This window comes from Streptomyces katrae, from assembly GCF_000717655.1.
Lineage (GTDB): Bacteria > Actinomycetota > Actinomycetes > Streptomycetales > Streptomycetaceae > Streptomyces > Streptomyces katrae_B.
Genome location: NZ_JNZY01000025.1, coordinates 1 through 56,315, shown reverse-complemented (window position 1 = coordinate 56,315; position 56,315 = coordinate 1). Strand labels below are relative to the sequence as shown.

Annotated in this window: 47 protein-coding genes, 1 tRNA gene, 6 pseudogenes and 1 riboswitch (1 of these 55 running past the window's edge); of the genes and pseudogenes, 28 read left to right on the top strand and 26 right to left on the bottom strand. The window is 70.8% G+C overall.

Going from position 1 to position 56,315, the window contains the following annotated elements; all coding sequences use genetic code 11:
- Positions 1-824, top strand: the 3' portion of a protein-coding gene (locus tag IF09_RS0126925) for an AraC family transcriptional regulator (RefSeq protein ID WP_267882181.1). It extends 85 nt beyond the left edge of the window; 824 of the gene's 909 nt are visible here — the last part of the coding sequence; its start codon lies off the left edge, out of view; the stop codon is at positions 822-824.
- A gap of 54 nt (positions 825-878) precedes the next feature.
- Positions 879-939: riboswitch (guanidine-III (ykkC-III) riboswitch) on the top strand.
- A gap of 150 nt (positions 940-1,089) precedes the next feature.
- Here IF09_RS0126925 and IF09_RS0126920 read toward each other — a convergent pair.
- Positions 1,090-2,037, bottom strand: a complete 948-nt coding sequence (locus IF09_RS0126920; protein WP_030299834.1) for an NmrA/HSCARG family protein — start codon at positions 2,035-2,037, stop codon at positions 1,090-1,092.
- Positions 2,038-2,673: 636 nt separating this feature from the next.
- Between IF09_RS0126920 and IF09_RS0126915 the strand changes: the two genes are divergently transcribed.
- The gene (locus IF09_RS0126915; protein ID WP_030299833.1) at positions 2,674-2,904 is read left to right on the top strand and encodes a hypothetical protein; all 231 of its coding nucleotides are present in this window, start codon (positions 2,674-2,676) and stop codon (positions 2,902-2,904) included.
- A gap of 28 nt (positions 2,905-2,932) precedes the next feature.
- The gene (locus IF09_RS0126910) at positions 2,933-3,145 is read left to right on the top strand and encodes a hypothetical protein (RefSeq protein ID WP_051832949.1); all 213 of its coding nucleotides are present in this window, start codon (positions 2,933-2,935) and stop codon (positions 3,143-3,145) included.
- A 123-nt stretch (positions 3,146-3,268) separates the two neighbouring features.
- Here the strand turns inward: IF09_RS0126910 and IF09_RS47340 are convergent, their stop codons facing one another.
- From IF09_RS47340 to IF09_RS0126900, 3 genes and pseudogenes are all read right to left on the bottom strand, one after another.
- A complete protein-coding gene (locus IF09_RS47340) occupies positions 3,269-3,442 on the bottom strand; it encodes a hypothetical protein (RefSeq protein ID WP_234321167.1) in 174 nt (57 codons plus the stop codon).
- A 90-nt stretch (positions 3,443-3,532) separates the two neighbouring features.
- A pseudogene (locus IF09_RS47335) lies at positions 3,533-3,677 on the bottom strand (Na+/H+ antiporter NhaA); the annotation flags it as partial.
- A gap of 204 nt (positions 3,678-3,881) precedes the next feature.
- Positions 3,882-4,172 (bottom strand): chaplin, encoded by a 291-nt coding sequence (locus IF09_RS0126900; RefSeq protein WP_030299831.1) that lies wholly within the window; start codon positions 4,170-4,172, stop codon positions 3,882-3,884.
- Positions 4,173-4,800: 628 nt separating this feature from the next.
- On the opposite strand from IF09_RS0126900, the gene IF09_RS0126895 reads away from it, so the two are divergent.
- On the top strand, positions 4,801-6,135 hold the full coding sequence (locus tag IF09_RS0126895; protein WP_030299830.1) for a hypothetical protein: 1,335 nt from the start codon (positions 4,801-4,803) through the stop codon (positions 6,133-6,135).
- Positions 6,136-6,375: 240 nt separating this feature from the next.
- Here IF09_RS0126895 and dhaK read toward each other — a convergent pair whose 3' ends face one another.
- Positions 6,376-7,380 (bottom strand): dihydroxyacetone kinase subunit DhaK, encoded by a 1,005-nt coding sequence (gene dhaK / locus IF09_RS0126890; protein WP_030299829.1) that lies wholly within the window; start codon positions 7,378-7,380, stop codon positions 6,376-6,378.
- A 321-nt stretch (positions 7,381-7,701) separates the two neighbouring features.
- Between dhaK and IF09_RS0126885 the strand changes: the two genes are divergently transcribed.
- The 3 genes from IF09_RS0126885 (at position 7,702) to IF09_RS0126875 (ending at position 11,901) form a co-directional block, all read left to right on the top strand.
- Positions 7,702-8,550 carry an MIP/aquaporin family protein gene (locus IF09_RS0126885; RefSeq protein WP_030299828.1) on the top strand — a complete coding sequence of 283 codons (849 nt, stop codon included), beginning with the start codon at positions 7,702-7,704 and terminating at the stop codon, positions 8,548-8,550.
- 83 nt (positions 8,551-8,633) lie between these two features.
- A complete protein-coding gene (gene glpK, locus IF09_RS0126880; protein WP_030299827.1) occupies positions 8,634-10,151 on the top strand; it encodes a glycerol kinase GlpK in 1,518 nt (505 codons plus the stop codon).
- Between the two features lie 37 nt (positions 10,152-10,188).
- Positions 10,189-11,901 (top strand): glycerol-3-phosphate dehydrogenase/oxidase, encoded by a 1,713-nt coding sequence (locus IF09_RS0126875; RefSeq protein WP_030299826.1) that lies wholly within the window; start codon positions 10,189-10,191, stop codon positions 11,899-11,901.
- A gap of 143 nt (positions 11,902-12,044) precedes the next feature.
- Here the strand turns inward: IF09_RS0126875 and IF09_RS0126870 are convergent, their stop codons facing one another.
- Positions 12,045-12,524 carry a hypothetical protein gene (locus IF09_RS0126870; RefSeq protein WP_030299825.1) on the bottom strand — a complete coding sequence of 160 codons (480 nt, stop codon included), beginning with the start codon at positions 12,522-12,524 and terminating at the stop codon, positions 12,045-12,047.
- A gap of 57 nt (positions 12,525-12,581) precedes the next feature.
- On the opposite strand from IF09_RS0126870, the gene IF09_RS0126865 reads away from it, so the two are divergent.
- Complete coding sequence (locus IF09_RS0126865) at positions 12,582-13,163, top strand: TetR/AcrR family transcriptional regulator (protein WP_030299824.1); 582 nt, start codon at positions 12,582-12,584, stop codon at positions 13,161-13,163.
- Positions 13,164-13,211: 48 nt separating this feature from the next.
- A pseudogene (locus tag IF09_RS48585) lies at positions 13,212-13,360 on the top strand (IS5/IS1182 family transposase); the annotation flags it as partial.
- Positions 13,361-13,441: 81 nt separating this feature from the next.
- On the opposite strand, the gene IF09_RS0126860 reads toward IF09_RS48585, so the two are convergent.
- Positions 13,442-13,515, bottom strand: a tRNA-Met gene (locus IF09_RS0126860).
- 219 nt (positions 13,516-13,734) lie between these two features.
- Between IF09_RS0126860 and IF09_RS47330 the strand changes: the two are divergent.
- A pseudogene (locus IF09_RS47330) lies at positions 13,735-13,952 on the top strand (VOC family protein); the annotation flags it as partial.
- A gap of 809 nt (positions 13,953-14,761) precedes the next feature.
- Here the strand turns inward: IF09_RS47330 and IF09_RS0126855 are convergent.
- Entirely contained in the window at positions 14,762-15,142 is a 381-nt protein-coding gene (locus tag IF09_RS0126855) for a winged helix-turn-helix transcriptional regulator (RefSeq protein WP_030299823.1), read from the bottom strand.
- 143 nt (positions 15,143-15,285) lie between these two features.
- On the opposite strand from IF09_RS0126855, the gene IF09_RS0126850 reads away from it, so the two are divergent.
- Positions 15,286-15,693, top strand: coding sequence for a RidA family protein (locus IF09_RS0126850; protein WP_030299822.1), 408 nt, complete (start codon positions 15,286-15,288; stop codon positions 15,691-15,693).
- Positions 15,694-16,051: 358 nt separating this feature from the next.
- Entirely contained in the window at positions 16,052-17,305 is a 1,254-nt protein-coding gene (locus tag IF09_RS0126845; RefSeq protein WP_078613481.1) for a serine/threonine-protein kinase, read from the top strand.
- 712 nt (positions 17,306-18,017) lie between these two features.
- Here IF09_RS0126845 and IF09_RS0126840 read toward each other — a convergent pair.
- Positions 18,018-18,713 (bottom strand): scabin-related ADP-ribosyltransferase, encoded by a 696-nt coding sequence (locus IF09_RS0126840; protein ID WP_030299820.1) that lies wholly within the window; start codon positions 18,711-18,713, stop codon positions 18,018-18,020.
- 244 nt (positions 18,714-18,957) lie between these two features.
- Here IF09_RS0126840 and IF09_RS48305 point away from each other — a divergent pair, with 244 nt between their 5' ends.
- Entirely contained in the window at positions 18,958-19,311 is a 354-nt protein-coding gene (locus tag IF09_RS48305; protein WP_324606867.1) for an excalibur calcium-binding domain-containing protein, read from the top strand.
- Here IF09_RS48305 and IF09_RS0126835 read toward each other — a convergent pair.
- Positions 19,223-20,200 carry an ArsR/SmtB family transcription factor gene (locus tag IF09_RS0126835; RefSeq protein WP_037636115.1) on the bottom strand — a complete coding sequence of 326 codons (978 nt, stop codon included), beginning with the start codon at positions 20,198-20,200 and terminating at the stop codon, positions 19,223-19,225. The genes IF09_RS48305 and IF09_RS0126835 overlap by 89 nt on opposite strands.
- A 176-nt stretch (positions 20,201-20,376) precedes the next feature.
- Between IF09_RS0126835 and IF09_RS0126830 the strand changes: the two genes are divergently transcribed.
- Positions 20,377-20,838, top strand: a complete 462-nt coding sequence (locus tag IF09_RS0126830) for a hypothetical protein (protein WP_030299818.1) — start codon at positions 20,377-20,379, stop codon at positions 20,836-20,838.
- A 165-nt stretch (positions 20,839-21,003) separates the two neighbouring features.
- Positions 21,004-22,137: an alpha/beta fold hydrolase gene (locus IF09_RS0126825; protein WP_030299817.1), complete on the top strand. Its 1,134-nt coding sequence runs from the start codon at positions 21,004-21,006 to the stop codon at positions 22,135-22,137.
- Positions 22,138-22,145: 8 nt separating this feature from the next.
- Here the strand turns inward: IF09_RS0126825 and IF09_RS48580 are convergent.
- A pseudogene (locus IF09_RS48580) lies at positions 22,146-22,318 on the bottom strand (IS982 family transposase); the annotation flags it as partial.
- A 465-nt stretch (positions 22,319-22,783) separates the two neighbouring features.
- Complete coding sequence (locus IF09_RS0126820) at positions 22,784-23,230, bottom strand: hypothetical protein (protein WP_030299816.1); 447 nt, start codon at positions 23,228-23,230, stop codon at positions 22,784-22,786.
- A 673-nt stretch (positions 23,231-23,903) separates the two neighbouring features.
- On the opposite strand from IF09_RS0126820, the gene IF09_RS0126815 reads away from it, so the two are divergent.
- Positions 23,904-25,685, top strand: coding sequence for an FG-GAP repeat domain-containing protein (locus tag IF09_RS0126815; protein WP_030299815.1), 1,782 nt, complete (start codon positions 23,904-23,906; stop codon positions 25,683-25,685).
- A 495-nt stretch (positions 25,686-26,180) separates the two neighbouring features.
- Here IF09_RS0126815 and IF09_RS0126810 read toward each other — a convergent pair whose 3' ends face one another.
- Both IF09_RS0126810 and IF09_RS0126805 read right to left on the bottom strand, forming a co-directional pair.
- Positions 26,181-26,924 (bottom strand): nucleotidyltransferase domain-containing protein, encoded by a 744-nt coding sequence (locus IF09_RS0126810; RefSeq protein ID WP_051832961.1) that lies wholly within the window; start codon positions 26,922-26,924, stop codon positions 26,181-26,183.
- Positions 26,925-27,170: 246 nt separating this feature from the next.
- Positions 27,171-28,151: an Acg family FMN-binding oxidoreductase gene (locus IF09_RS0126805; protein WP_030299813.1), complete on the bottom strand. Its 981-nt coding sequence runs from the start codon at positions 28,149-28,151 to the stop codon at positions 27,171-27,173.
- Between the two features lie 819 nt (positions 28,152-28,970).
- Between IF09_RS0126805 and IF09_RS0126800 the strand changes: the two genes are divergently transcribed.
- The gene (locus IF09_RS0126800) at positions 28,971-31,355 is read left to right on the top strand and encodes a phosphoketolase (RefSeq protein ID WP_030299812.1); all 2,385 of its coding nucleotides are present in this window, start codon (positions 28,971-28,973) and stop codon (positions 31,353-31,355) included.
- 328 nt (positions 31,356-31,683) lie between these two features.
- Entirely contained in the window at positions 31,684-33,402 is a 1,719-nt protein-coding gene (locus tag IF09_RS0126795; protein ID WP_158710067.1) for a GAF domain-containing protein, read from the top strand.
- A 40-nt stretch (positions 33,403-33,442) separates the two neighbouring features.
- Here the strand turns inward: IF09_RS0126795 and IF09_RS0126790 are convergent, their stop codons facing one another.
- On the bottom strand, positions 33,443-33,904 hold the full coding sequence (locus IF09_RS0126790) for a pyridoxamine 5'-phosphate oxidase family protein (protein WP_030299810.1): 462 nt from the start codon (positions 33,902-33,904) through the stop codon (positions 33,443-33,445).
- Positions 33,905-34,055: 151 nt separating this feature from the next.
- Positions 34,056-34,382, bottom strand: coding sequence for an STAS domain-containing protein (locus IF09_RS45870; protein ID WP_051832943.1), 327 nt, complete (start codon positions 34,380-34,382; stop codon positions 34,056-34,058).
- A 390-nt stretch (positions 34,383-34,772) separates the two neighbouring features.
- Between IF09_RS45870 and IF09_RS0126780 the strand changes: the two genes are divergently transcribed.
- The gene (locus IF09_RS0126780; protein WP_030299808.1) at positions 34,773-35,504 is read left to right on the top strand and encodes a response regulator; all 732 of its coding nucleotides are present in this window, start codon (positions 34,773-34,775) and stop codon (positions 35,502-35,504) included.
- Between the two features lie 66 nt (positions 35,505-35,570).
- On the opposite strand, the gene IF09_RS0126775 is transcribed toward IF09_RS0126780, so the two are convergent.
- A complete protein-coding gene (locus tag IF09_RS0126775) occupies positions 35,571-36,443 on the bottom strand; it encodes a universal stress protein (RefSeq protein WP_030299807.1) in 873 nt (290 codons plus the stop codon).
- A 265-nt stretch (positions 36,444-36,708) separates the two neighbouring features.
- On the opposite strand from IF09_RS0126775, the gene IF09_RS0126770 reads away from it, so the two are divergent.
- The 4 genes from IF09_RS0126770 to IF09_RS0126755 all read left to right on the top strand — a co-directional run bounded on the left by IF09_RS0126770 (position 36,709) and on the right by IF09_RS0126755 (position 40,591).
- Positions 36,709-37,578 (top strand): universal stress protein, encoded by an 870-nt coding sequence (locus IF09_RS0126770; RefSeq protein WP_030299806.1) that lies wholly within the window; start codon positions 36,709-36,711, stop codon positions 37,576-37,578.
- A 255-nt stretch (positions 37,579-37,833) separates the two neighbouring features.
- On the top strand, positions 37,834-38,922 hold the full coding sequence (locus IF09_RS0126765) for an alcohol dehydrogenase catalytic domain-containing protein (RefSeq protein WP_030299805.1): 1,089 nt from the start codon (positions 37,834-37,836) through the stop codon (positions 38,920-38,922).
- A 5-nt stretch (positions 38,923-38,927) separates the two neighbouring features.
- Entirely contained in the window at positions 38,928-39,608 is a 681-nt protein-coding gene (locus IF09_RS0126760; RefSeq protein WP_051832959.1) for a helix-turn-helix domain-containing protein, read from the top strand.
- Positions 39,609-39,691: 83 nt separating this feature from the next.
- The gene (locus IF09_RS0126755) at positions 39,692-40,591 is read left to right on the top strand and encodes a universal stress protein (RefSeq protein WP_030299803.1); all 900 of its coding nucleotides are present in this window, start codon (positions 39,692-39,694) and stop codon (positions 40,589-40,591) included.
- A 26-nt stretch (positions 40,592-40,617) separates the two neighbouring features.
- Here IF09_RS0126755 and IF09_RS47325 read toward each other — a convergent pair.
- The 4 genes and pseudogenes from IF09_RS47325 to IF09_RS0126740 form a co-directional block, all read right to left on the bottom strand.
- Positions 40,618-40,887: pseudogene (locus tag IF09_RS47325) on the bottom strand (transposase); the annotation flags it as partial.
- A gap of 61 nt (positions 40,888-40,948) precedes the next feature.
- Positions 40,949-41,803, bottom strand: coding sequence for an NmrA family NAD(P)-binding protein (locus tag IF09_RS0126750; protein WP_324606866.1), 855 nt, complete (start codon positions 41,801-41,803; stop codon positions 40,949-40,951).
- A 130-nt stretch (positions 41,804-41,933) separates the two neighbouring features.
- Positions 41,934-42,398 carry a hypothetical protein gene (locus IF09_RS0126745; protein ID WP_030299801.1) on the bottom strand — a complete coding sequence of 155 codons (465 nt, stop codon included), beginning with the start codon at positions 42,396-42,398 and terminating at the stop codon, positions 41,934-41,936.
- A 143-nt stretch (positions 42,399-42,541) separates the two neighbouring features.
- Complete coding sequence (locus tag IF09_RS0126740) at positions 42,542-43,060, bottom strand: MarR family winged helix-turn-helix transcriptional regulator (RefSeq protein WP_030299800.1); 519 nt, start codon at positions 43,058-43,060, stop codon at positions 42,542-42,544.
- 433 nt (positions 43,061-43,493) lie between these two features.
- On the opposite strand from IF09_RS0126740, the gene IF09_RS40680 reads away from it, so the two are divergent.
- Both IF09_RS40680 and IF09_RS0126730 read left to right on the top strand, forming a co-directional pair.
- Positions 43,494-47,477 (top strand): helix-turn-helix domain-containing protein, encoded by a 3,984-nt coding sequence (locus IF09_RS40680; protein ID WP_037636102.1) that lies wholly within the window; start codon positions 43,494-43,496, stop codon positions 47,475-47,477.
- A 168-nt stretch (positions 47,478-47,645) separates the two neighbouring features.
- Positions 47,646-47,996: a hypothetical protein gene (locus tag IF09_RS0126730; RefSeq protein WP_158710066.1), complete on the top strand. Its 351-nt coding sequence runs from the start codon at positions 47,646-47,648 to the stop codon at positions 47,994-47,996.
- A gap of 71 nt (positions 47,997-48,067) precedes the next feature.
- Here IF09_RS0126730 and IF09_RS0126725 read toward each other — a convergent pair whose 3' ends face one another.
- Entirely contained in the window at positions 48,068-48,271 is a 204-nt protein-coding gene (locus tag IF09_RS0126725) for a hypothetical protein (protein ID WP_030299797.1), read from the bottom strand.
- A 668-nt stretch (positions 48,272-48,939) separates the two neighbouring features.
- Between IF09_RS0126725 and IF09_RS0126720 the strand changes: the two genes are divergently transcribed.
- Positions 48,940-49,512: a hypothetical protein gene (locus tag IF09_RS0126720; protein WP_030299796.1), complete on the top strand. Its 573-nt coding sequence runs from the start codon at positions 48,940-48,942 to the stop codon at positions 49,510-49,512.
- 246 nt (positions 49,513-49,758) lie between these two features.
- On the opposite strand, the gene IF09_RS48055 is transcribed toward IF09_RS0126720, so the two are convergent.
- Positions 49,759-49,890 (bottom strand): hypothetical protein, encoded by a 132-nt coding sequence (locus IF09_RS48055; protein WP_267882180.1) that lies wholly within the window; start codon positions 49,888-49,890, stop codon positions 49,759-49,761.
- 1,064 nt (positions 49,891-50,954) lie between these two features.
- On the opposite strand from IF09_RS48055, the gene IF09_RS0126710 reads away from it, so the two are divergent.
- On the top strand, positions 50,955-51,434 hold the full coding sequence (locus IF09_RS0126710) for a hypothetical protein (RefSeq protein WP_030299795.1): 480 nt from the start codon (positions 50,955-50,957) through the stop codon (positions 51,432-51,434).
- Between the two features lie 156 nt (positions 51,435-51,590).
- On the opposite strand, the gene IF09_RS0126705 is transcribed toward IF09_RS0126710, so the two are convergent.
- On the bottom strand, positions 51,591-52,112 hold the full coding sequence (locus IF09_RS0126705) for an ATP-binding protein (RefSeq protein WP_030299794.1): 522 nt from the start codon (positions 52,110-52,112) through the stop codon (positions 51,591-51,593).
- A 214-nt stretch (positions 52,113-52,326) separates the two neighbouring features.
- Between IF09_RS0126705 and IF09_RS42005 the strand changes: the two genes are divergently transcribed.
- Positions 52,327-52,992: a hypothetical protein gene (locus IF09_RS42005; protein ID WP_158710065.1), complete on the top strand. Its 666-nt coding sequence runs from the start codon at positions 52,327-52,329 to the stop codon at positions 52,990-52,992.
- A gap of 143 nt (positions 52,993-53,135) precedes the next feature.
- Here the strand turns inward: IF09_RS42005 and IF09_RS0126695 are convergent, their stop codons facing one another.
- Complete coding sequence (locus tag IF09_RS0126695; protein WP_158710064.1) at positions 53,136-55,892, bottom strand: IPT/TIG domain-containing protein; 2,757 nt, start codon at positions 55,890-55,892, stop codon at positions 53,136-53,138.
- Positions 55,893-56,014: 122 nt separating this feature from the next.
- A pseudogene (locus tag IF09_RS43490) lies at positions 56,015-56,315 on the bottom strand (AMP-binding enzyme); the annotation flags it as partial.

Sequence of the window (56,315 nt, the reverse complement as noted above, 5' to 3'; positions counted from 1 at the left end):
ACCGCATCCGGCCGGAGGGCCTGCACATCCTGGGCCACCTCGTCCTCACCTGCGCCAGCCTTGCGGACGCCGCGGAGGCGGCCGAGCGCTACCACCCCCTGGTGAGCCAGGCGGGCACGGTGACCCTGCACCGCCGCAGCGGCGCCAGCCGGATCTGCTACCGGCCGACCGTCGACCCGGCGGACATGCACCCCCAGCAGGTGGAGGCGATCGTCAGCAGCATGGTGCGAGCCGCCCGCTGGATCGCCGGGGACGAGTGGGCGCCCCTGGCCGTGTCGTTCGCCCACCCCCTTGCGGGGTCGCCCGAGTCCTACGTCCGCGTCCTCGGCTGCCACGTCACCTTCGACGCCCCGGAAAACGCGATCACGGTCGCCAACGAGGACCTGGACAGGCGTCGCCCCCTGTACGATCCGGCGCTCAACGCCCTGCACCGGGCCTACGCCGACCGGCTTCTGCACGAGCTGTCCGCGGTCGCCACGGTCGCCGAGCGCGTAGGGCAGTGGCTGGAACACGCCGCACTCGCGGGAGCGGGCCCCGAGGGTCCCGCCAAGGAGCTCAACCTCAGCGTCCGGACCCTGCGCAGGGCCCTGCACACGGAGGGCACGACGTGGCGCGCGCTCCTGGACGCGGCCCGCCACGGCCGGACCCGGCGGCTGCTGGAGACCACAGCCCTGCCGCTGGACCGGATCGCCCCCCTCGTCGGTCTGAGCGGCGCGACGGCCCTGGTCCGTGCCTTCACACGGTGGGAGGGCAAGCCTCCCGGGGCGTACCGCAACCGGCACCGGCCCGCGTCTCCGGATCGCGGCGGGGCCGACGGCGGGTGAGGAAAGGTCATCCCCGTCAGGCGGCGGGCGGCCGCCTCCGTTGCCGGATCTCCCGGCGGCCGGTTCCCAGGCCCCGGACGAGGAGTGCCGTACCCGGTGACGCACGACGACGCGCGAGGTGCTCCCCGAGCAGCGCCGTCCGCTGTCCGCACCGGGACAGCGTCCTCGTCGAGCGAGACGGGCCGAAAGCCATGACCGCGCCACTCACTTGCAGCCTGCATCAGGACCACCGTGCCCGTCTGCACACTGACGGTGCTCGCAGCCCTCAGCTCCAGTGGAACTCGTCCCGGTGTGCCGCCAGCCACGTGGAGAAGTCCTGGAGGGCCGGGTTGAGGGCGCGGACGGCGTCGAGGTCGCGGGCACCGGTGAAGCGGGCCTCGCAGTCGGCGTAGAACTGGAACATGTTGCCGGCCTCGTCGGCGCCCGGGAAGCCCAGCGCGCGGAACGCGTCCGGCGTCAGGGGGCGGTAGCGGACGGGCTCCCCGAGTGACTCCGAGAGGGCCGCGGCCATGTCGGCGACGGTCAGGTGTTCGCCCGCGATGCTGACCGTGGCCGGGATGAAGTCGGTGCCGCGCTTGAGGATGGCGAGCGCCGTCTTGCCGATGTCGTCGACGGCGATGCCGGAGAGTCTGCTGTCGCCCATCGGGAAGTTCAGCTCGAAGGCGCCGTCCTCGCCGCGCGCCGGGGCGAACGCCCCGAACAGATTCTCCCAGTAGAAGGTGGTGCGCAGGAAGGTGGTCGGTACACCGTCGTCGGTGAAATAGTGGTCCGCTTCGGCCTTGCCGTCGAAGTGCGGGACCTTGTACGAGCCCTGGAGCGTGGGCATCCGGCCGTCGTCCAGCGGAATGCACTCGCGCGTGTCCTCCAGGGTGGACCAGATGGCGTGCTGCACACCCGCCTGCGACGCTGCCCGAGACAGGGCCGCAGCCTGCGCCTTCTCGTGCGCCGCGTCCATGTCTTCCCAGAAATTGGTCACCAGGTACGCCCCGTACGCGCCCTCGAGTGCCGCGACCAGGCTCTCCTCGTCATCCAGATCGGCCTGGACCACCTCGGCCCCGAGCCGTTCCAGCTCCTTGCCCCGGTCCGAGTCGGGCCGACGGGTCACCGCGCGGACCACGAATCCGCTGTCCCGGTCCGCGAGGATCGCCCGTACGAGTGAGCCTCCCTGGTGCCCCGTCGCGCCGAAGACGGTGACGGTTCGCTGCTCGGTCATCGCCGGCACTCACTTCCTGTTTCCTTCGGTGCCCGGCCAGGCACATTCCGCTGCGAAACCTATGTCCCCGGGGTTGACCCCGACCGGCGCTACACGCTGACCCCGCCCGGATGGGCGCACCTTTCCCTGGCCGGCCGTGCATGGGGGTGCGGGCGCGGGAAGGCGGGCAACGCAAACCGCCCGCGGTCATGAACTCCCCGTACGACGTGGTTCCGACGACACCACGTGGGCCCGCCCAGCACGGTCTCGGCAATGACGCCCTCGAATCGCGGACCTGCACCACGAACAAGGGCCGCTCGTCCAGGAGGACACGCTGCTTGCCGTCCGGAACGAGACCGTGGCCGTCACCTGTACCGAGATCGCCGCGGGCCGCCAACTCCGATGCCCGGGACCGGGGGCACCGGGTTGCCGCGCTTCCGGCGGACGTACCCTCGCCGCTCTGGGCCGTCCCTTTCGGCTCCTGCCGGGCCCGCGACGCCTCACGCCGTACCTCGCCGGCCGGCCGGGCGGGCGGCGGCTGTCGGGTGAGCGGTCGCGCGGCGGTCGCCGGGCGGCGATTCGTCCCTACCGGGCTCCGGCGGCCTCTCCTGGCGATACCGTGGTGACACACGCCAGATGACAGCCCAGGAGCCCCGGATGAGCCAGCAGCCGGCCCCCGTGCCCGAACGCCAGCCCCTCGACGAGCTCGCCGCCGCGTCCGTCCTCGCGTACGCGGCTGACCAGCGAGCGAAGGTCGACGTCCTCGCCTCGGTGCTCGAGGACATCGCCGCGAACGGCTACCCGTCCCCGGAGAGCGGCGTGCTGTGGGAGACCGCTCGCGACGCCCATCTAGCCCGTCTCGCGGACGAGCAGCCCCGTAGCGCCTGAACACGCCGCGCGTCGCTCGCGCGTCGTCATGGTGGAGCCGGCGCTCACCCAGCTCGCCGAGCTCACCACGAACGAGACGCACCGCTTGGACCGGGCGATCGTCGCCGTCAGCGTCAAGCTCGGCACCGAGGTGCCCGGCACCCTGCTGCGTCGACTACGCGGACGAGACCGACGGGTACGCGTCATCTACCACGTCACTGCCCTGCGGACCATCACGATCGTGGCCTACGTCGAAACCTGAGCTGCACACCGGCTGCACCCTGGATCTGCTTGAGTCAAAGGCCCCCGTTGCGTGGTCTGTTGCACGGCGCAGGAGGGTTGGGACCCTGCGAAGCGCTTGCCGGCCCAGACGGCGGGGGACTCGTCAGGAGCCGATCTTCCCGCGGACGCCACGGAGGGCTTCCTCGAGGGTCTTCGCGCCGTGCTCGCGTCGGGCGAATCCGTCGCCGTCGCCGACACCGCGCTCCACGCTCCAGCCCCAGCCCGTCGCGTCCCTGCCGTCGACCACCGCGAAGCGACTGCCGACCGTGATGCTCATCGATACGTTGCCGCCGGTAACGCCCGTACTTCGGTCCGGGCAGCATTCCCGAGGATGCGACGGGCGGCATCGTGCACGGTGTGGCCAGGCTGCAGCTATGAGCGAACCGAGCAGGAACGCGGCTTTGGTGTGCACGACGTGGGCCGGGCCGGGGAAGGGGAGCTCTCCGATCAGCAGGGCCACGGTGAAGCCGATCCAGGCGAGCACGGGCCAGCTCGGACACGTCCGCCCAGGCGGGCGCCGAGGCTGCGCCGGACAAAGAGCCCCCTCCGTACACGAGACGGGCCGATGTGGAACATCACTGGATCTCGTCATGAGATCGGCCTCCCCCGGAGGACGGGGGAGGCCGATCTGTGCGGGGCTGTGCGCTGCGGCTGCTTTCGACGGCGGCGCTGGCCGTACGGCGCGATGAGCGCGCCGGGTTCAGGCTCTGGTGCTGTCAGTTCTCGCCGTTGTGGTCGGCCTTCTTGTGGCCGTCCTTGAAGTCTCCGCCGTCGTTGATGCACACGTTTCCGAAGGCAGGGTTAAGGATGCCGACGATGTTGACGGAGTTGCCGCAGATGTTGATCGGGATGTGGATGGGCGCCTGGAGGACGTTGCCGGACAGGACACCGGGGGAGCCGATGGCAGCGCCCTCGGCGGTGGCGTCGGCGGCGGCCATGCCGGCCCCGCCTGCCAGGACAGCGCCAGCGGCGGCGGTAACGGCTACGGCCTTGGCGATACGAAACATGGAGATCTCCTTGAACTCATACCTGCCGCAGGGAGTACGGCACGGACGTCCCCCACAACCGTCCGAGCCGCCTGCCCGTCACGATCGATGGGCCGAACCAGTGACCGGGGCATCGGTGCGGCAGTCGAAACGCCCGCTCGAGGGTGCCCGTCGACCGGGCTGAACCAAGGAGGCCCCGGCCGTCGCCGAGCAGATGATCCGGCTGTCAATCAGGGCATGGCTGGTGACTGTGACCGGGACCATCGAGAGCGGGGCCGTCACACGGGTTCCGGCCCGTGGGGTGGTGGGCGGAAGTCGCCGTAGACAGCGGCTGACGCAGAGGGCGGCCAGAGCCTCGCCGGCGACTCGCGGTCGGTGTCGCGGCCACCGCCCGTGTGAAGTCCACCAGCGTCCCCATCGACGTGGCGGCGGACCCCTCGCGGGACGTCGGGCCCCCGCCGAGCCGACACCGAGTGCGCTCATCGGATGAATACGGCGACGTCAGGGAAGCCCAAGGGGAGCTACGCGCGACGGACGTGGTCGGCTGGTTCCGGCGCCCCTTGTCGACGGTCTGCGGCAGGACGGACCGGGGTCGCTCTGTGGAGCGCGTCCGAGGGGGCGCCTCCTGGTGCATGAGGAGGAATCCCCGATGTCCTGGCAGAACTTCCGAACGAAAGGTCCGCTCCTCGGTCTCCGTCGACCGTACCCGGGCCACCTCCTGGCCGCGGCCGGCCTGGCAGCCGGCTGTGTGGCGGCGCTCCCGGCCCCGCTCGCCCACGCCGCCGAAAAGCACGTCCCATGCTCAGTCCCGGCGCTCGTCGAGGCGATCAAGAAAGCCAACGACTCACCGAACGCCGACACACTGCGCCTGGCCCACAAGTGCACGTACACCCTCACGGCACCGGACAGCAGCGACGACGCCAACGGCCTGCCGCTGATCACCACCGAGATCACCATCCAAGGCAACGGAAGCACGATCAAACGAAGCTCGCGGGTCGCGACGCCGGACTTCCGCATCCTCGCCGTGTCAGGGGAAGGGAACCTCACTCTGGAAAGGATCACGATCGCCGGGGGAAGGACCGCCGATGCCGCCGATTGCCCGAGCGCACCCGACCTGGTCTGCGGCGGTGGCATCCTCAACGCAGGAACGCTGGCGTTGCGTGCCAGCCGGGTGACCGGCAACACCGCCACGGGCAGCGTCGGTGACGCGGTGCTGGGCGGTGGCATCCACAATGAGGGCACGGCCACGCTCACCGACACGCGGATCGACCGCAATGCGGCCACCAACACCGGCTCCGGGCAGGCCATCGGCGCAGGGATGAGCAACTTCGCCACCCTCACCGTGAAACACGGCACCATCACCCGCAACACTGCTACCGCGACTGGTCTGCAGGCGGTCGGCGGCGGACTGAACAACTTCGGCGACGCCTCCCTGACCAAGACGGAGATCAGCGCCAATACGGCGACCAACACGGGCGGAGGGTTCGCGCGGGGCGGCGGCATCGGCAATGCAGGCAGCCTCACCGTGACCGGCGGCTCCGTGGACAAGAACCGCGTCGATTCTCGAGCGGGCATCGTGGGAGGCGCCGGGATCACCAACCGGGCGGGGCTGGAATTGAAAAACACTTCCATCAGCGACAACAGCGCCAGCGCATCCAACGGCACCGTCGAAGGCGGCGGCCTGCGCAATGCCCTCGGTGGGACGGCAACGGTGACCGGCACTCCGGTCAGCGGCAACACCGCCGACGCACCAGGCGGCACCGCGCGGGGCGCCGGTGTCTTCAACGGCGCGGACAGCACGACCGCCCTGGACCGGAGTCCCGTCAAAGCGAACACCGCAAAGGCTTCCGGCGGGAGCGCCGACGGCGGCGGCATCTTCAACGAAGCCGCGCTGGGCGCCGTAACGCTGACCAGCAGCCGCGTCACGGGCAACCGCCCGAACAACTGCGCCCCGCCCGGCAGCGTGGCCGGCTGCACAGGCTGAGCGAGCCCGTCGGTCAGGGCCTGCGCCACGCGTGGTGCAGGCCCTGACCTGAACGAAGGCTCAGCCACAGCAACCCACACGCCCAGACGGCGGACTTCTGCCGGTGCACGACCCTGACGTCACCGGGGAGGAAGGAGCCCTGTCGGGGAAACCTCCCGGAGGGGTCCAGGCCCGCACTCGTCGGTCCTGCTGGTCACAGGCTGGGTGGCGTACTGGAGCCGGCCGCGGGTGGCCTCGGAGTCAGCGACCCCAGCGCAGCGCTGCCGTCTGCACCGGTGCGTCCCACAGCCGCAGCATTTCCTCGTCGGCCCGGCACAGCGTCACCGAGCATCCGGCCATGTCCAGCGAGGTGACGTAGTTCCCCACGAGGGTCCGGGCCACCGGAACGCCCCGAGCCGCCAGCACCCGGGCCACCTCCGCGTGGAAGCCGTACAGCTCCAGCAGCGGCGTCGCGCCCATCCCGTTCACCAGGGCCAGTACCGGCCCGTCAACCGGAGCCGCGTTCGCCATGTCCTCCAGCACAGAACCCACCGCGACCTCCGCGATCTCCCCTGCCGGCATCATCGGGCGCCGCTCCCGGCCCGGCTCACCGTGGATTCCGATGCCCAGCTCCAGCTCGCCGTCGGGCAGGTCGAAGGTGGGGCTTCCCTTGGCGGGGGTGGTGCAGGCGCTCAGCGCCACGCCGAAGCTGCCCGAGGCCTCGTTGACCCGCCGGGCGACTGCGGCGACCTGCTCCAGCGGCGCGCCTTCCTCCGCCGCCGCACCGGCGATCTTCTCGACGAAGAGCGTGGCTCCCGTGCCGCGGCGCCCGGCGGTGTAGAGGCTGTCGGTCACGGCGACGTCGTCGTTGACCAGCACCCGCTCGACCCGGATTCCGTCTTCTTCGGCGAGCTCAGCGGCCATGTCGAAGTTCAGTACGTCCCCGGTGTAATTCTTGACGACGAACAGTACCCCTTGGCCTGAGTCCACGGCCTTGGCCGCACGCACCATCTGGTCGGGCACGGGGGAAGTGAACACCTCGCCCGGGCAGGCGGCGGACAGCATTCCGTGTCCGACGAAGCCGGCATGCAGGGGCTCGTGTCCGGAGCCGCCACCGGAGACGAGGCCGACCCGCCCGCCCTGCCGCGCGTCACGCCGTACGACGACCCGGGCGTCGGCGTCCACCTCCAGTTCCGGGTGGGCCGCAGCCAGCCCCCGCAGGGCATCGGCGACCACGGTCTGGGGACTGTTGATCAGCATCTTCATCGGGTGCCTCCCGGTCGGAGCCGGCGGGTCAGTGGTCCGGCACCGTGACGGAGCACAGATCACCGCGCGCGGGCCAGGCGCGTCCGTGAGGGCACGCCCTACGAACAGTGTGCTGCCGCACCGCGGATCTCCGCGAGTACTCGCGGAGATCCGCGGGTACTCGGACGATGCCCCGGAGAAGGCCCCAGATGCCGTGCGGGCACTGGCTTCCGCAGGGTCGGCCCCGCTCCGCCTTTCCGGTACGGGCGACCCGTCTTACGCTGAACCGTGGGCTCGGGGCAGTCGAATGCCGGTCTTCGGACCGGCGGGAAGCGGGCACCCATGAAGGAGCGCCTGAAAGCACCAGGGCTGGTCGGTGAACTCTCGGCCGAATTCGCCGGCACCATGATCCTCATACTCTTCGGCTGTGGTGTCGTGGCCCAGGTGGTCGCCGGCGGAGCCTTGACGGACCCCGCGGGCGGCCTCGGAAACCACGACAGCATCGCCTGGGCCTGGGGTCTCGGCGTGACCCTGGGCGTCTACGTCGCGGCAAGGCTGAGCGGCGCCCACCTCAATCCCGCGGTGACCGTCGCCTTGGCCGCCTTCAAGGGCTTCCCGTGGAGCAGAGTGGCCCCGTACGCGCTGGCCCAGATTGCCGGCGCCTTCGTCGCCGCGCTGATCGTCCGCTGGAACTACACCGAGGCGCTGGCGAAGGCCGACCCTGGCCACACCATCAAGACGCAGGGTGTCTTCTCCACGCTGCCGGCCAACGGAAATCCGAATCTGCCGGTGACCGAGTGGGGCGCACTGCGCGACCAGATCATCGGCACCGCGATCCTGCTCCTGCTGATCCTCGCGGTGACGGACCTGCTCAACACGCCTCCGGGTGCGAACCTCGCCCCGTTCATCGTCGGCCTGATCGTCGTGGCGATCGGCATGGCCTGGGGCACCAATGCCGGGTACGCGATCAACCCCGCCCGTGACCTCGGCCCCCGGCTGGCCAGCTTCCTCACCGGGTACGGCACGGCATGGAGGGATCAGTACGGCAACTTCTACTTCTGGGTGCCGATCGTCGGCCCGCTGATCGGCGGTCTCCTGGGAGCCGGTCTCTACAAGTTCTTCATCGGCAGGTTCCTGCCGACCGCCGAACCGGAGCCCCCCGGACGCGTACCGACACCGGACGAGAGCTGACGCGATCCGGGGCGGCGGTCACAGCCCGTTCCGTCCCCGGACGGCAGCCCCCCGCACGGCATCCCAAAGGAAGGCGGCACCCCATGGCTGATTTCGTCGGCGCAGTGGACCAGGGGACCACGAGCACCCGCTTCATGATCTTCGACCATGCTGGCAGCGAGGTGGCGCGGCACCAGCTGGAGCACTCGCAGATCCTCCCGCGCTCGGGGTGGGTCGAACACGACCCGGTGGAGATCTGGGAACGCACCAACTCGGTGATCCAGAACGCCCTCCGGCACGGAAACCTCGACGCCTCCGACCTGGCGGCCGTCGGCATCACCAACCAGCGCGAGACGACCGTCGTCTGGGACCCCCGCACCGGGCGCCCGTACTACAACGCCATCGTCTGGCAGGACACCCGTACCGACTCCATCGCCGCGGCACTGGAGCGTGGCGGCCAGGGCGACGTCATCCGCCGTAAAGCGGGGCTGCCACCGGCCACCTACTTCTCCGGGGGCAAGATCCAATGGATCCTGGAGAACGTCGACGGCGTGCGGGAGGCCGCCGAGCAGGGCCACGCCCTCTTCGGCAACACCGACTGCTGGGTGCTGTGGAACCTCACCGGAGGCCCCGACGGCGGCATCCACGCCACCGACGTCACCAACGCCAGCCGCACCATGCTCATGGACCTGGAGACCCTCGACTGGGACGACGAACTGCTCGGATTCTTCGGCGTACCCCGGGCCATGCTGCCCACCATCAACCCGTCCTCCCACCCCGAGGCGTACGGACAGACCCGCACCTCCAGGCCGCTGCGCCAGGCCATCCCCATCACCGGTGTCCTCGGCGACCAGCAGGCGGCCACCGTCGGGCAGGTCTGCTACGCGCCCGGCGAGGCGAAGAACACGTACGGAACCGGCAACTTCCTGGTGCTCAACACCGGGACGGAACTGGTCCGCTCGCAGCACGGCCTCCTGACCACCGTGGCGTACCAGTTCGGCGACAGCCCCGCGATCTACGCACTCGAAGGATCCATCGCGGTCACCGGCTCGGCCGTGCAATGGCTGCGCGACCAGTTGAAGATCATCGGCGACGCCGCCGAGAGCGAGCGCCTGGCCAGCACCGTCGAGGACAGCGGCGGCATCTACTTCGTGCCCGCCTTCTCCGGCCTGTTCGCGCCGTACTGGCGCTCCGACGCCCGCGGCGCGATCGTCGGTCTGGCCCGCTACCACGACAACGGCCACCTGGCGCGGGCCACCCTGGAGGCCATCTGCTACCAGACCCGCGACGTGGTGGAAGCCATGGAGCAGGACTCCGGCGTCCACCTCGACGTGCTCAAGGTCGACGGTGGAGTCACGGCCAACGACCTGTGCATGCAGACCCAGGCCGATGTGCTCGGCGTACCGGTCAGCCGTCCCGTTGTCGCCGAGACGACCGCGCTCGGCGCCGCCTACGCGGCCGGGCTCGCCACCGGCTTCTGGCGGGACACCGACGAACTGCGCACCCACTGGCAGGAGTCCAAGCGCTGGGCCCCCGAGTGGTCGGAGGAGCGGCGCACGGAAGGGTACGAGGGCTGGAAGCGGGCGGTGGAGCGCACGCTCGACTGGGCCAAGGTCGAATAGGTTCCAGCCGCGCGCCCGCAGCAATGAGGAGGAGACCATGGTCGATCCAGTGGCCCTCTCACCCCAAGCCCGTACACAGGCCCTCGCCGACATGGGACAGGGCGAACTCGACGTCCTCGTCGTCGGAGGCGGCGTCGTCGGCAGCGGGTCCGCCCTGGACGCCGCCACCCGGGGCCTGAGCGTCGGACTCGTCGAAGCCCGCGACTGGGCCTCGGGTACGTCCAGCCGCTCCAGCAAACTCATCCACGGCGGCCTGCGCTACCTGGAGATGCTCGACTTCCGACTCGTCGCCGAAGCCCTCAAGGAGCGGGGCCTCATGCTCCGGTTCCTGGCCCCCCACCTGGTACGTCCGGTGCCGTTCCTCTACCCCCTGCAACACCGCGTCACGGAGCGCCCGTACGTCGGCAGCGGCGTGCTGCTGTACGACGCGATGGCCCGGGCCTCCGGCACCTCCGGAGGTCTGCCCCACCACCGCCACCTGAGCAGGCGCCGGGCCCTGCGCGAGGCACCTGCCCTGCGCTCCGACGCGCTGGTGGGTGCCATCCAGTACTGGGACGCCCAGGTCGACGACGCCCGGCACACCCTGTTCCTCGCCCGTACGGCCGCCTCGTACGGGGCACTGACCGCCAACCGCACGCGCGTCAGCCGCTTCCTGCGACAGGGCGAGCGGGTGGTCGGCGCCGTCGTCACGGACCTGGAGAGCGGCGACGAGACGGAGGTGCGGGCCAAGCAGGTCATCAACGCGACCGGGGTGTGGACGGACGATACCCAGGCCATGGCCGGCACCCGCGGCCAGTTCCACGTCCGCGCCTCCAAGGGCGTCCACCTGCTCGTCCCCCGTGACCGGATCAACTCCCGCACCGGGCTGATCCTGCGCACCGAGAAGAGTGTGCTGTTCGTCATCCCCTGGGGCCGGCACTGGATCATCGGGACCACCGACACCGACTGGACACTCGACAAAGCCCACCCCGCCCTCAGCTCCAAGGACGTCACCTACCTGCTGGAACACGTCAACAGCGTCCTGACCACCCCCCTGGTCCCCGAAGACGTCGAGGGCGTCTACGCCGGCCTACGCCCTCTGCTGTCCGGCGAGGCGGCGGAGACCAGCAAGCTGTCCCGGGAGCACCTCGTCGCCCATCCCGTGCCCGGACTCGTCGTGGTGGCGGGCGGCAAATACACCACGTACCGGGTGATGGCCAAGGATGCGGTCGACGAGGCCGTCCGAGGCCTGGACGAGAAGGTTCCCGACTGCGTCACGCACCGCGTTCCGCTGCTGGGCGCCGACGGCTACCCGGCACTGTGGAACTCGCGGCGCCGCCTCGCCGAGTGCTCCGGGCTCCATGTCGCCCGCATCGAGCACTTCCTGAACCGCTACGGCTCCCTGGCGCCCGAACTGCTCGCTCTGGTGGCGGCCGACCCCGCGCTCGGCGAGGCACTGCCGAGCTCCGACGACTACCTGAAAGTCGAGGCCGTGTACGCGGTGACCCACGAGGGAGCCCGCCACTTGGAGGACGTCCTCGCCCGGCGCACCCGCATCTCCATCGAGTCCTGGGACCGCGGAGTGGACGCGGCGCCGACCGTGGCCCGGCTGATGGCGCCCCACCTGGGATGGGACCGGGCGCACCAGGACCGCGAGGTCGACCACTACCTCAAGCGCGTGGCCGCCGAGCGCGAAGCCCAGCAACAGCCGGACGACCGGACCGCCGACGCCGTGCGGCTCGGCGCCCCCGACATCATTCCGGTGAACTGAACGTCCGCATGCGCGGCCGGGCCGGGTGGCAGCACCACGCGTCCTCCGGTCGGGGAACCGCCCGGACGTCCCCCGTTGCCTTCCCGGTCGCAGGAAACGGGTCGCGTCTCTCGCGCCTTGCCGGGAGCGGGGGTCCGGGTCCGTCAGTGTTCCTTGGGGGCGATAGCCATGAGCAGCCGGACGTACGGGGACCAGTGGGCGCGCCGGGCCGGGTGCTCGGCGCGGTCGAGGCTGTCCTCCAGCAGTGCGTCGTGCAGCCAGCGGTAGGCCAGCGGCCAGCTCAGCCGGGCGATTCCGGTGACCCGCATGGACAGGGTGTGCCGCAGCACCGTGCGCTCGTCGTCGACCGGCAGTACGGCGTACTCGTGAAAGCCGTGGAAGCCGCGAGGACCGCTGAAGGTGAACCGGACCCAGGTTCCCGGGACGTACGCGGCGACCGTGTAGCGGACCGGGCCGTGTCCGCCTTTCGCGCCTGCCGAGAGCGGGCGGTCGAACTCCATGGGAGACCAGGCCCGGTGCGGCCAGAGCCGGTCGGCCGGCCCGTCGGAGAGGGAGTCCAGGAGGGCGCCGGCCTCGGCCGCGCTCATCGGCAGCAGGCGTTCGTGGACGTTGTGGACGGGCATGGAGCTCCTTCAATTGGAGAGCAACCTCTAATTGAATTGGAGAGTACTCTCTGATTCATGCCGAGACCACCCCGCTTCGACGCCGACGAGCTCCTCGACGCCGCCGTCCTCCTCGCGGCCGCTGGCGGCCCGGCCGCAGTCACCATGTCCGCCGTCGCCCAGGCCGTCGGAGCGCCCAGCGGATCCGTCTACCACCGCTTCCCGGGGCGCCCTGCGCTCCTCGCCGAGGTGTGGCTGCGTACCGTCGAGTACTTCCAGGAGGGCTACCTCGCCGCCCTCGACGGCGACCCCGACCCCCGCAGGGCCGCCCGCGCCGGCGCCCGACACGTCGTGGCCTGGAGCCGGGACCACCCGCGGGAGGCGGCGCTGCTCCTGTACGGCGCCGAGGAGTTCGGCCGGGCTGGCTGGTCCGAGGAGCACCGGGAACGCGCGGATCGAGGCAACGAGCGGGTGTTCGCCCGACTCGGCAGGCTCGGCGCGGCCTTCGGCCTGACCGGACCCGAGGGGCGGGACCGGATCGCCCTGGCCCTGATCGACCTGCCGCTCGGCGTGGTCCGCCGCCCCCTGCGGTCGGGTCACGCACTGCCCCCGCACGCCGAGGACCTCGCCGAGGAGTCCGCGGCCGCCCTGCTCGGCTGAACGGCGTCGCAGAAGGCCCGGTTCGGGGCATTTGCCTGTAGGGGTGGGGTGGTGCGGGCTGAGCCGGTGTGGGTGGAGAGGCTCACGGGTCTGTCGATGGGGCGTTCGCCAAGCTGCTGAGGGTGGCGTGGGAGCGGGGCGGGAACAGGCGTGGTGGTGGCCGTCCGTGGTGTCTGCCAGTGGCGGACCGGGTGCTTGAACGGGCCTCCCACCCGGAAGCGTTCCGGCACGGCAGAAGGGCCCGGATCCATTTCAGGATCCGAGCCCTTCCGGTGTAGTAGCGGGGACAGGATTTGAACCTGCGACCTCTGGGTTATGAGCCCAGCGAGCTACCGAGCTGCTCCACCCCGCGTCGGTGAACCCCACCCTACGGCACCGCCGGGCGCTGTTCGACCGGCTTTCCCTCAGCGTGCCAGCCGACGGGTTCTCCGGGGTGACGGCGGTCTCGTTGAGCGGTGCGCGTTTCGGCATCTGCGCGAGCGCGGCGACCAGTCCGGCCAGGTCGTGCCCCATACCCGGCAGACCACCACGGCCGCCAGCGCGTCGGACATTTGCTTCCACCGGGACCTCAGGCGTGACCACGTACGTGGGACCCGGCGGCGACTTCGGTTGGCCGCCCCGGTCGCCCTCGGCGTCGACGTCGTTCCGGTCCCGGAGTCCAAGACGGAGGCGAAGAACCGTGTGCACCTCGATCTGGCCACCATCTCCGCGGCCCATCAGGCGGAGTTGGTCACGCGCCTGACGGCTTTCGATGCGACGCCCGCCGACAACGGTTGGGCCATCTTCGCGGCCGGGCGGCTGCCTGGTCGTGGTGAGGCTGGTGATCGGCTTCCTTCCGTGCGCACCCCGCCCGCGACCGATGGCTCCCCGCAGTCCCGGGGTTTCCGTCGGCGCGATCGTGGCAGATCTGGGTCCCTGAGCGTCGGGGCCGCCGATCCCGGCTCTCATCGTGGCCGCAGGAGCGCTGGGGCTGCGAAGCCCTGGGGCCTCGCCCCTCAACCGGCGACCTCAGTCCGTGGGCTCCTGAGGCGCGGGATCCTTGGCGGGGTGATCATTCTTGGTCTGTGGTTCGTTCTGCTCACCCTCCGAGTCCTTGACTGCCCGCAAGTCGGGCGCCGGAGGGTCCAGCGGGGGGAGGTCAGGAGTGAGGGCGTCTTCGTTCTCGGGAACCTTGGGGGGCAGCTCCGGTTCGGGTGTTCCGGGCACGTGGGGTTCTCGTTCATCAGTCATGTGACCCACCTGCCCCTCATTCAGGTCCGAACACCTCCCTGGCGGTGCCTGTCAGCCGGCCAGGTATGCGGCGGCCGACGTCCGCGGTGCAGGGCCCGCGCCGCTGCGGCAGATCCCGGGCCGGGCGCTGACGGCGCCGCATCCGGCCGCACCTACGAGGCTCTGGCCACGGCGGCACACCTGGAGGACTGCGGTGCCACCCGACCGACACTGCAAAACCTCACGGACGCCTGGATCCGCTGCGCCTCCCGCTGAGAGGCTTCAGTAACGCCCGCACCCGCTTGATCCCCACGTTGGCACCCATGCCGGCCCATCGAGCCGCCCCGAGTGCCGCCCGACGGCTTTCGCGTGAGAGCGCTTTGTTTCCCTCAGGCATCGAAACGGCGGCGTGAGGCCTCGATGTGACCGAAGTACCGGTGGGTCCAGTCGCACAGTCCGTCGATCGTCGCCCGCAGGGCCTGGCCCGGTTCGGTGAGGGTGTACTCGACCCGCGGCGGCACGACGGGGTACACGGTCCGCTCGAGCAGCCCGTAGCGCTCCAGCATCCGCAGGTTCTGGGTCAGCATCTTGTGGCTGATGCCCTCGACCTCGTCACGCAACGTGCTGAAGCGCAGGGTGCGCTCCCCGAGGGCCTCGATGATCAGGAGCGCCCATTTGTTGGCGACGTCCGAGAAGATCTCCCGCCCCAGCGAGTCCGCGCGCCTGAGGTCCGCCTCGTCCGGCGAGCCCGTGAACTGCTTGGTCACCATCAGGTTCCCCAGTCACTGAAAAGTGCGTTCTTCCATGTCAGAAGCCACTCTCCTACGGTTCCTGAGTAACCACAAGAGAGCGGGTGCCTCGTGGCTCGAGGGAATCGAGCTCACGTGCGCCCATGCCAATGGAGGCGGACAGCATGGCCATCACCCTGGTGAACCCCAAGGGACTGCCGGAGATCGACGCCTACCGGCAGGTGTCGGTCGCGACGGGGTCGAAGCTGGTCTTCATCGCCGGCCAGGTCGCCTGGGGCGCCGACGGAGTCACGGTCGGTGAAGGCGACCTCGCCGCTCAGGTCGAGCAGTGCTACGTCAACATCGGTACTGCCCTGGCCGAGGTCGGTGCCTCCTTCGACGACGTGGCGAAGCTGACCCTCTACGCCGTGGACTGGACCCCCGACAAGATGCCCCTGCTGATGGAGGGGATCGACCGGGCGGCCGCCAAGCTGGGCGCCGCACCGGTACCGCCGGCCTCGCTGCTGGGCGTCGCGGCCTTGGACGTACCCGAGCACCTGGTCGAAATCGAAGCCATCGCCGTCATCGACTGAACACACTGACATCCGGCATGACGGTGTTCGTCCCTTCGTTCCGGCTCGGGCCGCCGCCCAACGTCCCACAGCGGGTCGGTGTAAGCGCGGAACCGGCGCGGTGACACTGCGTCATCACCGGGGTGGCGGTGCCGCTGGGGTCCAACAGGGCCAGAGGTGCGAGGGGGGACACCTGGCTGTGGGCCCTGATACGTCAAGGCACGTTTGCCGTCGGCGGACGACGCGTGCCGGGCCCCGACGACTCGGTAGTTCGTGCGCGCTCGTGGGGACATTGCCCCTTGGCGGAGGTGTCCGTAGTGTCGTGTCCGGGCGGCTCGGACACCGGTCGGGCGGTCAATGAGGCGAAGGGCGGGGGTCGTTGGCAGCGCGGGTGGAGCCGGGCAGGGCCGTCGGGGGACGCTACCGGCTCGTCGGGCTCCTGGGATCCGGGGGGTTCGGGCGGGTGTGGAGCGCCCGTGACGAGGCGCTGGACGTGGAGGTGGCGGTCAAGGAGGTCTGGCTGCCGGAGCAGGTCGGCTCGGAGCGTGAGCAGGCGTCGCGGCTGGCCCGCGCCGCGCGGGAGGCGCGCAACGCGGCGAAGCTTCGGGACAAGCCCCATATCGTCGCGGTCCATGACGTGGTGGTCGAGGAGGGGATTCCGTGGATCGTGATGCGGCTGGTGGAGGGACGCTCCCTGGAGGCCCACCTGCGCGCCGAGGGGCCCCTGCCCGCCGCCCGTGTGGCGCAGGTGGCCACCGCATTGCTCAAGGCGCTTCAGGCCGCCCACGTTGCGGGGATCGTGCACCGCGACCTCAAGCCCGCCAACGTGATGATCGCCTCGGACGGTGATGTGCTGCTCGCCGACTTCGGCATCGCCGTGCACAAGGCCGACACCGCGCTCACGCTGACGGGCGGGGTCGTCGGTTCGGCCGAGTACATGGCCCCCGAGAGGCTCAACGGCATGGAGGACCAGGGCGCCGGAGACCTCTTCTCGCTCGGCGTCACCCTGTACGAGGCGCTGGAGGGCTGGTCACCCTTCCGGCGCGAGACGCCCACCGCCACGCTGGCGGCGGTGGCACTGCACCATCCGCCGCCACCGCAGCGCGCCGACACCCCCCTGACCTCGCTGATCACCGCACTGCTCGCCAAGGATCCCGCCGACCGGCCGACGATCGAGCGCGCCCTCGCGATGGTCGCAGCCGTCCATCCGACCGGCGGATACCAGCCGGCCTGGATTCCGTACACCCCGACCTGGTCGGGTCTGACCGCGCTCGGCTCCTGCGTTCCGGGCGGCCGGTACACCCGGATCGGCACGACGGTCCTCTACGTTGCCGAACTGGCCTGGGGCGTCGGCAGCACGCTGGGACCGGCGGAGATAACGGCGTCGCTGCCCGTCCCGGCGGCGGGTGTCGCCGGCACCGAAGGGGGCTGGCAGGGCACCGGCCGCTATCGCGACGGCACCCGCGGCACCTGGAAGGCGCTGAGCCCCGTCATCGCGAGCGGCGGAAGCGTGGCGGCGGTGTTCGCGAGTCGTCCGAAGGACGGCGGCTGGGTTCCCCCCGGCAGGATCCCGTACATCTGGGCAGCCGGCGCGCACATGCGCATCCAGGGCGAGTACGAAGCAACCCTCTGACCCCGAAGCCCCCGCGGGCATCGGCCCGCGACTTCGTCGTGCGCCACGCTGGGGGTGCCGAGCCCCGCGCCCGTGCTGCCGGCTGGGTGCGGGGGAAGAGAAGCGATCCCACGGATGGCGTTGGTCGGTGCCCCCCTTCGTCGGCCCCGCCGGTTCCGGCTTCCGGGTCGGCAGTCCCGCCTTGGCCTGCTCCTGGGGCTCCGGGCCTGGATGGGCGCACCCGAGCGTGCTCCGTATGGCCGGCTGATCTTCGAGGTGCACGCCGACGGCCTGGCCCACCCGGAGAAGTACCGGGACCGGGCCGAGGCGATCACGGGCTGGTTCCACACTCTCGGCGCCACGGTCCGCGAGATCGCCACCGGCCCTGACGGCACCGTTACCCCCACCCTGGGCATGGCCGTCGTCCGGGGCCTCCTGTTCGATCTCACGGCCACCGGCGACCGCCACCGCACCGACCGCGCCCTGGACCCCTTCTGCGAACTCCTCCAGCATGGAATGAAGACAAACGATCACGGGCCGGCCGCAGGTCACGGTGCAGCCCATGCCCGTTGGCAGGAGGCGTGCGAGGCCTTGATGGAACGGGTCGTGCGGGGTTCACGCGGGTCGAACCCCGCCGGCGGGCAAGGCGGTTGGTGCTCGGCCTGCTCTCGGACCAACCGCTCCGGCGGGGCCGCGGACTGCTGGACTCCCGCGGACCGGCCTCGGCGTGGGATCAGCGTGCGGCGGCGAGCGCGGCCACGTCCACCTTGTACGGGGCGAATCCAGCGTTGTTCTTACAGCCGAGCTCCTCCCAGGTGCTGACCTTGGTGTCCGGGTCGGTACCGGTCAGGTGGTACTTGCAGGCCCCCTTGATGTACTGGCCCTTCACGCCTCCGGGGAAGTCGATTTCCTTGTTCCAGAGGTACGGTGAGTTGTAGTTGTTCAGGCGCGCCGTGGCGTTCACGTCGATGCCACCGGGTGCGTAGATCTCGTAGACCCAGCCGGTCTTTTCCGTGCCGTAGGTGGCGAACTTCTGGGCCACCCACTTCTCGCAGCTGGTGCTCAGGTGCGCGCTGTTCTGCCCACCGCCCTTGACGATGTACTCGGCCAGCGGGGTCACCTGGTCACCCCGGGGCGTGAAGCCGGTGCGGAAGATCTCGTCGACGGTTTCCCGGGTGTCCCCGCGCCACAGGGTGTTCACGTCGCTGCGCCACTGCCAGCGCTCGTCGGCCGCGCCGGCCGCGATGTCCTGGTCGATCGCCTTGTTGGTCGTCGTGCGGTACCAGTCCCAGGGGCGGTACTCGACGGTCGGACCGCAGGGTGCGGTCAAGTCATCGGCTGGTGCGGCAGGAGCGGCGGTCGCCGGGGTGATGGCGGCGGCCGAGACGAGGGAGACCGCGGCGAGGACCCGCAAGGCTGTTTGCAACATGGTGAGGACCCATCAGTTGATCAACATGACGGCCCTGTTATAGGCGCATGCTCCGCACTCGGCGACCCTGACGCCGGCCCGTCCACTCGCCCGGGCGTAACAGTCGTACCGCATAAAGGATTCACCGGCGGCTGTGCCCCCACCGTCCCGCTGCATCCCGCGAGGCCGGACGACGCGAGCCTCACAGCAACCCGACGTCGTGGAGTCGTAAGCGAAGGAATCCGCCCCGGGGTACTTGATCGGGGTGCTGTCGGAGCACCAGGACGTGGGTAGGACCTCGCGTCTTCACCACCCGCTGCCACCGCCGACGGCCAGAAGAAGTGACTCACTCCGGGCGCGAAGGGCATCGGCTCCGCCGGCTTCCTGGCCGACGAGCCGGCGCCGCCCCTGTGCACCGCGGAGATCCCGGATACGGTCACACCTCGACCGCGACGGTGACGGCGTGGCCTGCGAGTGGGTCGGGGTCATACCGAGAGGAGGCGTGCGGCAAGCGCGTCACCCTGCCCGGGTCAGCCGTCGGCGGTGCCGCCCGTCAGCAGCAGCTCCGCCAAGGGCGTTCGCGCGTGGTGCACCGAACGGCCCGTGCGGGTCGTGGTGAGGAGACCAGCGGCGCGTAGGGCCGAGGCGTGGGCTGAGGCCGTGGCGTTGCTGACGCCGATACGCACCGCCAGTTCCGTGGTGGTACGGACCTCGTCAAGGCACCTCAGCAGGGCGAGCCGGGTGCGTCCGAGAACTCCCGCGAGGGGCTCGGCCGGTGGGTTGCCCCCGTCCGGGACGGGCGGCAGTCCCTGGCCTGCGGGGTAGGCAAGGGCCACCGGACGGTCTGGCAGGTCTTGGATGAGTGGGCCGCGCCGCCAGTGAAAGGTCGGTCGCAGGATCATCCCGCGCCCGTCGAGCCGTATCTCGCGCACAGCCGGGACGCCCGGCAGAGGCCATTCCCAGATCCCGTTGCGCAGCCTTGACCCCGCCGCTAGTTCGGTCAGGGTGGCACCGATGCCGTGTTCGGCGACGGCGAGGGCATGGCGGGTGAACTCTCCCCGGTGCAGGTCCTGCAGCTGGGGCCACACCGGGGCCAGGACCGATGTGTAGGCCGCCCGCTGCGCTCGGAGCATGGTCCGCCAGGCGTCGGTGTCCCCGCTGTGCAGGGCCCGGATCCACGGCGGAGCCGGCCGTCTCGCGTAGACCTGCTCGAGACCGGCCTGTACGAGTTCCGGGCGGGCGCTTCTGATCAGCGCGAAGCCCTCCTGCGGCGTGTCGCCGGCAACGTCGAGGAAGGCGGGGGGCACCCCTCCGGGTACCAGGTCCGCGAGCGGTACGGCCGCGTCCGGCAAGCTGCGCAGCAGCCTGCTCCGCCAACGCCCGAAGAGCAGTTGTTCGTGCGGGGCGCCCAGCATCATCAGAGCGGCGTGCAGCTCGGGCACGGGCGAGGGCCGCGGCGCGAACCGCACCCTGGCAAAGTCGTCCGCCGTGAAATGGATCCGAATCATGCACATTCCCCCACTCCGCGCCAGCTTTTCGGGCCTGGCCTCAACCTTCGCCGCGGTGCGGCGCCCGCCCCCAGGATGCCGTGCATGCCCAGCGCTTCGGGCACGCACCTCCTGCGGCTGCCCGACCCACCCCGGGAGCGTCGCCACACCCATATCCGTCTACGAGAGGAACCATCATGCGTTTGCATCGCACGGCCCACGCCTTGGCCGCCGCCACCGCCACCCTCGGACTCGCCGTCCTCACCACCAGTCCGGCTTCGGCCGCCGAGGGACCTTCGAAGTGGCAGCCGTGGGTCGCCTACCCCAACGTTACGTGCTCGTCGACGACCGCCCACCCGCTGACCACAAGGGTGAGCTTCCAGACATGCATCATCCGCGGCACCGGCGGTGCCCTGCAGCCCGTACTGGTCGTCAAGAACGACGCCCCGCACGCAATCCAGATCCGTGGATACGTGTACTCCGACTTCAGCGGAACGACGGCTGACTGCCCCACCACGTACCTGAGTTCTGGCCAGCGCACCACATGCCTCGGCTACACAGGCACGGGTACCAGCGGGACGGACTCCGCCTGGAGCGACCTTGGCATCATGAATGGAGGAGCCTGGAACTGGGGGCAAACGCTGGAGGCTAGCGCCTGAGCACCGCCACTTGACAGGTGAACAGCCCTCGTCCTGGCCTGATCCGGGACGAGGGCCGGACCTGATGCGACCCTCCCGGCCGGATGGCAGTTGGGAGGACGCCATCGCGCGGATCACCGCGCTGGCCGGCATAGCAAACTTCCCGCCGCTCTCAGGATGTCGTCAATGAACTCCTCCTTCACACCCGGTCGCCGGTGCCTTGTTCAGGGCGCCCTCGCCGGTGCGGCCGCCCTGTTCCTTGCGACCGCCGCTCCTGGCGCCGCCTCGGCCTCAGGCCGTTCCGGCGCGCCCCGCCTCCGGCTGCCGGCGCCCACCGGCCCGTACTCCGTCGGCGCCCGGGTCCTTCACCTCGTGGACCGCTCCCGCAACGACCCGTGGGAGCCCGGAATCGGCGTACGGGAGCTCATGGTCACCGTCCTGCGGCCAGCCGTCCCCGGCCGTGGCTTCGCGCGCGCTCCGCAGCTCACGCCCGGCGCCGCCGGCGAGTTCGCCGACCTCGCCCACCTGATACGTCCGCACCTGCCGGCGGCCGGAGTGGACTGGGCGGCGACCCTCACCCATGCCCGAGCCGGCGCCCCGCCGCTTCCCGGCCGGCGCCCCGTGCTGCTCTACAGCCCCGGCGGCGGCGACGCCCGCACGATGGGCAGCTCCCTGGCGATCGACCTCGCCTCACAGGGCTGGACCGTCGTCACCGTTGACCACCCCGGCGACGCGAGCGAGGTGGAGTTCCCCGACGGGCGACCGGAACGCCCCCGGATCCGGACGACCGTGCTACGCCCGGACATCGACGCAGCAACCTTCCGCACCATGATCGACACCCGGGTCGCCGACCTCCGCTTCGTCCTCGACACCCTCGGGCTGGACCGGGCCGGGGTCTACGGGCACTCCGCGGGCGGCACCGCGGCCGCGCAGGCGCTCCACGAGGACCGGCGGATCGCTGCCGCCGTCAACCTGGAGGGATACCTCGACCAGATGGACGGCGAACTGTTGCCGGTGGCGCGGCAGGGGACGGACCGGCCGCTGCTCCTGGCCGGCACCGACGGCTTCCCCGACGGCAGGCTGGACCGGTCCTGGGCAGCCCTCCTCGCTCACGCGGGCCCCGTCACCCGGCGGCAGCTCGACGACACCGCGCACTGGGTCTTCACCGACTACGCGGCCCTCGTTCCACAGCTCCACACGGCCGGCCTGATGACCGATGCCGGACGCGCCGCCATGGTCGGTCGGGCCGGCCCGCGCGTCACCGTGCCCGCCGTTCGCTACCTCGTACGGTCGTTCTTCGCCCGTCACCTGCCAGTGTGAGCACGTCCCTTGTCGTAGCCGGACTGGCCGGGCACGTAGAGGAACGCTGCTGCCAGCCGGCAGCGGGCGAACCGCATCCACCCAGCTTCGGAGGCGAACCCGAGGACGGCCTGCATCACGGCCACCGTCAGCAGTTCTTCACGTAAAGCGCTGTCGCGAGGGTTTCGAGATCTGTCGTCACAAACGGATCAACGAGACCCTCGCTTTCATGCACTCGAAGACCTCGGACTCACTCGTAGAGGCCGACGGTCGCTCAGCCCTCGTCGCGGACGACGCCGATACCACGGAGACACGGGGCACCTCTTCACTGATGAACGGGGCACGGAGGTCACCCGGCTCTCGAAGGACGATGCGTCACTGAACGCGAACCCGGCCTTCGAGCTGGCAAGCTGGCGGGCAGCAACCCTTTGTCAAAGCTCCTGCGGTCCTCCGCTCGAGAGACCGCCTCCGACGTCCCCAGCGCGGGCCGCCAGCACCCGGTGGCGGCCCGCGCTGTCGTGAAACGGTCAGGGCCGTGCCCGCGATGCGCCGACGGACATGGATGCGAATCCAGCGCTCCTTGTCTTCTTCGCCGTACTTGCCGGCGTGACGGTAAGCCGCCGTGCTTCAAGCCGGGCTTGCAGCCCTCCGGCCACTGCGCTGAACGTCAGCAACCGTTCCCGGCATTGAACTTGGGGGTGCGCATCGTGTGCGAGACACCGTTGATCCTCAGCGTCACCGTGCCGTGCAAGTAGTTGCAGTTGACTTCGGTGGCCCGGGCATAACACCCGGTGCTCTTCTTCGCGCTGAGATAGCTATTGGGGCAGGTGTCGCTCGAACCGTCCATGGTGGTGATCTCGCCGCCGATCGGGACAGCCTTGCCTCCACCGTTGCCGACAATCATCACGACCTTGGTCCTCGAGTTGGGTACCAGGACGTAGCAGGCGTACATCACCACCGTAGGGGTCCCACGGTGGTACTGCTTCGCGCTGCACGCCCGGCTGCCCGAGAGATTGGGGCTGCCCCAGGTCGCGGCCGAGGCGGGACCCGCCGCAACGAAGGCGAGCGTCAGAGCGGACATCAGGACGACAAGGCTTCTCAGGACCTTGGACATAGAACTCCCCGTATCTTCACCCCATTTGGGGCAATAGTCGAAAAGAAGGGAAGGTAGCCGCCATCCGACAAGATCGTCAAGGCGGCAGGCGGCAGGCGGCAGGCGGCAGGCGGCAGGCGTCGGAAGGCAGGCCAGGAAGCAGACCGGTCATGAGCAACCTGCGGACATCACCGTCGTGCGCGGGAGGGACCAGAGTCCCGCCTTCACCGGCTGGGTCAAGAAGATCTTGGCGGAGCAGAAGCCCGACGAGGAGCACCCGGATCTGACCGTCACGCAGTACGACCCGCAAGGGCAGCCAGCGCACCGCGTCACGCTCAACGGCGCCACGGCCACTGGCCGGGACGGCGCCCGCCCCCGCCGCAACGCGCTGGCTGGCCGACGCGGTGGAGGTCCGGCCGGTCTCCGAGGGCGGCAAGACCGTCCACGTGCACCTGACCGCCGGCCCCTGAGCAGGAGACGCGCCGGCACGTCGTCCTCACACGCCCGGTGCAGAAAGCCCAACTGATCTGCCGGGAACGGGAACCGGAGTGATCGTGCCGGCGTGAACGTCGGTGACGGGGCTCAGCGTGCACGGACGGAAGCGGGGGGCCGTTCACGCACGGACGCGTGATACCGGACACACATGTGACGTGTGCCGGGGCAGAGCCCCACGGCTCGATCCTCAGGGGGGATCTTGACTACATCGCATCGCACGTCACCGCAGCGCAGACGGCTGCGCGCCCTGGCCGCCGGGAGCGTTCTCGTCCTGGCCGCCGGCGCTCTGGCCGCCGCGCCGAGCATCGCCGCGCCGAGCCTGGGCACGCCGAGTATCGCCGCACCGAGCTTGGCCGTGCCGAGCCCGGCCGTGCCGGCGCCGGGTCCGTCGGCCGTGACCGGAACGGCCGGCGGCCAAGGACTCCCGACCGTCGTCATGCCGGCCAGGGTCCCGGCCCAAGTGGCCGCCGCCGCCAAGCCGCGGCACGACGTCGACGGCGACGGCGTCAGCGACATGATCGTCATGGAGTACGACCAGGTCACGGCGGTCTACCTGTCATCGATCAAGGCCTGGAGCGACTACACGATCATCAAGACCGATCCGGATCCCGAGGCCTCGTTCAAGGACCTACTGCCGGTCGGCGACGTCGGCGGCACCACCCGGCCCGAACTCCTCTCACTCACGTTCGACGGCGTGCTCACGCTCTACGAGGCGGGTGTGAAGAGCACCTCGGCGCCCCTGTGGTCGGGCCGCGGCTGGCAGATCTACAACCGCCTCATCGCCACCGGCGATCTGACCGGCGACCGCCGCCCCGATCTGCTGGCCCGGGACCCCGCCGGTGACCTGTGGCTGTACACCGGAACCGGGACGGTCAGCAAGCCCTTCAACTCCCGGGTCAAGGTCGGCTCCGGCTGGGGGATCTACGACCAGGTCGTGGGCGCCAATGACGTCGACGGTGACGGCATCGGCGACGTCCTCACCCGTACCCTGGCCGGCGAGCTGTGGTTCCACAAGGGAGCCGGCAGCGCCACGGCCCCGCTCAAGCCCGCCGTCAAGGTCGGCACCGGCTGGAACACGTACAACGTGATCACCGGCTCGGACGACGGCGACGGCGACGGCCGCAGCGACCTGCTCGCCCGCAACCACGACGGCGTGGAGTACTGGTTCAAGTCGATCGGCGGCGGCAAGTTCGCCGCACCCGCCTACTTCGGCAGCGGCTACGAACTCAACAAGTTCATCGTCGGCGCGGGCACCACATCGCTCTTCGGCAAGGGCCAGAACGTGATGACCCAGACTGACAACGTCCTGGTCAAGTACCACGCCCTGGCCAACAGCACCTACTACTCGCCGCCGTACGAGGCCGGCAGGGAGACGCCCGGCTCCCGCAACACGTACGCCACGGGCCTCAACAGCCACAACCACGCCAGCTACGTGCAGAACATCGGCACCGACCTCTACGTCCGCGGCGTGAAGGTCAGCACGTCGTGGAACTACACCATGATGGCCGGCCCCGGCGACCTCACCGGCGACGGGAAGGGCGACCTCGTCAGCCGTGACTCCGCCGGCGTCCTGTGGCTGCACCCCGGTGACGGCCTGCCGTACACGAAGTTCGGCACGCGCATCAAGGTCGGCGCCGGCTGGAACGCCTACAACACCCTCGTCGGCGCGGGCGACTACTCCGGGGACGGGCGACCCGACCTGCTCGCCCGGGACACCGCCGGCGGTCTCTTCCTCTACAAGGGCACCGGCACGGCCAGCGCGCCCTTCGCCGCCCGGGAGCAGGTCGGCAGCGGCTTCAGCCAGTACGACACGCTGTTCGTCCCGGGCGACATCAACGGTGACAGCAAGGGCGACCTGATGGCCCGGCTCCCGGGAGGCGACGTGTACACGTACACCTCGACGGGCAAGAGCGGCACCGCTACCTTCGCCCCCCGGGTGAAGTTCGGCACCGGGTGGAACATCTACAAGAACATGCTCTGACCCCAGCGGCCCCGAGCCGCCGAGAGCGACGGCGCGGGCCCGCCCGCCGGCCCCGGCCGGCGACCGGGCCCGCGCCCGACTCGGGCCCGCGCGTGAGCCGGCCGGGGGCCACCCCGGGACGGCGGGGAGGCGGTCGTTGCGCCAGACGCGCAGTTCGAACGAATCACGCTAGCTGGAAGTAGCCGGCCCACCCTGGAGCCTGACTTGGCAGGGCCCTCTGGCCGTACCCGCAGGCGATGCATGCCTGGCCGGGGGAGGTTGTCGGGTGCCAGGCCCGAAACAAGCGGTGAGGGAGGCCGCCCCCGAGTGGTCAGCCCCCGCCCTTCGAGCCGATGCTCGCCCAGGCCGCCCAGGCCGCCCAGGCCGCCCAGGCCGCCCAGGCCGCCCAGGCCGCCGAGTCCGTCCCCGGTCCTGGCGTCTTGGCGGGCGGTCTGGCCTTGGAGCAGAAGTTATGGACGGGGTTGCCAGTTGTCCGCTGCGGTGTTGGCGGTCTCGTTAGCGCGTCGCGGCAACCGAGTCGATGGTGCCGTGCCAGTTTCTGCGGTAGCCCTCGCGGAGGGGGCCGCCGACGAGGTCGAGCACCGTCGAGGCTGCGCTGATCAGTGCTGTGGGCTCGCCTGAGCCGCACAAGCGGTGGTGTCCTTCGAGAAGGGCGGCTCCGCGGTGTGGGTCGGCTTCCAACAGGCGGCGGGGGAACCACTTCCCGCCGCCGATCCACGCGTGATGGTGGTCGCAGAGCAGATCGGCGGCGGCATTGACCACGTACCCGGCCACGGCCAGACGCTCGACGGGGTCGCTCGCGTCAGCGAGGTCGTCCAGCGCATCCGTCAGACCGTAACGTTTCGTATCGATTGTCTCTGGTTCCAATGCAGGCGGACCTTCACGAAGGTCCGCTTCGGCCAGCGCGCGAGCGCGCCCGGCCTCGCCCTTGGAGTCGACCAGAACGAGACCGGAGGCATACATGTTCTGAAGCACCGCCCGCCGTGCGGCGACGTCTGCGGCGAAGAGCTCCAGGAGACCGGTACGGGTGTGGACGAAGAGTTCTACGACACGTTCCTCGAACCGGATCGTCTCGCGGCAGGTCGCGCCGCCATCCTCGATGAGCACCGCGATGTCCAGGTCGCTGCTGGCAGTGGCTCTTCCGGTAGCCGTGGAGCCGGCGAGGACGACGGAGAGCGCTTCCGGGAAACGGCTGCGGACGAGACGTCGCGCCTGGTCGATGGGGTCTACATGCTGCATGAGGGGCAGAGTGCCAGGGTTCTCGAAGAGAGACGAGTCGATTCCGCATGGCATGGTCCGAGCGATGCGATGCCGAAGCGGCGGACGGTCCAGCAGCGCATAACAGAAGTTCGACGGCCACCGCCCCTCCTCTTCACCCCGGCCGGCCCGGATGGCAGGGTGCTCCTCCAGGCCCGGCGGCGCTTACTAATCCAGGACCGCTTCCTTGACCTGGTCGCCGCCGCGGAGCAGTTGCCCGACGGCGACCTATACGACGTCGAGTACGTCGGAGACCGGTCTGCGCGGGGTCGGTGGCACGTCGGGGCCGTAGCCCAGGCGGAGCAGCATCTGGGGGTATCCGGTCGGGGAGAGCGGATCGCGCATTGCCCAGCGCAGTTCCGGCCACTCGAGGGCTTGGGAGTTGAGGGAGGTGGAGAGGCCGTCCAGCGTCGCCTGCAGCAGCACGCGTTCCATGGCCTGTCCGGCTCGCAGCCAGTCCTGCGGGCCGTCTTCCCGGGTACCGAGGACCGCCAGGCAGGGTGAGTGCTCGAAGACGGCGGAACGGCGGCCTTCGACGGGGCGGTCACCGGCGAAGTCACGCACGGGCGCCGCGCCGCCGTAGCGGCGAGGGCCGAACGCGGAGGACGGCACTCCCTCGTGCGTCTCCTCCTCGGTCCCGGTTCCGGTCCACCGGGCGATCTCGTCCCGTGCCTCGGGCGACAGCGCCTCCGCGTATTCGGCGTTCCGCAGCAGGTCGAGCATCGCCTGTACCTGCCAGGCGCCGGGAAAGGTCAGACGCGCGCCTTCCGCTCGAGCGGCACCGCTCAACCCGTCGAGTACGGCCTGGGGTACCGCTTCGTCCGAGAACGGCTCCCTGCTGGTTCGACGCCTGCGGATCGCCGGGTACAGAGCGGTCGCTTCGTCCTCGGTGCCGGCAGGGGCGAAGGTGACGGCGGCCAGTTGCTTCCGGTCGGCTGGGTCGGGCAGAGGCCGGACTCGCGCCTCCCAACCCGCGTGGGCTGCGGCCACGCGCAGGTTGAACAGCGCGGCGCCGCAGCCGACGTGCAGGCCACGAGTCGAGGGGTCGGTCTGCGGCATGGCCCGCTCCGGGTCCATCGTCAGCAGCAACTCGCCGCTGTCGCGCGTGTAGCGGAACAGCCAGGGCTGGGCGTTGTGCATGGACGGGGCCGCGGTGGCAGCGGCCACCCAGGACTCCACCGAGTCCGTGTCCGGTCTACGGGTGGGCATGATGGTCACCTTCCGAGGGGCATGGGCTGCGGCGTCGAGGCTGGGGCACCGCGACGTGAATCGGTCGCCGACATCCCCCGTCGACGCGGAGTCGGCGTCGCCGGTCGCCGCGGGGGCGTCCCCTCCGGTGCGGCGGTCCGAGGCGGCCGGGTGCGTGTGCCCGTTCCGGCCGCCACCACGCCGTGCAGGGGAGCCTCGGGCCGGGCGGTCAAGAACCGGGCACGGAGCAGGAGCCCCTGCCGCTCGCCCGTGACGGACCGCCCCGGGCATGCGCGCCGTGTGATCCTGCCTTCCTGGGCTCCGCCTCGCGGGGTAGCCCAGTGCACCGCGGCGATTGGTCTCCGGGAGCCAGCGACCCTGGCGGTGACCTTGCCTTTCATGACCGTCCTCCCTGGGGCGAGGGGTGCGCTTCGTGGCCACACCTCCAGCCTCCACCCGCCGGGAGGAACCGGCAGGGGCCGAAGGGCTGCGTCCGGGGGGGCTGAACGTCCCTCGGCCGGTGTGAGGGCAGGGGCAGGACGGCCCGCCGGCCCTCGACCGGTCCCACCCTTGCTGAACCGCTGGGCCGGATGGCGTCGGGTGTGAGCACGGCGCAGGCGGTGACCCTGTGTATCCGCTGGTTCGGTTCCGTGATCACGGCGCGGAGCCCGGGCGCGGAAGCCGGGATCTGTGGATGGCCCATCCGGCCCTTCTTGGGGGCCTTCTGCCTGTGTCACCGTGCCGTGTCGGGGTGAATCCGTTACAGACGCAGGGATCACACGCCCCCGATGCCGGCGGTCCGGTCCACAGGCCGCGGGGGACCGCGACGAGGGAGGAAGCATGCGCAGTGACCAGCGTCCGGAGGGCGTACCGCTGACCGACGACGAGCTCAGCTCGCTCGACGCCCACTGGAGGGCGGCGAACTATCTGTCGGCCGGGCAGATCTACCTCATGGGCAACCCGCTGCTGAGGAAGCCGCTGGAGGCGGAGGACATCAAGCCGCGGCTGCTGGGGCACTGGGGCACGTCTCCCGGCCTGAATCTCGTGTACACCCATCTCAACCGGGTGATCCGAGGTCGTGGTCTCGATGCCCTGTGCATCTGGGGGCCTGGGCACGGCGGTCCCGCCGTGCTCGCCAACTCCTGGCTGGAGGGGAGCTACGGCGAGACCTACCCGGACGTGAGCCGGGACGAGGAAGGCATGGGCCGCCTGTTTCGGCAGTTCTCCTTTCCCGGTGGGGTGCCGAGCCACGTGGCGCCCGAAACTCCCGGTTCGATCCACGAGGGTGGTGAACTGGGGTACTCGCTGTCGCACGCGTACGGCGCCGCGCTGGACAACCCTGACCTCCTGGTGGCGTGCGTCATCGGTGACGGCGAGGCGGAGACGGGGCCGCTCGCTGCTTCCTGGCACTCCAACAAGTTCCTCGACCCCGTCCACGACGGCGCGGTGCTGCCCATCCTCCACCTCAACGGCTACAAGATCGCGAATCCGACCGTGCTCTCGCGACTCCCGGAAGCGGAACTCGACGAGCTGCTGCGTGGCTACGGTCACGAGCCCTTCCACGTCACCGGCGACGACCCCCGCAGGGTCCACCGGGCCATGGCGGCAGCGATGGACACGGCCCTCGACCGCATCCGGCACATCCAACAGGAGGCCCGCACCGGCGGACAGGACGGCCGGCCGCGATGGCCGGTGATCGTCCTGCGTACGCCGAAGGGCTGGACCGGCCCCCGAGAGGTGGACGGCCTGCCCGTCGAAGGCACCTGGCGCTCCCACCAGGTTCCGCTGCCAGGGGTGCGTGACAACGCGGAACACCGCGCACAACTGGAATCCTGGCTGCGCTCGTACCGCCCCGAGGAGCTCTTCGACGAGGAGGGCAGGCCGCGGGCGCAGGTGCTCGCCTGTATACCGGAGAGCGGGCGCAGGCTGGGCGCCAGCCGACACGCCAACGGCGGCCTGCTGGTACGGGACCTGCCCATGCCGCCCCTGGAACGCTTCGCCGTCTCCGTGGACCGGCCGGGCAGTACGCAGCACGAGCCGACCCGCATCCTCGGCGATCTGCTGGAGGGCGTCATGGCCGCCACCGCCGACCGCCGTGACTTCCGGATCGTCGGCCCCGACGAAACCGCCTCCAACCGCCTGCAGGCGGTGTACGAGGCCAGCGGCAAGGCATGGCAGGAGCCGGTCCTGGACACCGACGAACACCTCGACCGGCACGGCCGCGTCATGGAGATCCTCTCCGAACACACCTGCCAGGGCTGGCTGGAGGGATACCTGCTGACCGGCCGCCACGGCCTGTTCTCCTGCTACGAGGCGTTCGTCCACATCGTCGACTCCATGGTCAACCAGCACATCAAGTGGCTGAGGACCTCCCGCGCCCTGCCGTGGCGCGCCCCCGTTCCCTCGCTGAACTACCTGCTGACGTCCCACGTGTGGCGCCAGGACCACAACGGCTTCTCCCATCAGGACCCGGGCTTCGTCGACCACGTCCTCAACAAAAGCCCCGAAGTCGTCCGCGTCTACCTGCCGCCGGACACCAACACCCTGCTGTCCGTGGCCGACCACGTGCTGCGCAGCCGTGACTACGTCAACGTGGTCGTCGCAGGCAAACAGCCCTGCTTCGACTGGCTCTCCCTGGACGAAGCCCGCGCCCACTGCGCCCGGGGCGCCGGAATGTGGGCATGGGCCGGCACCGACGACGGCAGCCGCGAACCCGACGTTGTCCTCGCCTGCGCCGGGGACGTACCCACCCAAGAGGTCCTGGCCGCCGCCGGCCTGCTGCGCCGACACCTGCCCCACCTCGTCGTCCGGGTGGTGAACGTGGTCGACATGACCCGCCTCATGCCCCACGAGGAGCACCCGCACGGCATGACCGACGGGGAGTACGACGCTCTCTTCACCCATGACAAGCCGGTGATCTTCGCCTACCACGGCTACCCCTGGCTTGTGCACCGGCTCGCCTACCGCCGCACCGGACACCGCCACCTGCACGTACGCGGCTACAAGGAGATGGGTACCACCACGACCCCCTTCGACATGGTCGTACGCAACGACCTCGACCGCTACCGCCTCGTCATGGACGTCATCGACCGGGTGCCCGGACTCGCCGTACGCGCAGTGGGCGTACGGCAGGCCATGGCCGACGCCCGCACCCGCCACCACGCCTTCATCCGCGAACACGGCACCGACATGCCCGAAGTCGCCGACTGGACCTGGACCGGCTGAGCGATACCGAGGAACCCCAACTTTCCCGGCTCCCAGGGCTTTTCGGCCTCGCGGTGAAAGCATGCTCCTCCGGCGGACCATGGCACTGCACCGGCCCGAGTACCAGAGCTACCCGGGCGCTTCCGGGAAATCGCGCCTCCTCAGGGTTGGCGGCCTGCACGCCCGCCGGAGGCGTGGCCTCGTACGCAGCCGCAGCGGAGGAGATCACGGGAGCTGCCCACCAGGCCGGTCCACGACCAATACCACCTCGTGTGACCGTAGGATCACCCGCATGCCGATAGGCTGAACCGTGTACACCGGGTGATCAAGGCGAGGAGGGCCGGTGGGCATGGAGGAGCCGTTGTCGCGGATGCCTCAGATGCGGCTCGACGAGCTGCTGGAGGAGCTTCAGGCGCGCATCAACGCCGCCCGCGGAACCCGGGACCGGGTGCACAGCCTGCTGGAAGCGGTCGTCTCGGTGGGCCGCGAGCTGGACCTCGCCCAAGTACTGCGGCGCATCGTGGAGGCCGCCGCGCTCCTGGTAGACGCCCAGTACGCAGCCCTGGGGGTGATCGGCCCTGACGGCCGGACGCTGTCGCAGTTCCTCACCGTCGGAGTGACGGAAGAGGAGATCGCCAGGATCGGCCCCCTGCCCGCCGGGCACGGCATCCTCGGAGAACTCATCCGCAAGCCCGAGCCGCTGCGGCTGACCGAACTGGGCGCACACCAGGCGTCGTACGGTTTCCCCGCTCACCACCCGCCGATGCGCACGTTCCTCGGCGTACCCATCCGGGTGCGGGACCAGGTGTTCGGCAACCTCTACCTGACCGACAAACACGGGGGCCAGGACTTCGACGCCGAGGACGAATCGGTGATCTCCACCCTGTCCGTCGCGGCAGGTGTCGCCATCGACAACGCCCGGCTCTACGAAGCCTCACAGCGCCAGCAGCGCTGGCTGCAGGCCAACGCCGAGATCACCAACAGCCTGCTCTCCGGCAGCCCGCGGCTGGAGGTCCTGGAGCTCATCGCCCGCCGCGCCCAGGAGATCACGGGGGCAGCGCTCGCAGATGTCACCGTGCCCGTCGCGGGGACGGACAACCTCGTGGTCGAGCTGGCCATCGGCGCCGACGGCGACACGCGCCGCAGCCTGGTGGTCCCGGTCGAGGGCACTCTCTCCGGCGCCGCGTACCAGGCCGGCGCGCCCGTGACCACCGCCGGCCTCGCGAAGGACGACCGGTACACTGCAGGGCCCCGCCGCTTCGACGGCCTGGGGCCAGCGGTCGCCGTCCCTCTGGGCACCGCCGCCAAGGACACCCGAGGCGTCCTGCTGCTGGCGCGGCACGAGGCAGAGCCGCTCTTCACCGAAGGGGAACTGCAGCCGCTGCTGGCCTTCGCCGGCCAAGCCGCTCTCGCGCTGGAGCTGGCCGAACGGCGCAGCGACGCCGAGCAGCTGGCCCTCCTGGAGGACCGCGACCGCATCGCCCGGGACCTGCACGACCTGGCCATTCAACGGCTCTTCGCGACGGGGATGACCTTGCAGAGCGCGGCCCGGCTCGTCCAGCACGAGGGCGCTGCCGAACGCGTCACGCGCGCCGTCGGAGACCTCGACGAAACCATCAAGATCATCCGTTCCACGATCTTCGGCCTGCGCGCCCGCGAGGAGCACACCGGACCGAGCCTGCGGGCCCGCACGGCCCGCGCCGTGGGAGAAGCGGCGACGACGCTCGGCTTTCCACCCCGCCTGAGCATGGAGGGCCTGCTCGACACGGATGTCGCTCCGCAGGTCGCCGATCACGTCATGGCGGCGCTCACCGAAATGCTGAGCAACGCCGCCCGCCACGCGCACGCCACCCGGGTCGAGGTCGCCCTGCAAGCCACCACCGACGAGGTCGTCCTCACCGTGACGGACAACGGCAGGGGGATCCCCGCCGACGGCAGGCGCAGCGGCCTGAGCAACCTTGAGGAACGTGCCCACAGCGTGGGTGGCACCCTGACGATCGAATGCCCCGCCGAGGGCGGCAGCCGGCTCCTCTGGCGAGCGCCGCTCGCCACCGGCCGCGCCCAATAGCCGCAGGCTGCGCCGCTGCCGACGTTGGATCCCGTCCGCGCTATGCGGTGAGTTGCAAACCTGTCACCAGGTCCGGCCGGATGCGCAGCGCGGCGTTCACGGCGGGGTCCTCCACCCAAGGGCGCAGGCGGGCGGCGAAGCGCGCGAGTTCGCCGTCATCGGTGATCCGATGGGCGTAACCGGTGACCACCACGCTCCAGCCGATGTGCGTCTCAGGGTCGATGACGTCCGCCTCATAAGCCACCACCACACCTGCCGCATGGGTGGGCCCCACGATGGATTCGAGTGTCCCACCGTCGTGCAACTGGACGATGACGTCCTCCCCGTCCATGAAGTGGTTGACCGGGCGGACAGCCGGCAGGGCCTGCTGAGTGAAAACGATCCGCCCCAGGGAGACGGTGCCGAGCAGCCGCAGAGCCTCGGCGCGGTCGAGCTGCGCCAGGCGCCGCGGCGCCGCCTCACGGTGGTCGTCCACCGTGCGATGCGTGGCTTCGTCGTTCATCGCGCCCACCTTCAGCTCAGGCTCGGTCCTCGGGCACTTGGGTGCCTTCAGCCAGCGTCTCCCGCCGCCTACCCCCGCAACAGGGCCGAACGGACCTTGTAGTCGCGGCCAGGCTCCCGCCTGTTGGCGCAGTTTCCGGCCTACCGGTCGGTCAGGCGAAGGAACAGGGAACGGCGCGCTCCACGCCCAGGGCGCGGATGGCCCGGCCGGGAAGCCGCTGGATACGGCACAGGCTCAAGCGCACACCGGCCGCCACGCACCGCCGGTGCATACGCAGGAACAGCGCAGCGCCAGAGCTGTCGCAGAAGGTGACGCCCGCGAGGTCGAGCACCAGTTCGCTCCCCCCGCCGCCCGTGAGGCGGGCCAGCGTCGGCTCGATCCGTTCGACGGTGTAGAGGTCCAGCTCCCCGGCCAGGGCAACAGCCACCATGCTCGGATCCGACAGGTTCGTGCTCAAGCTGACGTAGGTCGTCGTCATGGCGGAGGCCTTTCTCCGTACAGGTGACGGCCGGGGCCCTGATCGCCCTGGTCGTGGCGGCGCGTGAAGTCCACCAGAGAGCGCACGCAGGACGGCAGGTCCGGAACGTCCCCCACCAGTGGGCCGAAGGTCCCGCCGACGGTTCCCCCTTTGCGAGCAAGGGCCAGGGGACCCAACAGCTACGCACAGGGCGCCGCCGCCCGGCCATGCGCCGCCTGCGAGCGTCGATCCGCGGCGACCGTGGGGAACAGGCGTACCGGGCACGAGCATCTCGGGCGAGCGCACGCGTGAGGGCCATCCGGCCCTGGTCGAAGGTCCTGCTGACGCGAGACGATGCGGGTGGATCCGTCGGTGCAGGGGGCGGAGAACGCGGTGAACCTGGAGTGTGTGATGACGGACAGCACGGGCGGCCTCACCGAGAGGGAGCCGGTCAGAGTCTTTCTCCTCGACGACCACGAGGTGGTGCGCCGCGGCGTGCACGACCTGCTGGACGCCGAGCCCGACCTGATCGTGGTCGGGGAGGCCGGCACGGCCGAGCAGGCGCTCGCACGGGTTCCCGCACTGCGCCCCCAGGTCGCCGTCCTGGACGTGCGTCTGCCGGACGGGGACGGTGTGAGCGTCTGCCGGGAACTGCGCTCGCACATGCCCGACCTGGCCTGTCTGATGCTGACGTCGTTCGACGACGAAGAGGCGCTGCTGGACGCGATCATGGCCGGCGCGTCCGGTTACGTCCTCAAGCAGATCACCGGCACCGACCTGGTCCACGCTGTGCGCACGGTCGCCTCGGGCCAGTCCTTGCTGGATCCCGGCGCCACTGCGCGGGTGATGGCCCGGCTTCGCGGCGACGCAGTTGCCCAGCAGGAACAACAGCAGGGCCTGCCCGGCCTGACCGAGCGGGAGCGGGAGATCCTCGCCCTGGTGGGGGAAGGGCTGACCAACCGGGAGATCGGCAAGCGGCTCTACCTGGCGGAGAAGACCGTCAAGAACAACATCTCCCGGCTGCTGGCCAAGCTGGGCGTGGAACGCCGCGTGCAGGCCGCCGTCATCGCCACCCAGGCAGCGGCCGCCCGAGAAGCCCAGGGCGGCTCGGCATCGGGGCTCGAAGGCCCCCCGCGCAGCTGAAGCGCGAGCGAAAATCAACTCGGACGACACACGGCCCCGAGGCCGTCCAGGTGCGGGCCGAGATCATCAGTCGTGCGGCACGACCGCCACGGGGCAGCGCGCGTGGTGCAGTGCGGCATGGGCGACCGACCCGATGCGGGGGCCCACGGGCCCGCGGCGTGCCCTGCGGCCGACCACGAGCAGCTGCGTGTGGGACACGGCCGATAGCAGTACCTGTCCCGCGCTGCCGATCTCGACGTGCTCGGTCACCGGGACGTCGGGGAACCGCTCGCGCCACGGAGCGAGCGCCTCTGCCAGTGCCTTCTTCTCGAACGGCTCCAGTCCTCCGGCCTGCTCCGCGAGGTAGAGCGAGCCTGGGCTGTAGGCGTAGACCGGGGGCAGGCTCCAGGCCCGTACCGCGCGCAGGGCCGCGCCGCGTGCGGCCGCCGCCTGGAAGGCGAAGCCCAGGACCGCGTCGCTGTCCTCCGGCGTGCCCTGCTGGCCCACGACGACTTCGCCGCCCGCCGCCTGACCCACTTGCCCGTCCCAGGCCCGTACCGACACCACTGGCCGTGTCGCGCCGGCGATCACCTGCTGCCCGTACGAGCCGAGGAGGAAGCCGACGATGGCCCCGTGCCCCCGCGAACCGAGCACCAGCATGTCCGTCCCCTCGGCCTCCCTCAGCAGGGCGGCGACCGCGGTGTCCTGCACCACCTCGGCGGTGACGGTGAGGTCGGGGTGGTTGCCGGCGACGTGCGTCTCGGCTTCCCGCAACACGGCGTTGGCGGACGTGGCCTGCGTCTCCTCGTCCTGCACCACGGGTACGTCCAGGGGCTGCCACAGCCAGGCGTGCACGATGCGCAGCGGCACCCCGCGCAGCTCGGCCTCGCGGGCCGCCCAGTCGGCCGCGGCCAGGCTTTCCGGGGATCCGTCCACTCCTACGGTGATGGCGCGGGTCATGGGAATGCCTCCATACGGTCGACGGGGACGGCCGCTTGGCCCCCCTCTCTTCCCTCAGCATCAGCGAGGCGGAGGCCGCCCGCCGAGGGCCGGTCGGCCCTATGTCGCGGCCGTTCGGCCGCGTCGTGACGCCGGTCCCCGATCCTGCGCCGCCGTGAGGGCCCACGGTCCCTCGACCGGGACCTGTGGCCCGCTGTGCGGGCGGCCCCGGCCGATCACTGTGGGAGGTGCAGTGCCGATGCCGTTCTCTCAAGGAGCCCTCCCCATGCGTCACACCGTCACGGTCGGATTCGACGGATCCCGGGAAAGCCTCGCGGCCGTGGACTGGGCCGCCGAGGAGGCACTGTGTCGGAGGGTGCCGCTGCGGCTGGTTCAGGCGTGGAGCGGCGACGACCCCCGCACGCGTCTCGTCGACCCGGGCACCGCGCGCGGCTGGGGCGAGCGCAGGCTCGGTACGGCGGAGAGGCGGTTGCGTCGTCGCCACCCGGGCTTTGACGTCGAGACGGCATGGGTCGCCGGGGACCCGGCCGAGGCGCTGTGTGCCGCCGGAGAGGAGGCGGGGCCGCTGGTGCTGGGCTCCCGGGGGCTGGCCGGTCTGGCAGGCTTCCTGGCCGGGTCGGTCTCGTTGTCCGTGCTCGCCCGCGCGCGGCGCCCCGTCGTTCTTGTCCGCCCGCACAACCGACCGGCGCTAGGGGAGGACGGTCCGGCCGGGGAGGTCGTGGTCGGTCTGGACGTGTCCGCCCCGGGGGACGAGGTGCTCGCCTTCGGCTTCGCGGCGGCCGACCGGTACGGCTGTGGACTGCGGGTGCTGCACAGCTGGGCCGTTCCGGCGGTCTACGGGCCGGACATGGGCCGTGCCCTGCCGCTGCTTCTGACGGAGATCGCCCAGGACGCGCGCCGGGCGCTTGATGAGGCCCTGGCCCCGTGGAGGGACAAGTACCCCGGCGTAGCCGTCGTCCGCGATTGCCACCAGGGCCGGGCGGCGCAGGACCTTGCGGAGGCGTCGCGCGACGCCCGCCTGGTCGTGGTGGGCCGCAGGAACCGGCGCGCGCGGCTCGGCACCCACATCGGGGCCGTCACGCACGCCGTGGTGCACCACTCCCCGGCTCCCGTGGCGGTCGTGCCGCACGACTGACCCAACCGACCGCACGCGGCTTCTGCCGGTTGCGGCGCCCCAGGTCCGCGAAACCCTGGAAGAGACTGCCGGCAACCCGGGGGCGGCCCCGTCTCGATCAGTGCCCGGTGCGTACTCCGCTGGGAAAGGCGGCAGCGGGGCCTGAAAAGGCCGGACGGGCCCTGGCAGGGGACCGACCCGGCCCGTGCGCGACTGGGTCCGGCCCGAGCACCCTGACAGTGGCACGGTAAACAGCACAGGAAGAAGGGGAACGTCATGAAGGCACTCGTCTTCCAGGGCCCCGGGCGGACCGCGTGGCGGGACGTTCCCGACCCTGGCATGAAGGACGCCGCCGACGCCGTCGTGCGCGTCGACGCCGTCACGATCTGCGGTACCGACCTGCACATCATCAAGGGGGACGTGCCCGAGGTCGTCCCGGGCCGGGTGCTCGGTCACGAGGCGGTCGGCACGGTCGTCGAGACCGGTGGCGAGGTCCGGACCGTACGGCCCGGCGACCGCGTGCTGATCTCCTGCATCTCCGCCTGCGGCCGGTGCCGCTTCTGCCGCGAGGCCCACTACGGCCAGTGCCGTGGAGGCGGCGGCTGGGTACTCGGCCACACCGTCGACGGCACCCAGGCCGAGTACGTGCGCGTTCCCTTCGCCGACCTGTCCGTGCACCCGCTGCCCGCCGCCGTGGACAGTTACGACGCCGTGCTGCTGGCGGACATCTTCCCGACGTCCTACGAAGTGGGCGTGCTGAACGGTAATGTCCGGCCCGGGGACACCGTCGTCGTGGTCGGCGCCGGCCCCATCGGCTTGGCCGCCATCGCCACCGCCCAGCTGTACAGCCCCGGCCGGATCGTCGCGGTCGATCCGGCCCAGACCCGGCTGGCCGCCGCACGCGCCCTCGGCGCGGACGCCACGGTGGGTGCCGCCGAAGAACCTGAGCAGTTCGTCGAGGACCTGACCGACGGGCTGGGGGCCGACGTCGTCATCGAGGCCGTGGGCCTGCCCGAATCCTTCGAGACGTGTACCCGCATGGTCCGCCCCGGCGGCCGCGTTGCCAACATCGGCGTCCATGGCAAGCCGGCCACCTTGCACCTCGAAGACCTATGGATCAAGGACATCACCATCACCACCGGGCTGGTCGACACCTCCTCCATCCCCATGCTCCTTCGGATGACGGAGGCCGGCCGCCTGCCCACGTCATCCCTCATCACCCACCGGTTCGAACTGGGACAAATGGAGGAGGCGTACGACGTCTTCTCACGCGCCGCCGAAACCGGCGCCCTCAAGGTGGTGCTCGGTGGCCCGCAGCACAACACGCTCGCCATCCCGACTAACCCTCAGTACACGAGGACGTGAAGAACGTGGAAGGTGCCCACTCCCGCCCGGCCCCCACAGGAGCACCGACGGGACGTACCGATCTGGGGCGACGGCTGGCCGCCCGCCGCGAGGAACTCGGCCTTACCCGGGAACAGGTGGGCGAACGCTGCGGCGCCGACGGCTCGTACGTCGCCCACCTCGAAGAACACGCTGCGGCACCGGCCATCGGCTCCCTCATGAGGATCGCCGACGCGCTGGGCACCTCGGTCGCGGAGCTGACCGGCTCGACGGCTGAGTACCCGCCCGGTAGGGCCACCGCTCTGCGTGATGCCGAACTGGTCGAGCTGACGGACGAAGACTGCCGACGGCTGCTGTCCACCCACGGCATCGGCAGGGTGGCGGTGTTCACCGCGGAAGGGCCGGCGATCTTCCCGGTGAACTACGTGGTGACGGGGAGCGCCATCGCGTTCCGGACCGCTGCCGACGCAGCGCTGGCCCGGGCAGCCGGTACGGAAGCGGCCTTCGAGGTCGACCACATCGACGACGCCGCCCGACTGGGCCGGAGCGTCCTGGCCGGGGGAGGGGCCGAGGACGTCACGGACCCCGAGGAGCTTCAGCGGCTCGATGCCGTTGCGCACTCACTGCCGTGGGCCGGCGGACCGCGGACGCACTGGATGAAGATCACCCCGACCCGGATCACCGGGCGCCGCGTGGTACAGCCGTGAGGCCCGTCGAGCCTCTCGCCGTCCCACACTCCGCGGAGCCGACATGAGAGCCGACCTCGAGGGACCGAGCGCTAGGAGGAACCATGGAAGGCAGTGTCAGCGGCCTGGAACTCGGCTCGGTCATCGTCGGCATCGACGGCTCTCTGACCGCCCACCGGGCGGCACTGTGGGCAGCGGACGAGGCCGCGCGCCGCGAGCGCCCGCTTCACCTCCTTTACGCGGCCGACACGGGGGGCCGGGCCCTCTACGTGTCCACGGCGGACATCGAACGAATCCACAACGTCGGCCGCGAGCTACTCCGCGACACTGCTGCCGCGCTCGCCGAGCGGTGTCCCCGCCTCAGCGTCACCACGGAGTTCAGCCGCAGCGCACCGGTCCCCAGCCTGCACCGCTCGGCCGGCCGCCGCGGCACGATCGTGGTCGGCAACCGGGGTCTGGGCGGTTTCAGCTCCCTCATGCTCGGTTCGGTGGGGCTGAAGGTCGCCGCAGGCGCGAAGACACCTGTCGTCGTGGTCAGGGGCACCGACAACGGAATCCAGGCCGGTGCGGTCCTCGTCGCGGTACGGGACGAGAAGGACCTCGACTGTGTCCGGTACGCGGCACGAGAGGCCGAACTACGTAAGTCCCCACTGCGCCTCCTCCATGTGGAGACCGTCCTGCGGTCCGTCGGCAACGTGGGCGGCACCCGCGAAGATCTGCGGGGGAACGCCGGTGATGACGTCCGGCCCCTGGCTGCGATCGTCGACCGGATCCGCGAGGAGTACCCGAACCTGACCCTCCAGGCGGATACCTCCCCAGGCGTATCCGTGGCCGGTGTCCTGGTCGAAACCTCGCACCGCGCGGAGCTGCTGGTGATGGGCGGCCGACGGTCACCTGGCTCCATGGGACCCACCCTGGGGCGGGCGACGCACAGCCTCCTGCACCATGCCCAGTGCCCCGTGCTGCTCATTCCGCGCCACGCCAAGGGACCACAGGAGAAGTGAGCCGTGAGGAGGGACCGCCCCGCCGGAGACCGTGATCTTCTCAACCCCCGGCGGACCCGGGTCGGGGTGAGCCGGTCGGAGGCGGCGGGTTTCTCCCAGGGCCGGCGGAGGTCCGCTGCGAGAGGCCGGGCAAGCCGGAGCTGGGTGTGGGCGACGACCAGGATCCAGGTCCAGCGGTCCGCCGCCTCGGCAGTACGGAGTTTCGGGGTCGCAAAGCCCAGGGTCTGTTTCGTGAAGCGGAAGGTGTGCTCCAGACCGAAGCGGCGGAGAAATGCCTGCCAGAAGCGGTCCACATCGGGGTGGCCCTGAGGTGGCTTTCCCGTCATCGTCCTTCGTGACCAGGCTTGAGGGTGCGTCCTATCGGCAGAAGGAGGTGTGGTGTTCGTGCAGGAAGGCGTCGAGCGTGCGGGGCGGGCGGCCGAGGATGTCGCCGACGGTGGTGGTGGGGGTTTCGGGTCGGGCAATGGCGAGTTGCTGGATCTCCGTCACGTGGTCGGCGAGCCAGGTGGGCATGTGGGCGTTGTGGATGAGGTTGTCGCGCAGTTCGTTCGGGGTGAGGTTGACGTAACGGATCTGATGGCCGGTCAGGGCAACCAGGCGTGAGGCGAGTTCGGGGGAGGAGACGGCCTCGGGTCCGGTCAGTGTGTAGGTGCCGCCGGCGAGGCCGGGGCTGGTGAGGGTGGCTGCGGCGACCTCGCCGATGTCGCGGCAGTCGATGTAGTTGCAAGGCGCGTCGCCCGTCGCGCCCAGGATGACGCCCTGGGCGACGGCGGGGGCCAGGCGCAGGAGGTTCTGCATGAATGCGTAGGGGCGCAGGATCGTGTGGGTGAGGCTGCTGGCGCGCAGGTGTTCCTCGACGGCGTGGTGTCCGCGGGAGATGGCGACCGGGGAGTCGGGTTCGGCGGCAGGTGCGGAGATTTTGACGATGTGTCTGATGCCGGCGTGGGCGGCGATGTCGATGACGCGGGTTTCGAGTTCGACCTGTGCGGGGCTGTTGGCCATGGCGAGGTAGAGCTGGCTGGCGCCTTTGAAGGCGGTGTGCAGGGAGTGGGGATCGGTGGCGTCGGCGTACTGAACCTCGACGGGCGGTTGGTGTGTGCCGGTCATCCCGCGGATGGGCTTGTGCGGAGTGCGGGTCAGTGCGCGAAAGGGTGTGCCGAGTGCGAGCAGGCTGTGGAGCAGGGCGTTCCCCGTTGCTCCGGTCGCTCCCATGACAACGATCATCGTGTGCTCATTCCTTGGGTGGATTTCCCGTCGGCGCGTGCTGCCGGGGTGGGTTCGGTCGGGTCGGGCTCGGTCGGGCTTGGGCTCGTGGGGCGGGTGGGCCCGGTGCCGGAGTGGGCTATGCCGGGGATGCTGTGATGCTGCTGCGCCAGCGCAGGGTGACGATGGTGGTGGCGAGAGCTGCGGAAACGGGCAGGTCGATGCGCAGCCGCTCCAGACGTGGGGTGGCGGGGACCGGGCTGTGGGCGGGCAGCCATTGGGCGGTGAACCATCCCAGCAGGGCCGCCGCGCCGGCGGCGGTGATGACGAGTGCGGCGGTCAGGGCGACACGCGGCGTGGTGGTGGTCCACTGCCGGGGCTGCCCGCCGTGCCGCAGCCAGGTGCCGGTCAGGAACGCCACCGCGGCGGAGGTGCCGGCGATGGAGGTGCAGGCGGCCACGGCCAGGTCCTGCTGCCCGGTGACGACTCCGGCGGTACCGGCCATCAGCGCGGGGGCGGCGTAGGCGGTCAGCACCTCGCGCCACAGGGTGAACGGCCGGGAGGCTGCGCGGTTTCGGCTGGTTCTGTCCTTCTTTGTGTGCATGCTGGCCTCTTTCTCGTTCGGGTGAGCGGAGCGAAGGTCTGCGGCGGAGGTCGCAGCCCCGGGAATATAATTAGGTAGCTAACTATTACCTCGTAAAAAGGGCCCTACCCGGAGGTGGGGCCAAACCAGCCACGAGAGCCGGGTTAGTCAGCGGCCAGAGCCGCACTGCCACGCACGACGCGGGCGAGCAGATCCAAGAACACCGCGCGCTCCTCGATGGAAAGCCCGCTCACCATCTCCTCAAGCCGCCCGAAATGCTCGGATGCCATGTCGCGCAAGCGCTGCGCACCGCGCGCGGTCAGAACGGCCACCGTGCCCCGGCCGTCCTCCGTGGACGGGCGACGGGCGATCAGGCCGTCGCGCTCAAGGCCGTCCAGCAGGCCGGTGACCGTGGCCCTGGAGACATCGAGGTCGCCTGCAAGGCGAGAGGGGGATTTCTCCCCGCCGTGGCCTTCGAGGTCGGCGAGCAGACGATAACGCCCCGTTGACAGGCCGAACCTGGCAAAGTGCGCCTCGGCCGCCCGGCCGACCCTCGCGCCCGCCGAGATCAGCTGAACGGCGACCAGCACTGCCTGCGGATCGACCTCCAGGCCGTAGTGCTCGATCTGGCGCCTGGCCTGATCCAGCGTGGGGGCCTCGCCATCGATGCTGTCCCTCGTCATGCAAGTAATATGGCGGCTAATCACTTGGGCTGTCAAGGTCCCGCGACCTCCGGCCTTGGAGCTGGTGGGCTCCCGAATGCACCGTCCACGGGTCAGGTCGATGTTGGACTCGAGGCCTTGGCGCAGCAAACGCCTAACGCCTGCTTGGTTGGCGCCGGTTCCCCGGGTGACGGTGTCGACGCCTGATACAGGCAGGGGCGGGCGGCAGTCCGGTGCGGCGCCGTGAGCGGCGGGTCCGCCCGGCCGGGACACAGCGAGCCCGGGGCGGGCGGGGCGCGTGGGGGCTCGGAGGTGGGGGTGAGTGGCCGGAAAGAGGTGTGGAGGCGGCGTAGAAAGGGACCGGATCGAGGTGTTCCGGCCACGCGGCCGGATGGGCGCGGGAAGGGTGGTCCACCGCATCACCGCCCTAGCGGAACCGGACCCCGGAGGCCCCATGGACCCGACCCCGTTCCTCCCCCAACCCCCTTTATCCCGCGAGGGGTTCGCGGCCGAGCTGACGCATCTGCGCGAGAAGGCCGACCTGACCGTCCGCGCCGTCGCCGCCCGGGTCGGCGCACCGGGCGCCCACAGCACCATCGGCGGCTGGTTCGCCGGCCAGAACCTGCCGTCAATGGGGTCCCTGCCCCTGTTCCGCCGGGTCCTGCACGTCTGCGGGGTGACCGACGCGGCCGAAATTGAGCGCTGGCTGGAACGGCTCGCCGAGCTGCGACGGTCCCGGGTCCTGCGCGTCGCGGGAGGCACGTCGCCCTACCGCGGGCTCGCGGGCTTCGAGGAACGCCACGCCGACTGGTTCTTCGGCCGGGAGCGCCTGCGGGCGGTCATCGTGGACCGGATCCTCGCCGAGGGGGGCGCCGACGTACCGCAACTGCTCGTCGGAGCCTCCGGTTCCGGGAAGTCCTCACTCCTGCGGGCAGGCGTGCTGCCCGTCCTACGCGGTGAGCACGGCTGCACACCGCTGCTGCTCGCCCCCGGCCGCGACCCGATGCGCGCCCTGGCGTCCGCCCTGTCCGGGGAGGCCGCGCTGTCCGCGGAGACCGCCCTGCCCGCGGAGTGGGCGGACCTGGCGGGCGATCCCCTCGAACTCGCCGCACGCGTCAAAGCGGTGGCCCAGCGGGAGGGCGTACGCATCGTCGTGGCGGTCGACCAGCTGGAGGAGGTGTTCACCGCGTGCCCCGACCCCGCCGGACGCGAGCGGTTCCTGCGGTGCCTCGCGGCCCTCCCCTCCCCCCACGTGCGCGTCACGGGCTGCCTGCGCGCAGACTTCTACGGCCAGGCCCTCGACCAGCGTCCCCTCGCCGCAGCCCTGCAGAAGGGCCAGACCGTCGTGGGCGCGCTCAGCGAGGACGAGATCCGCGCCGCGGTCGGCGGCCCCGCCGCCAAGGCCGGTCTCGTCCTGGACGAAGGGTTCGTCGACGTACTCCTCGCCGACCTGCGGGACTCGGGCCCCGGAGCCCTGCCCCTCCTGTCACACGCGCTGCTGTCGACCTGGGAACGCGGCCGCGGCACTGCCCTGACCATCGCCGACTACCGCGCGGGCGGCGGGATGTCCGCGGCCGTCTCCGAGACGGCGGAGGAGGTCTACGCAGGACTGTCGGAGGCCGAGTGCGCACGCGCGCGGCAGCTGTTCCTGCGGATGGTCGCGGTGGGCGACGGGGTGCCCGACGCGCGCAGGCTGCTGCCGCTGCCCCCGCCCACGGGGCACCCCGACCGGGCCGGAGAGGTGTACGCGGTCCTGGAGCGCTTCGTCGACCGCCGCCTGGTCATGCTCGACGGCGACGGCGCCAGGATCACCCACGAGGCGCTGCTCACCGCCTGGCCGAGGCTGCGCGGCTGGATCGACACCGACCGGGCCGGACAGATCGTCCGGCAGGACCTGACGCGTGACGCCGAGCGCTGGCTCGCGCACGACCGCGACTCCTCGCTGCTCTACCGGGGCACCCGCCTGGCCGTGGCCTCCGGCTGGGCCCGGGACAGCGGTCACGCCCGGGAACTCGACGCTCGGGAAAGCGGGTTCCTCGACGCGAGCCGGCTGGCGGAGGACGGCAGGGTCCGGCGCGAGCGGCGCGGCGCCCGCCGACTGCGCCGGCTCCTCGTCCTGCTCTCGCTGCTGGTCGTCCTTTCCGGCCTGCTCACCGGTGTCGCCGTGGTCCAGCGCCGTGACGCGCAGAGACAACAGGCCGTCGCGCTGTCCCGGTTGGTGGCGGCGCGCGCCGAACGGCTGCGGGGCAGCGACCTGGCCCTCTCCGCACAACTCGGTCTGGTGGCGTACCGCACGGCACCCACGGCCGAGGCCCGGGAGGCGCTGATGGACGCCTCGGCGCTGCCCGCCGTGAGCCGGATCCTCGCGTTCCGTGGCGTCGTACAGGCGGTGGCCCTCAGCCCGGACGGACACACCCTGGCCGCGGGCGGCCTGGACCACCAGGTCGCGCTGTGGGACCTGCGCGATCCGCAGCGGCCGCGACCGCTGGGGACGGCGCCGGTCACGTTCGCCGACACGGTGTACGCGCTCGCCTTCAGTCCGGACGGCCGGCGGCTCGCCGCCGGGTCGGGGGACGGGACCGTACGGGTGTGGGAGCCGTCGGCCCCCGGCCCGGCGGCGGCCGGGGCCCGGTCGTTCAAGGGGCCGGATTCGGCCGTGTACGGGGTGGCCTTCGCGCCGGACGGCAAGACGCTGGCCGCGGCGGGCGCCGACGGCGGGGTGTACCTGTGGCCGGACCCGGAGGTGACGGCCCCCTCGACGGGAGCCGAACGCAACTCGACGAGCAGCTCCGAGGACGGCTCCGCAAGCAGCTCTGCGAGTAACCACGGAAACAGCCCCGAAAGCAGCGCCGCCACCGGGACGCGCCTCACCGGTTTCACCGGGGCGGTGCACACGGTCGCGTTCCGCTCCGGCCCCGGCCCCGGCGCGGCCCTGCTGGCCGCAGGGGGCGCGGACGGCTCCGTACGCCTGTGGGACCTGGCCGATCCCGGGCACCCGCTCGCGTACGGGCAGCCGCTGACCGGAGCGGCCGGCCCGGTGTTCGGGCTGGCCTTCACGGCCGACGGCGCACGGCTCGTCGCCGGGAGCCAGGACCGGTCCACGCGGGTGTGGGACGTACCCGCCCCCGGCTCCGCCCCCGCCCCGCCCGCGGTGATCGGCGGGGCCCCGGCCGCCCCCGACGGCCCGGCCAGCTACGTCAACGCCGTCGCATGCAGTTCTGACGGGCAGTGGCTGGCGACCGGCAGCGCGGACAACCAGGTGCGCCTGTACGACGCCCGGACGCGCGTCCTCGCCGGCGTGTTCCCGCACCCGGGTCCGGTCACCTCGCTCTCGTTCCATCCCGGCGGCCGGCAGCTGGTGACGGCCGCCGCCGACGGGACCGTGCGCCTGTGGCAGCTGCCTCCCCGCCCGCTGCGCGGCTTCCAGGGCACGGTCAACGCGATCGGCTACGCGCCGGACGGGAAGCTGCTCGCCGTCGCGGGGCGCGACGTACAGCTGTGGGACGTCTCCGACCCCTGGATCCCGCGCCCGGTTGGGCCGCCCCTGACCAATCCCACGGGGTACTCCGCGACGGTCTCCTTCACCCCGGACGGCCGCACCCTCGCGGTGGGCGGCCGGGAGGGCAAGCTGTGGCTGTGGGACCTCTCCCACCCCGACCGCGCCGCGCCCTACGGAGAACCCCTGACCGGCGGCACCGGAACCATCCAGTCCGCCGCCTTCGACCGGACGGGCCGGACCCTGGCCGTGGGCAGCGAGGGGCGGACGGTGCGCGTGTGGAACACGGCGGACCCGGCGCACCCGCAGCTCTCGGCGGAACTGTCCGAGCCGACGAACTACGTCTATTCGGTGGCGTTCAGCCCGGACGGGCGGCGGCTCGCCGCCGGCACGGTCGACAAGCAGGTGCTGCTGTGGCGGCTCCCGCAGGGCGGCGGCCGGCCGGTGCTGGAGTCGATCCTGCGCGGGCCGGGCAGCTACGTCATGTCCGTCGCGTTCAGCCCCGACAGCCGGATCCTGGCGGCCGGTACCGCCGACCGGGACGTGTGGCTGTGGGACGTGAGCGGGGACCGTCCGCGCATCGCCGGGCCGACGCTGACGGGGCCGAGCAGCTACGTGTACGCCCTGTCGTTCGCCCCGGAGGGCGGCACGCTCGCCGCCGCCAGTACGGACGGCACCGTGTGGCTGTGGGACACCGCCGATCCGCGGCGGACGCGGCCCCGCACCGTACTGAGCGGCCTCGGCGGGAAGGCGTACGCCGTCGCGTACAGCCCGGACGGCCGCTCCCTCGCCGCCGGCGGCGCCGGCCCGGCCGCCCTGCTGTGGTCCCGCGACGAGGAGGAGATCGCCCGGAGGCTGTGCGAGCGCGCGGGAACGGTCATCACCGCTCAGGAGTGGGCCCAGCTCGTCCCCGGACTGCCGTACGCGCCGCCGTGCCGGTGAACGGGCCGCCGGGCTGTACGGAGTTGTACGGACCGTCGTACGGGCCTGGTCGACCTGCGGTTGATTCCTTCCCCCGCCGCCGTCGGGATGGCTCTCTGGTGGAGCGCCGCCGGATCGGCCGGGGCGCCGCACACCACCGCGAGTCTCCCGAGGAGAACGACGATGCGCATGACGATCACCACCCTGCGGTCCCGGGCCGGACTGGCCGCCGCCGCGGCCGCCGTCGCCCTGACCGGTCTGCTCGCCGGCGCCGGCGGCGCCGACGCGGCCGGCAGTTACATCTCGTCCAACAGCGGCGGGGCGAACGAGCGCACCTGCGCGAACACCGGGTGCGGTTCGCTTGGTTACCTGTCCAACGGGACCGGCGTCACGATGCTGTGCTGGACCGACAGCCAGTGGGTCTACCCGCCGAGTTCGAACTATGCCTCGAACCGCTGGTTCCGCGTCTCCAGCTACGTGGGGACCGGCTACGTCCACTCATCGCTGGTGGCCGGCCAGACCAGCGTCGGCCACTGCTGACGGTCCCACCGGCTCGGATCCCGGCCCCCGGTCCCCAGCTGCCGCCGGGGGCCGGGGGCCGGGGCGTGCCGCTACCGGTCCGTGGACGCGGTCTCCGCAATCTGGAGGGCCTGGGCGGCGATGGTGATCGCCTCCTGGTCGTGACCGGCCGTCTTCGCCGCCCTGGCCTGGCTGAGGGAGACGCGAAGCAGTTCGGTGGTGTGTTCCGGCAGGGAGCGGGACGCCATGACGTCTTCCAGTTTCCGGATGGTGTCCGCGGCCAGGTCGTCGGCCATGCGCGGCCTCCTCTGTCGTGGGGGCTGGGGGCTGAGGCTTTCCGACGGTGCCACGCGGCACCGCACCGGACAAGGCGACGGGCCGGTCGGGTGGCGCCCGTCCGTGGGCGGACGCCCCTGGAGCGAGCCCGCCCGGTCAGGGACGAGTGACGCGGCCGTGGTCGGCGGGGCGAGCGGCGGGTTTTGGCGGAGCCGCCTCTCGAGCTGCAAGGGGGCGGATGACGTGTGGCGATCAGTTTCGGAGATCGCGGGTGTGCTCATGCGGTGACGACGTCCAGCCCGGCATCGGCCAGGCCCGAAACGACCGGATCAGGCACGGCGCGTTGGCGATCAAGCAGGGATCCCCCTCGACGACGTGACGGGAACGTTCAACCGCTCTGCCGTCCGTGCCGCCGCGGCGGGACCTGGACGGAGCGGCTGATCCATCGGTAGTGCGCGCGCGTTTCCCCGATGGCGCGGTCCGGATGCCTACCGCACGTTACTGGCGAAGGTGTGGCGGGAGATGCTCGGGCGGTGCGACGGCCGCCAGTGCTACGTCGGCTCGGCGGCCGCGGCAGCCGCGCGGGCCTCCGGTCGACACCCCGTGACGGGCGGGGGAGCATGAACTCGAGGGCTGCCAAGTCATGTCCCCCTCCCCCTCCCCCTCCACTTCTGATGGGAGAACCCTCATGTACCGACGCACCCGGCGCGCCGTGGTCACGTCCGTGCTTGTCTCCTCGGCCGTATGCAGTGGCGCCGTCATCTTCGCACCGGCCGCTGGCGCGGCAGTTCCGGCCGCCAGCTGTACGGTCACGCCGGGGCCGAACGACACGTACGTCGTGATCACCGGCGAGGGGTTCACGGAACCCCGCAAGCTCAACGACGGCGAGAGCACCGTGGACCTGGCGATAGGCCCGGACGGAACCTTCCGCGTGCAGCGCTTCCAGAAGAACGTCGACTACACGGTCCTCGCGGTCAACGAGGACCAGAACTTCACCTTCGTGAACTGCAAGAAGGTGGGCTCGGCGGCGACACCGAAGCCTCAGAACCCGCAGAACACGCCCCCGGTCCAGCCGGGCTCCCGGCGGGACACTGCCCAGGGCCGCGAGGCTGGCACCCAGGCGGGCGCCGCGGCGGCCAAGAAGAGCTGCGAGACCAAGCCGGTGGCGGACAAGTCCGGCCAGCAGCACAGCGACGCCTACTGGCAGGCCTGGACCCAGGCGGCCAACCGCGCCTTCAACCGGGTCTGCAACGGCAGGTGAGCCGCTTCACCCCGAGCCGCAGGGCCGCGGCGACAAGAACGGTCGCCTCGTGACACGTGCGCGGCGGCCAGGGTGACTCGGGAAGGGGGAGGGCGGCCTTGAGGAGGTTCCTGGGTGACGTTGTCCGCCGGTGGAGCCGATGCCGGCGCAGGCTGCGGAGTCGGTGCCGGGCCCGGGTGTGCTGGGCCCGCTGGCGTTTGAGCAGAAGTTCGAGGGGCACGGGCGCTCTTGTTCACCGGGGCCAGCCTAGGAGGTCGGGTGGTGGTGCAGACCCGGCGCGGTTTCCTCGTGCAGGACCGGTTCCCGGATCTCCTCGAGGCTGCCGCGCAGCAGTTGCCGGGCGGCCTGGTACGCGATGGCGAGTTGCTGGTGTGGCACCCGGAGAGGGGCCGGTTGTCGTTCGAGGCGTTGCAGCGCCGGGCCGCCGCCCGCGGCCACGGCGGATCGAACTGGCCGCCCGGTGGCCGGCCTACTTCGTCGCGTTCGACGTGCCGCAGCTGGACGGGGTGAAGCTCTTGTCCCGCCCGTACCGGGAGCGCCTCGCCCTGCTGGAGGCCCTGTCCGCCGACCACGGGCTGACGGCCCCGCTCACGCCTTCGGCTACGCGGGGGCGCGGCCGGCATCGGGGCGACCTGAGGAGGGGGCCTTCCGTTGTGCTCCTCATCGACTGGAGCCACTCATGCTGGAGCGCAGGCCGCGGAAGGGGCGGTACCGAGGTGACGTTCGTTCTGCCGCGGGAGGATCCGCCGGGGCCGATGAGCGTGGTGGAGGACTTCATCGACTGGCGGCCCGGCGCCCACACGCTCCAGCCGCGCAAGGACGGCAAGCGGGCGGTCGCGGTCGCACTGGCGGGCGGCCATCCAGCCGTTCCGCTCCCTGGCAGCGGGCGACTACTGGTTCAACGACGAGAGCGCCGACGGCGCCAACAGCCGCCTGCACACCTGACAGTCAGACCGGAACCCGGCGACTTCCAGCCGACCAGCGGTGCACTGCCGGTACATCGGTGAGTGGGTGGCCACCGAGCATCGGCGGGGACTGGAGGTGGACCAGAGCGGGCCCTGAGGCGCCTCCGACGTAAGCGGCCGACTGCCCGAACGAGGACCTCGCCCTCGAGCGGGCAACCTGACGAGCAGGCGGCGGTGGCCCCGTTCAAGAGACTGGCGAAGCGCGGGCCGCCGTCGCGCAGCAGCAGGCCGCTTTGACCCGCCCGTTGAGTTGCCGGGCAGGACGAATAGGCCGGTACACGTTGGTGTGGTGAGGAGCGCGGATCAGGCCTCACAGCGACAGGGCCATAAGCTTTTTGATGCTGTGCACCAGTGGGGCACCACCGTCACTGGTGCGGCCGCGATGGCCATCGCCCTCTACAACCTGGTGACCCTGCAGGCCGAGCCGAAGACTGACGTGACGCTGGCTCACGTTGGCGGATCGCCCAGGGGAGTGAGGTGTGGCTGTATCTGCAGCCGACGATGTCGACGCGCCATCGCACTGAGACCGTGGAAGTTATCGACGGTGCCCGTCTGGAGCTCCGGCGCAAGGGCGCCTCCCCGTCCGAGCCCGCGCCGGCTTTCTACGGGAGTGAGCTGGGCTCGTTCAGCTACAACGTCGACTCCAACGACCTCAGCTACCAGCGCATTGCCGACCCGGGCCCGCTGCTCGTCACCCAGGACAAGCCGCAGCAGCCGCTCATGGTGCATGTCGCCGAGCGGTGGTCAAAGGAAGTTCTTCGAGTTCCGCAACGACCGACCTCGCACGTCCAACAAGTCACCCGACTCCTCCTGTTACGCGCGCTGAGACTTTGTGAGGTCGCAGGTCAGCTCAAGGTGGGGCGGTCGGCGTGGAGGTCGAGGCCGGGGCAGGAAACGGCGGTGGCGGACACCGTGCCGGTGACCGCCACCGCCTTTCCCGGAGCGGTACATGTGTGAGCCGAAGCTCAGTAGTTGTCACCGGCAGAGCCGGATGACATGGGCAATGGGACCGGCCGAAGCAGCCTGGTTGTCACCAGTGAGGCACGCGGCTTGTCACGGATGCTGATTCAGCAACCCCATGTGTCACCAGTAGCGAAGGTCGACGGACACACGTCAACTCTTGACGGCCTCCGCGATCTGCAGGGCGGCCTGGGCGGGCGTGAGGTGTGTGGTGTCGATGACCTCAGCCTCACCGTGCAGCCAGGTGCGGGCCGCCTCGGCGTAGGGCTCGAGGTATGCGAGACGGAACGGGGAAGGACCAAGGTCCGTGTCCCCCTCGATGCGCCCGCGGAGAGTTTCCTGGTCAGCGTGGAGAACGAAGTGCCGTACTGGAATCGCATGCTGGGCGAGGCCCGAGCTGATCTCGCGCCAGTACTGCTCGACCAGGACAGTCATGGGCATCACCAGAGTGCCGCCGGTGTAGTCGAGTACGCGGCGGGCGGTCTCGACCACGAGTGGCCGCCACGGCGACCAGTCCTGGAAGTTGCCCGTCCAGGGCAGTCCCGGCTTGATGTCCATGAGCGTCTCGCCGACCTTTTCGGCATCGAACACCCGTGAATCCGGGATCAGCTGCTGCACGAGTGCACTGGTCGTCGTCTTGCCTGCGCCGTGGGTGCCGTTGAGCCATACGATCATGGAGCCCACGCTATCGCCGTGCGAGACGCCGACACCAGGATCTGGACCTCCACCCCGACGTCGATCTCTGGGCCGCCCGGACGCCGCCCTTTCGGGGGAAGGCCGCCCAGGAGGCCGGTGGATACGTTGAAGCCGGGGCTGCGCCACCAGCGCACCGGACGGGGAGGACGGAAACCTCCGTGGCCACGGCGTGGACCCGGGCGGCGCCGAGGCAGTGGGCATCGTCGGTCGCGCGGACGACCTGCGGCTGCCGGCTCTGGGCGCGTCGGCCAGCCTGGCGTCCCAGATCCTGTTCGACGGTGGCGGGCAGGCCAACACCTGGCGCAGTGAGCAGCCGGCGTTCGCGGCCGCGTGCGACGCGGTGGCCGCCGCGACCGTGAAGCGGGCGGAGCGTCGCCCCTCCCGTTTTCCGCCGGAGCGGCGGCGGCAGTTCCTCGAGTATCTGCGGGCCGGGATGGCGACGACGAAGGCCGCGGCTGAGGTCGGCATCACTTCCGCGACGGTCTATCAGCGCCGCAGCCGTGAGCCCGACTTCGCGGAGGCAATGGACCGGGCCACTGCCACCCGCAGCACTCCGGAACCCGCCAGCGCCGCCTCCGACGTTCAGTGGACCGCCTTCTACGACTTCCTTGATACCCACGGCGTGCCACCAGCGAGGGCCTGCCTCGACAAGGCCTTCACTGAGCATGTGGACTGGGCCAAGGGAGCGCTGGCGCGAGGAGACGAGAAGGCCGTCGCGATCGCGAGCAAGGTGCTGGAAACCCTGGAGAAGGCCGAGCGCAGTTCGAGCCGGAACGTAGGCACTCTCTGGCCTGCCCAGCCCTCCCGCCGCAGGCATCTCTGCGTGTGGCGGGAGGGGCGCCGAGGTCATGCGTGGTGACGTTGCTGTCATTTCACGCTGAAGGTCCGGAGCCTTTGTGTAGCGGTCGGCGGCAGGCGGCTGCCGAACGTCTTTCCCCGTTGCGTACCGGCTCGGCCCCGGGGGTCGGGGCCGAGCCGGCACGTTTCGGTGGGGTGGTGGTGTCAGCGGAGGGTGAAGGGTGCTACGTGGGTTGTGGGGTCTGCTCCGCTGATGGTGAATTCGAGGTTGTAGTTGCCGTTGGGCAGCCCCTGCGTGCTGACGGGGAGGCTGTAGCCGGCGGACAGCGGGGTGTAGAGCATGCGGGCGCCGACGGTCCTGGTGACGGGGCCGGTGATCCGGGTGGCCGTGACGGTGATGTTGGAGTTGGAGAGGTTGTTGCCGTTGGCGTCGCAGATCCGCAGGGAGATGACGACCTGGCCGAGGAGGCGGACCGGGCGGGCCGGGTCGTAGAGCAGGCAGATCCGGTACGCCACCGTGTAGGTGACGCTCTTGGTGGACGGGTTCGTGGCAACGTCCTTCGCATTGACCGTGAACGTGTGCGTGCCGAGCGTCGAGGTGTTGACGGGGCTGCCGTTGGGAACTGTGCCGACGCAGCTTGCCACTCCGGAGGTGGCGTCCGTGCACGAGTAGGACGCGGTGACCGCCTGGCGGTACAGGTAGGTGCCGGCCGCCGGTCGGACGATGGTGATCGACGGCGCCACCGTGTCGAGCCGCACGGTGATGGTCTGCGGTGTGGAGGTGTTGCCGGCGTTGTCGGTGGCGGTGTAGGTCACGGTGGTCACGCCGTTCACCGTGATCGGGACGGCGGCACTGGCGCCGGAGACGACGGTGGATGCGATCGGCTGGGCGCCGCTCGCACTGTAGGTGATCTTCTGGACGCCGGAGGCGCAGGCCCCCTCACTGGCGCTGATGTTGACGGTGGCCGGGCTGGTGGTGTTCCAGCCCGCGCCGTTCGGTGCGGGGGAGATGCTCGCGGAGAGGGTCGGTGCGGTCGTGTCCGGATCGTAGGTGAACTGGTCGGCGGCGGTGATCGGGCTGGTGCCGTTCGGGGTGGTCACGGTGACGTCCACCGTGCCCCGTGCCTGCGGCGGCACCTGCGCGGTCAATTCCTCCGGCCCGCTCACGTTCACGTTCGTGGCGGCCACTGAGCCGAAGCTGACGGTGGTGCCGCTCGTCGGGAACTCCGTACCGCGCACGGTCACGCTGTTCACGCACTGGGCGAGTTCGGGAGCGTGGTTCGGGGTGACGCTGGTGACGGTGGGCGGGGACAGCGTGACGCGGTCCATCGCGGTGCCCCAGTCACCGCCGAAGATCCCGGTGTCGCCGGTGGCTCCGATCTGCTGGACCGTCCAGACGTCCTTGGGGTTGCTGGGGTCGCGCGCGGTGCCGGAGTAGTCGCCCCAGCGGCTGTCGCCGTTGCAGCGGCAGGCGTACGCCTGCGTGCCCGCGGCGTAGAAGTCGCCGAAGGTGCTGGCCGGGAAGTTGCCGCCCGGCACTCCGATCGCGACGGCAGTGGCGAACATCGTGGACGAGGATGCGGTGAAGCCCGAGAACAGGTCGTCCTCGTCGTTCAGGGTCAACGAGCCGTAGTAGATGTCTCCGCCCACGAGGCCGAGATTGAGGTTGGTCGCCAGGCTCTGGCCACCACCGGTCGCGATCTGGACGTAGCGCTGGCAGGTGTGGACCGCGGTGTCGCCGAGGGGGGTGCAGCTGACGTTGAAGACGCCCCACAGGTGGTTGTTCTGCCACGCGACCGAGAGCATCCGGTCGTCGTTCGTCGCGATGGTGGCGTCGCCCCCGGGCGGCTGAGCCGCGCATCCCCTTTCGCCGCCACACGTCGGTGGTGGGGGTGCGGTTCCGATGGCGATGGTGTTCAGGGTGCGGTTGACCGCACTGACGCCGGGCACGCCGGTGATCGTGGACACAATCACGTTGGTGCCCTCGTGCTTCATCGAGAGCTGATCGTTGATCCCCGACAGCGAGGTGGCCGGGACGGAGTCGTCCAGGCTGATGTCCTGTGCGAACGTCGTGAAGCTGATCGTGCCGCCGGCCAGCAGGTCCGCCTTGTTGACGACCACGTTCACCGCGCCCAGGAACACTTCGGGGTCGGCTGCGAGGTCGAAGTTGTTCCAGCTCAGCGTGACCTTGTCGTTGCTGTACCCGAGCAGCGGCCGGTCCTGCTGAACGTTGGAGCTGTTGCTTCCGATGTTGTACACGGTCCACTGTCCGCGGGGGTCGGAGCTGTCGCTGACCGCGACGTCGACCTCATCGCCGTTCGACAGGATCCCCTCGTACGAGGCGAAGAACCGGCCGGACCCCGCGTCGTAGTGCACCCGTGGATCCCCGCCCGTCTCCGCCGCGAATCCGAAGAATGCACCCAGGTCGAAGGGCGAGCCCACCGCGCTGCCGGCCTTGTCGTAGATCTGGCCGGAGTGGTTCACGACCTGGACGATGTAGGTGGGCCCCACCGCGAGATTGGTGTCGGAGGGAGTGATGGTGTCGATGTTCCCAAGCGTGGGGAACGTTTTCAGCTGCTCCACGACGGCTGAGGAAGGCACCGCATTCCGCGGCGTCGCGCCCTTCGGAGTCAGCGCCGCAGTGATGACCGGCAGACTCGGCTGTCGCATCGGTCCCACGGGCGCCCGCCGCTTCGGTGGGGCGAGGTAGCGCTGTACCTGCGGCTCGCCGGTGCGCTCCGGCCGCGGCAGCCTCCGCACGTCCACGCGCCGCTTCGGCGTGACCCGCGAGAGCTTCCCACCGCCGTCCGAAGGCAAAGGGCTGACGGCGGTGGGCGGGACGCTAGGCTGCGGCTCGGCGGCCACCCCGCCAGCGGGAGCGACCACCGTGAGCGTCACGGCCAGCGCGAGGAGCAGCGCACGCGGCCAGCCGCGCGCCGCGCGCTTCACACGTCGGTTCATTCGGCGAGGCCGTCGCATCGACACGGGCTCCCCCCTTCAGCCTCGTTCGGAAGTCCGCTCCCGCCCGCGCATCGGCAGCGGGAGACAGCTGGTCTGCGGTAGCTGTTGATCACGGGCGGTGTCTATCGGAAGGACCCGCCACCCCGCACGGCTCGCGGCGTGCCGTGCCGACACTTCCCTCTCCTGGCCCATAGCCCGGCGCGCAGTTCCCGCTGCAGGACCGTTCCTTCGGATTGCGCGGCAGTTCGGCGACGAACTCGACGGTCCGCGGGACTTTGTAGTTGGCCATCTGGCGGCGCGGGACCAGGCGATCAGGTCGTCGGTCGTGAGGGTGGAGCCGGGGCGGCGGACCGCGTACGCCTTGCCGACCTCGCCGAGGCGGGGGTCGGGGACGCCGACGACGGCGACGTCCGCGATGTCCGG

Excerpts from the sequence above, each read along its gene's own strand:
- IF09_RS0126865 (WP_030299824.1), top strand. The coding sequence starts at position 12,582 with ATGCCGAGACCACCCCGCTTCGACGCCGACGAGCTCCTCGACGCCGCC.
- IF09_RS0126915 (WP_030299833.1), top strand. The coding sequence starts at position 2,674 with ATGAGCCAGCAGCCGGCCCCCGTGCCCGAACGCCAGCCCCTCGACGAG.
- dhaK (WP_030299829.1), bottom strand. The coding sequence starts at position 7,380 with ATGAAGATGCTGATCAACAGTCCCCAGACCGTGGTCGCCGATGCCCTG.
- IF09_RS0126840 (WP_030299820.1), bottom strand. The coding sequence starts at position 18,713 with ATGTTGCAAACAGCCTTGCGGGTCCTCGCCGCGGTCTCCCTCGTCTCG.
- IF09_RS45870 (WP_051832943.1), bottom strand. The coding sequence starts at position 34,382 with ATGACGACGACCTACGTCAGCTTGAGCACGAACCTGTCGGATCCGAGC.
- IF09_RS0126920 (WP_030299834.1), bottom strand. The coding sequence starts at position 2,037 with ATGACCGAGCAGCGAACCGTCACCGTCTTCGGCGCGACGGGGCACCAG.
- IF09_RS0126755 (WP_030299803.1), top strand. The coding sequence starts at position 39,692 with ATGGAAGGCAGTGTCAGCGGCCTGGAACTCGGCTCGGTCATCGTCGGC.
- IF09_RS0126870 (WP_030299825.1), bottom strand. The coding sequence starts at position 12,524 with ATGCCCGTCCACAACGTCCACGAACGCCTGCTGCCGATGAGCGCGGCC.
- IF09_RS40680 (WP_037636102.1), top strand. The coding sequence starts at position 43,494 with ATGGACCCGACCCCGTTCCTCCCCCAACCCCCTTTATCCCGCGAGGGG.
- IF09_RS0126720 (WP_030299796.1), top strand. The coding sequence starts at position 48,940 with ATGTACCGACGCACCCGGCGCGCCGTGGTCACGTCCGTGCTTGTCTCC.
- IF09_RS0126825 (WP_030299817.1), top strand. The coding sequence starts at position 21,004 with ATGAACTCCTCCTTCACACCCGGTCGCCGGTGCCTTGTTCAGGGCGCC.
- IF09_RS0126910 (WP_051832949.1), top strand. The coding sequence starts at position 2,933 with ATGGTGGAGCCGGCGCTCACCCAGCTCGCCGAGCTCACCACGAACGAG.
- IF09_RS0126900 (WP_030299831.1), bottom strand. The coding sequence starts at position 4,172 with ATGTTTCGTATCGCCAAGGCCGTAGCCGTTACCGCCGCCGCTGGCGCT.
- IF09_RS47340 (WP_234321167.1), bottom strand. The coding sequence starts at position 3,442 with ATGAGCATCACGGTCGGCAGTCGCTTCGCGGTGGTCGACGGCAGGGAC.
- glpK (WP_030299827.1), top strand. The coding sequence starts at position 8,634 with ATGGCTGATTTCGTCGGCGCAGTGGACCAGGGGACCACGAGCACCCGC.
- IF09_RS0126830 (WP_030299818.1), top strand. The coding sequence starts at position 20,377 with ATGCGTTTGCATCGCACGGCCCACGCCTTGGCCGCCGCCACCGCCACC.
- IF09_RS0126850 (WP_030299822.1), top strand. The coding sequence starts at position 15,286 with ATGGCCATCACCCTGGTGAACCCCAAGGGACTGCCGGAGATCGACGCC.
- IF09_RS0126800 (WP_030299812.1), top strand. The coding sequence starts at position 28,971 with ATGCGCAGTGACCAGCGTCCGGAGGGCGTACCGCTGACCGACGACGAG.
- IF09_RS0126805 (WP_030299813.1), bottom strand. The coding sequence starts at position 28,151 with ATGCCCACCCGTAGACCGGACACGGACTCGGTGGAGTCCTGGGTGGCC.
- IF09_RS0126875 (WP_030299826.1), top strand. The coding sequence starts at position 10,189 with ATGGTCGATCCAGTGGCCCTCTCACCCCAAGCCCGTACACAGGCCCTC.
- IF09_RS0126695 (WP_158710064.1), bottom strand. The coding sequence starts at position 55,892 with ATGAACCGACGTGTGAAGCGCGCGGCGCGCGGCTGGCCGCGTGCGCTG.
- IF09_RS0126895 (WP_030299830.1), top strand. The coding sequence starts at position 4,801 with ATGTCCTGGCAGAACTTCCGAACGAAAGGTCCGCTCCTCGGTCTCCGT.
- IF09_RS0126705 (WP_030299794.1), bottom strand. The coding sequence starts at position 52,112 with ATGATCGTATGGCTCAACGGCACCCACGGCGCAGGCAAGACGACGACC.
- IF09_RS0126795 (WP_158710067.1), top strand. The coding sequence starts at position 31,684 with ATGGAGGAGCCGTTGTCGCGGATGCCTCAGATGCGGCTCGACGAGCTG.
- IF09_RS0126835 (WP_037636115.1), bottom strand. The coding sequence starts at position 20,200 with ATGATTCGGATCCATTTCACGGCGGACGACTTTGCCAGGGTGCGGTTC.
- IF09_RS0126775 (WP_030299807.1), bottom strand. The coding sequence starts at position 36,443 with ATGACCCGCGCCATCACCGTAGGAGTGGACGGATCCCCGGAAAGCCTG.
- IF09_RS0126790 (WP_030299810.1), bottom strand. The coding sequence starts at position 33,904 with ATGAACGACGAAGCCACGCATCGCACGGTGGACGACCACCGTGAGGCG.
- IF09_RS0126730 (WP_158710066.1), top strand. The coding sequence starts at position 47,646 with ATGACGATCACCACCCTGCGGTCCCGGGCCGGACTGGCCGCCGCCGCG.
- IF09_RS0126810 (WP_051832961.1), bottom strand. The coding sequence starts at position 26,924 with ATGCAGCATGTAGACCCCATCGACCAGGCGCGACGTCTCGTCCGCAGC.
- IF09_RS0126740 (WP_030299800.1), bottom strand. The coding sequence starts at position 43,060 with ATGACGAGGGACAGCATCGATGGCGAGGCCCCCACGCTGGATCAGGCC.
- IF09_RS0126885 (WP_030299828.1), top strand. The coding sequence starts at position 7,702 with ATGAAGGAGCGCCTGAAAGCACCAGGGCTGGTCGGTGAACTCTCGGCC.
- IF09_RS0126855 (WP_030299823.1), bottom strand. The coding sequence starts at position 15,142 with ATGGTGACCAAGCAGTTCACGGGCTCGCCGGACGAGGCGGACCTCAGG.
- IF09_RS0126745 (WP_030299801.1), bottom strand. The coding sequence starts at position 42,398 with ATGCACACAAAGAAGGACAGAACCAGCCGAAACCGCGCAGCCTCCCGG.
- IF09_RS0126770 (WP_030299806.1), top strand. The coding sequence starts at position 36,709 with ATGCGTCACACCGTCACGGTCGGATTCGACGGATCCCGGGAAAGCCTC.
- IF09_RS0126725 (WP_030299797.1), bottom strand. The coding sequence starts at position 48,271 with ATGGCCGACGACCTGGCCGCGGACACCATCCGGAAACTGGAAGACGTC.
- IF09_RS0126765 (WP_030299805.1), top strand. The coding sequence starts at position 37,834 with ATGAAGGCACTCGTCTTCCAGGGCCCCGGGCGGACCGCGTGGCGGGAC.
- IF09_RS0126780 (WP_030299808.1), top strand. The coding sequence starts at position 34,773 with ATGACGGACAGCACGGGCGGCCTCACCGAGAGGGAGCCGGTCAGAGTC.
- IF09_RS0126820 (WP_030299816.1), bottom strand. The coding sequence starts at position 23,230 with ATGTCCAAGGTCCTGAGAAGCCTTGTCGTCCTGATGTCCGCTCTGACG.
- IF09_RS0126750 (WP_324606866.1), bottom strand. The coding sequence starts at position 41,803 with ATGGGAGCGACCGGAGCAACGGGGAACGCCCTGCTCCACAGCCTGCTC.